The organism is Bradyrhizobium sp. 155 (assembly GCF_023101105.1).
Classification (GTDB): Bacteria; Pseudomonadota; Alphaproteobacteria; order Rhizobiales; family Xanthobacteraceae; genus Bradyrhizobium; species Bradyrhizobium canariense_D.
The window spans coordinates 394,898-450,033 of the sequence record NZ_CP064704.1; the positions used below are offsets into that span (position 1 = coordinate 394,898).

Here is a 55,136-nt window from a genome sequence, read left to right on the forward strand (position 1 = left end):
CGCGGATGCGGAAACCGTGAATTTGTTGTGTTGGGAGAGATCGCGCCGCAAGTACACTGCGTTCCCTCCCCCTTGTGGGGGAGGGCTAGGGAGAGGGGTAGCCACACGGCGTGCTCTGTCGAATGAAGCGACACTCTGTTGCCATCGCTTCGCACGTAACTAACACCTTTTGCTGGGCCACCCCTCTCCCCAACCCTCCCCCACAAGGGGGGAGGGAGCCGAGCGGAGTGTGGAGCGCGGCCTTGTTCAGCAGCTGGAAGGAGTCAAAACACCACTCCCACCTTCGTGCCGCGCTTCCACGCCACGCGGCAGCGTTTTTTCGTGTTCACATGCAGCAGCTCGAAGCGATCGGGAATCTTCACCTGGCCGCCGAGATCGACGCAGGCACCTCCGGGCGAATAGTCGATCAGCGTGCAGGGGATCACCGGCGCGCGCGGGTCGGTGATGATCTTGGCCTGGCGGGACACCAGGCCCGCGGGTTTGACGCGGGCATGTCGTCGCGGATGCATTGGCACTCTCCTCCAATTTCCGCGGATGGCGCGGGTGGTCAGGAGATGATGCCCAGGAGTTGATTCGATCCGGCTAAGGCGGGGCGGAGAATTTTAATGAAAAGTATCGGCGAATGGAGAAAGCGGCGGTAGCGGGGTGGGAAGGCTTCCCCCTCTCCCCTTGTGGGAGAGGGTGGATCGCCACGAAGTGGCGAGACGGGTGAGGGGTCTCGCACGGCATACGAAGCTTTCGCGTTCGCGGCGACAACCCCTCATCCGGCGCCATAGCCGATGCGAAGCGTCGGCGTTTTCAAGAACGGCGGCCGAAGACCGCCTATGCCACCTTCTCCCACAGGGGGAGAAGGGAAGGCCCTCACCCCACCACGATCTCCCCCGACTCCGCCACCATGCCCACACCCGGCGGCAGCGGCATCGGCACCGTCACATACTCCTTCGGCAAATTCACCGGCCGATAGTCCGGCTCCACCGCCATCCGCTTCAACACGCTCTCATGCACATGCGCGCCTTCGGGGATCAGGCGCGGTTCGCAATCGGGGATGTAGAACCCGAGAAACACCTTCCGCGCCGGCCATTCCCGGTACTTGGCGCTCTTCGGCAGATATTCCAGCACGCGCCAGGGCGCCGTCATCGAATCATGCAGCTCGCCGGTCTTGCCGGTGTAAGCCGGCGGCACGTATTGGAACGGCGAGTTCTTGCGCTGGATGCCCCAGGCGAGCTGGTTCACCGTGCGCGGGTTGAAGTTCAGCCCCGCCTTGGTCGCCTCCTCGATCATCCAGAGCAGCGGATATTTGGACTCGCCGCTCTCGACTTCCGGATAGCCGCCACCGACGTCGCAATGCACGCCGGCGAACCACACCTGCAAAATGTCCTGCGGCTCCTTCTTGTCGTCGGGCACGAAGCGGTTGCGCCAGTACTCCTGCGGCTCCTCATACTGCTTGAGGCGGAACATGCAGCGCCGCTCGTCGATGGCGATCGCCTGGCGGAAGATGTTGACGCTGGGATTGCGCAGCGTGAAGGCGAGCTCCTCGAAGCTCGGCAAATAGCCCCGGTCGGCGCGCGGCACGATCACGCTCGCCACCGTGTCCCAGACGCCGATGAAGTGGATGGTCGGCCAGCGCGACGAGGTGATGCGTGCGAACTGCGCGGCGAGATCGAACTTGTTTTTCGGCAGCGGCCCGCTGTCGTCAAAACCCTCATCGATGAGGTCGCTGACATCGTTGCCGCGCCCGGTGCCGGAATATTGCTTGTAGGCGACGAGGCCACTGCCTGCGAGGTTGGCCTGCTCCGGCGAGATCAGGCCGATCTTGTGGATCAGCCCCGCCAGCACGCGAACCGTGTAGGCACCGCGCGAAAAACCGAACAGGTAGATCCTGTCGCCCGGCGCGTAATGCTCGACCAGGAAGCAATAGGCCGACAGCGTGTTGTCATCGAGCCCGTAGCCAGTGGCGAGCCCCAGCACCAGATTGACGTTGGCTTTCCAGCGGTGCCACGTCGACGGCTCCGTCACCGTGCCGACCCCGGGATCGTAGAACACCATCTGCCGCGGCCGCGTCTTGTCGGTCTTGCGCAGGCAGCGATAGAGCTTCAGGACGTTGGAGATGTTTTCGGAAATCTCGTTGCCGGTGCCGTCACAGCAGATGACAAGGTTCTTCGGCTCGGATGTGTGCTCGGCGTTGCGCTCGTGATCCACAGGATGCCCCTCCCGCTGATGCTACCCGGGCGAGTATAGCGGAAAAGGGCGGGGAGAGGGAGATGACGCTTCTTCTCCTCTCCCCTTGCGGGAGAGGGTGGATCGCCGCGAAGCGGCGAGACGGGTGAGGGGTCTCTCTCCGCGTGCGAATCTCTCGCGTCAGAACTCCCGGAGACAGACCCCTCATCCGGCGCCATAGCCGATGCGAAGCATCGGCGTTTTCAAGAACGGCGGCCGAAGGCCGCCTATGCCACCTTCTCCCGCAAGGGGAGAAGGGAAGGCGCCCGCCGGCTACTTCTTCTTCTGGCCGATCTCCGGCTGCCAGGCCGCGTCCTTGCGGCTTGGCGCTGCGGCGCTGGTCTTGATCTTGTCCTTTTTCGGCTTCTTGGTCTCGCGGTTGCTGCGTTGCTGTCCCTTGGCCATGACGTCGTCTCCTCCTGGGTTTCGAGTTCGTCCGCGTGCGAGATCGGCGCTGCAATGGTCGCTGGGCGGGGCTGTGAGATGCACCCGCCCGAACCAATGAAGATCGCCGCTGCGCACACGAGGCGCGAAAGATGCAGCGCAACATCGACGCGCGGCAATTGCGTGAGCTGCGCTGACGTGGTCGAGCGTACGCCCGCGTCCTGCCGATTGCGAGGACTAAAACGCCGCGCACGAGCACCGCGCTTGCGCCGTAAGTCCCGGCCCACGCTGACATAATGCTGGCTATTGCCGGGTAACAAGCGCATGGTCGTGACCAGCTGGTGTCGGTTGGGGCCCCTTCTTTGCGAAAGGCAGGCGCGCATGACCATCCGCTCGCGGCGAGAAACCATCACCTTCAAGCATCCATTCCACATCCGCGGCCTCGAGCGCCAGTTGCCGGCCGGCGCCTATGAGGTCGTCACCGACGAGGAGATGATCGAGGGCCTGTCCTTCGCATCCTATCGCCGCGTCGCCACCATGATCACGGTGCCCTCCGAAGGCGTGCGCGGTGCGACGGAGATGCTGTCGATCGGCTCGGTCGACCTGGCGGATGCCCAACGTATCGACGCGAGTGCCTGACATGACTGACATCCCGGTCGATCTCGACAGCCACCGCGGCATGGCCGCCCAGAAGGCAACCGATCTGCGCCGCGCGCTGGCCGATGTCGAGGCCCAGGTCAGGGAGCTGCGCGAGCGCGAGGCCGAGCTTGAAAACCGCATGATGTCGGTGCCTGCCACGTCCTGGCCGGAGGCCGCCGTGAAGGCCCGCCATCTGCTCAACCTCTATGCCGCGAGCCTGCCCACCGAGGACACCCGCCACCGCGCGCTGGTGGCCGCCCTGTTCGACGATTTCGCAAGGCTCAACGGCGACGGCTGAAGGCGAGGCAACGCGCGCAAACACCGGCGTCGTCCTGGCCGAGTGCGCAATTGCGCACGGAGCCGGGACCCATAACCACCGAAGTCAGTTTTTGTGCACCCTCGTGCCACAGCCTGCTTCGATAACGCTGACCGGCGCCGCCCCCAGTGCGCAATTGCGCAAGTCCGGCACGACGCGGACGCAAAAGGAGTACCCCATGACGCTCACCAGCAGCCGCTTCATCGCCCACGACCAGGACCGCGGCATCGTCCAGTTCTCGATGCAGGACGGCGCGAAGGAGATCGCCTGCGCGATCTCGACCTCCGCCATGGACGACCTCGAGCGCGGCCCGCGCGCCCGGCCCAGCGAGCGCGAAGAGCAGTTCACGCGCCTGCGCGAACGCATCGAAGCCTGCACCGGACGCAAATATCAGGCGACGGAGTTCGAAGGCACGCCGCCGGGGATCGTGCTGCGGAGCATTGATTTTCGGGGGTAGGGGAACGGCGTGGGCTAGAAGTATGGCGGAGCCGGGCCGTCGGTTCCGTCGCGTGGCTGTCTGGACGAATATGAAGGAACTTCATTTTGGAGAAATGAGATCGGTGAGTTGGATTGGTCTAAACACAATATAGTTTGTTCGGGCCTACTGCCGCTTAGCGATAGAGCAGTAGAAATGGAAAGCCTTCAAGACTGCAATTGTCGCGCTGAGGTCAGCGTGTGTTCCAAACTGCCGTATCATTTTTCGGAGTAGGGCTTTTCCATCTCGCGTGAGCTCCCAATGAACCTTGTCGGCCACTTTGTCTGCTCGGATCACTGCGCTCGGATGGTCCTGAACTAAGAGATCAAAAAAGTGGTTTGGCAGTAGATCCTCTAGTTCCCAATTCAACCCTTTGTAGGCCAGGTTTTCCCGTTCAAAGGCCTTTTGGAGAGTCTTGGGATCGAGATTGCCGCTCGTTGGCATGTGTGGATGAAGCCGGAAGACGTCACGAAACTCCACAATACTTGTGTCCAAAGCAGTCGCAGCTCTTACTGCCTGTTGGCCTGCCTTGTCATTGTCGAATAGTCGTTGCCTGCAACTACAAGAACTTGGCGAACTCCCGAGCGGCGGAGGTCCTCCACCATCGTCATTCTTCTCAGCCTATTTTCAAATTCCGAGGTGGAGCTTCCCTCACGTCCATTGAGCAAGTAGATGGGCAAACAGCGCTGGGGAAAAGTGATGCGCGACGGATCGCTATCGACGATCTGCACGAAGCCCCTTCGTCTAGCCATATCGTCGCCGGAGCGCGATCCTTGATCGAGCGCTGAGATCAACCGCTTGTCAGAAACCTCGGATAAGACTAGCCGCCAAGGCAAGCCTAGGAATGATATCAAAGTTTCGAGTTGGGGGCATTCCTTCGGCAGGTCGATCAGCCAAAGTGCAATGTCGCGGCTGTCGAGGTTCGACAGGAGATTGTCCGAAGCTCCGTCGACAAGAAAAAGTTTCTTTTGGTTCATTTTCCCGCTCCCATGCCGTCATGGCGTTGCCTCGATGCCTTCCAAACGGGATGCACCGTTTGATTGTAGGAGGAAGCGCGGTGTTATCAACAAAAACGGCCGGATCTTCCGATCCGGCCGTCACGCAAAACTCTTCCAGCTAAGCCTACGCCTCGCGACGCAAGCCCTCGCCCGATTCGAAAATTCTTAGCTCGCCTTCTTCTCCGGCGCCGGGGTCGGGCCGACCTTCTTCTGGATGGCGCGCTTCAGCTCGAGGGCGCGGGGCGACAGCACGGCGGCCTTGGCCTTGAGCAGGAAGGGATCGAGGCCGCCATTGTGGTCGACGCTCTTGATCGCGTTGGTGGAGACGCGCAGGCGCACGTTGCGGCCCAGCGCTTCGCTGATGAAGGTCACGTTGACCAGGTTCGGCAGGAAGCGGCGCTTGGTCTTGATGTTGGAGTGGCTGACCGTGTGGCCGACCTGGGGGCCCTTGGCCGTCAATTCGCAGCGGCGAGACATGGCAAAATCCTCAATCTTTCCCAACGATGTGCGGCCGCCATTCGGGGCGCCACGGGCAAATTCTCTGTCCTTGCAGGGAGCGGGCGGACGTATAGGGGGGAAGCGGCGGGACGTCAAGGTTTTGGGGCGGGTTTCGTGCTCCAAGGTAGCTGTCATCGCCCGGCTCGCCGCCTTCGCTGAAGCTTCGGCGGGCCGAGCACCCGTGTGGGCCTCGGCGTAGCCTTGGCGGAGCCGGGACCGGGCGATCCAGTACTCCGCGCCGGTGCGGCTGACCAGAGGGGCCGCGGCGTACTGGATGCCCCGGTCAAGCCGGGGCATGACGGCGGTGGAGGTGGCGGGGTGAGGTGCGCTTTCAGTCCCACCCCCGATCACCAAAACGGCAATGATTATCGCGCCTTACCATCACATAAAGGGCGTATTCGCGCCCGAAAAGTCCGGTGGAGTTCCGGACGCCGACAGGCCCGGACGCATTGCTTGGCGCGGTATTTGGCTTAAGTAACAACCGTTCGCGCCCCGATTGGATTGTTTCGTGCTCACAACGCCTCATCTTGCGCCGAGCCTGCGCCCAAAAGAGCTGCGCTCAGCGGAGCGGCGCGCGAGGAATCCGCGCGTAAGCCATCCTCGCTCTGCCGGCCGCTGGGTCATGGCGGCCCTTGGCGGGCTGGTGTTGGCGTGGGCGGCGGAGCCCGCGGCGGCGCAGGGCAAGCTCGAGGCGCAATATGAGGCGACGCTGGCGGGCATTCCCGTCGGCAAGGGCGCCTGGAACATCGACATCCAGGACGATGTGTTCGCGGCCGCGGCCTCCGGCGGCACCTCGGGGCTGCTGAAATCCTTCGCGGGCGGGTCCGGCACCGGCGCCTCGCAGGGCCGCGTGGTCAACGGCGCGCTGGTCGCGACCGGCTATCAGGCCTCCACCACCACCTCGAAGAAGACCGAAGAGATCCGCATCACGCTCGACAAGGGCAATGTGAAGGATTTTGCCATCCTGCCGGAGCCGCCGGTCGATCCCGACCGCATCGTCGTCACCGACGCGCATCGCCGCGGCGTCTGGGACCCGATGACGGCCTCGCTGGTGCGCGTATCCGGCACCGGCGACGTGCTGTCGGCGGACGCCTGCCACGGCAGCGCCGCCGTGTTCGACGGCCGCATGCGCTACGAGCTCAAGCTCGATTTCAAGCGCATGGAGAACGTGAAGGCGGAGAAGGGCTATCACGGCCAGGTCGTGGTCTGCTCGCTCTATTTCGTGCCCATCGCCGGCTACATCCCCGACCGTCCGGTGATCAAATATCTCGCCGCCCAGCGCAACATCGAGGTCGCGTTCGCACCGATCGCCGGCACGCGCATCCTGGTCCCGTTCTGGCTGAAAGTGCCGACCCCGCTCGGGCCGGCCATGCTGGAAGCAACCAGCTTCATCACCAGCGCCCAGCCGCCCAAGGTCGCGAAGACGCAGTAGGGCTGGGTGCCGTAGCCCCGCTGCCGTAGCCCGGATGGAGCGCAGCGTAATCCGGGGTTCTTTGCTTCGGCCCCCGCATTGCGCTCCGCTCCATGCGGGCTACGGACCTCCCTTTTGGTGAAAATAAACATCAATGATTTCAAGAACATGCCTACTGTGCATGGGGTTGTTTTCGCGCATTTTGTTTGGAGGGGGTCGAGAACCGGGAATCCATTTGACTCCTCCCCGATTCTGATTCGACTCCGCGCCGTCCCCAGCTTTAACGAATCCGCCATCGAAACGTCGCTTGTGCGGCGGAGCAAAACTCCATCTAGTGCGAACCCACAAGCCTCCCGCGACATCTTGCGTGAACGGAACAGGACTCAAGGGGGAGTCAGCGATTCGGCCGCGATTCGTTCTCAACTCGTTCCGAAGCTTAAAGCCAACGGGAAAAGCGTCGCAAAGTGAGACAGTTGCGCTGGGTTCAGGGAGAGGCGCCGCATTCTCCGCCGTCATGCCCCGGCTTGACCGGGGCATCCAGTACGCCGCGCCCTCTCGGTTTGATCTGCGCCGCCTCTGGAATACTGGATCGCCCGGTCGAGCCGGGCGAGGACAGCAGTGTGTGAGGCGAGCCCTTCGCGCCACCGCCCCAAAACAGCACTGACATTCGCCCCAATCGCCATTACCTAATCCCCCAGATGCCTTTTTCCTCCTCCCCCTTCGCTTCCGAGCGGCTTCCCGGCGCCGGCGTCACTGCGGTGCTTGGTCCCACCAACACCGGCAAGACCCATCTCGCCATCGAGCGGATGCTCGCGCATCCCTCCGGCATGATCGGGCTGCCGCTGCGCCTGCTCGCGCGCGAGGTCTACAACAAGATCGCAGCAAGGGTCGGCCCCGACGCCGTCGCGCTCGTGACCGGCGAGGAGAAGATCAAGCCGAAAGCGCCGCGCTATTGGGTCTCGACCGTCGAGGCGATGCCGCGGGATCTCGACGTCTCGTTCCTTGCCGTCGACGAGGTGCAGATCGCATCCGATCTGGAACGCGGCCACGTCTTCACCGATCGCATCCTCAATCGCCGCGGCCGCGACGAGACGCTGCTGCTCGGCGCTGCGACCATGCGCCCGATCATCGAGCGGCTGCTGCCGGGCGTCTCCATGATCACGCGGCCGCGCCTGTCGCAGCTGGAATTCGCGGGTGATCGCAAGATCACGCGGCAGCCGCGCCGCACCGCCATCGTCGCCTTCTCGGCCGACGAGGTCTACGCCATCGCCGAGCTGATCCGCCGCCAGCATGGCGGCGCCGCCGTGGTGCTGGGTTCGCTGTCGCCGCGCACCCGCAACGCGCAGGTCGCGATGTTCCAGAACGGCGAGGTCGATTACCTCGTCGCCACCGACGCCGTCGGCATGGGCCTCAATCTCGACGTCGACCACGTCGCCTTTGCCTCCGACCGCAAGTACGACGGCTACCAGTTCCGCCGCCTGACGCCGTCCGAATTCGCTCAGATCGCCGGCCGCGCCGGCCGCGCCACCCGCAACGGCACCTTCGGCACCACCGGCCGCTGCGGCCCGTTCGAGCCCGAGCTCGTCAATGCGCTGCAGAACCACACCTTCGATCCCGTGAAGGTTTTGCAATGGCGCAATTCGAAGCTGGATTTTGCTTCCCTCGGCGCGCTCCAGGTCTCGCTGAACCTGGCCCCCGGCCACGAGGCGCTGACGCGCGCGCCGATTGCCGAGGACATGCGCGTGCTCGACCACGCCGCCCGCGACGCCGAGGTGCGCGATGTCGCGCATGGCAAGGACGCCGTGGAACGGCTGTGGGAGGCCTGCCAGGTCCCGGATTATCGAAAGCTGTCGCCGGCCGCCCATGCCGAGCTGGTGACGACGCTGTACGGCTTCCTGATGCGGAAGGGATGCATCCCCGACGCCTGGTTCAGGACCCAGATCGACCAGGCCGACCGCGTTGACGGCGATATCGACACGCTGTCGGCCCGGATCGCGCAGATTCGCACCTGGACCTTCGTCGCCAATCGCCCCGACTGGCTGAAAGACCCCGAACGCTGGCAGGGGATCGCCCGCGAGGTCGAAAATAAATTATCGGATGCGCTCCATGAACGCTTGACTGAGCGTTTCGTTGATCGCCGGACCAGTGTATTGATGCGCCGCCTGCGGGAGAACACGAGCTTGAATACGGAAATCGGCAAGACCGGCGAAGTCATCGTCGAAGGCCATGTCATCGGCCGCCTCGATGGCTTCACCTTTGCACCGGATGCGGCGGAAGCCGGCTCCGATGCGAAAGCGTTGCAGGCTGCAGCGCAGGCCGTGCTCGCCGGCGAGATCAACGCGCGCGCCGAAAAACTGGGCAACGCACCGGACGAGCAGTTCGTGCTGACCTCGGAAGGCATCATCCGCTGGACCGGCGACGCCGTGGCGCGGCTGTCTGCCGCAGAGGAAGCGCTGCATCCGCGCATCCGCATCATCTCCGACGAACGCCTCACGGGCGCCCCCCGCGACAAGGTGCAGGCGCGGCTTGAGCTCTGGCTCAAGACGCATATCGAAAAGCTGCTCGGGCCGCTGTTCGAGCTCAGCAAGGCCGAGGACGTCACCGGCATCGCCCGCGGCATCGCCTATCAGCTCGTCGAGGCGCTCGGCGTGCTGGAGCGCCCGAAGATCGCCAACGAGCTGAAGGATCTCGACCAGCCCTCGCGCGCGACCTTGCGCAAATACGGCGTCCGCTTCGGCGCCTATCACCTCTATTTCCCCGGCCTGCTCAAGCCGGCCGGGCGTGCGCTGGCCGCGCTGCTCTGGGCGCTGAAGCAGGACAATGTCGATCCCTCCGCGCTGTCGGGCGCGCAGCATCTGGCGAGCTCGGGCCGCACCTCGTTCCCGGTCGACAAGCAGCTGCCGCGCGATGCCTATCGCGTGCTCGGCTACAAGCAGGCCGGCGAGCGCGCCGTGCGCGTCGATATCCTCGAGCGCCTGGCCGATCTGATCCGTCCGGCGCTGGCCTGGCGCGAGAACGCGTCTGGCGAAAAGCCCGCCGGGGCATTCGACGGCCGCAGCTTTGTGGTGACGCAGGCGATGACCTCGCTCACCGGCTCCGCCGGCGAAGACTTTGCCTCCGTGCTGCGTGCGCTCGGCTATCGCATGGACAAGCGCCCGCCGCTGCCGGCGAAGCCCGCCGCGGCTGTTGTCGAGACGCCTATTGCTGAGGCGCCTGTTGCTGAAGCCTCCAGCGAAGAGACGCCCGCAACCGAAACGCCGGTCGAGGACGCCGCAACCCCTGCGGATGCCGCGATCGAAGCCGCTGCCGAGCCTGTGACCGTCGAAGACGCGCCCGGGATGGAGCAGCACGACGAGCCCGCGCATGACGAGCCGGCGCTCGAAGCTTCCGTCACGCCGGAAGACGCTCCCGGCATCGCGCCACCTGCGGAAGAGCCTGTTGCCCCCGCTGAAGCTGTCGAAACCGCACCTGCCGAAACCGCGCCTGCAGAGACCGCTGCAACTGAAGCCGCTGCGTCGGCCGATGCGGCAGCGCCGGTGGAAGCCGCGGCCGCGCCCGCCGAGCCCGAGCTCATCGAGGTCTGGCGTCCCGCGGGCCGTCACGATGATCGCAAGCCGCGCCACGAGCGCCATCGCAACCAGCGTCATCACCAGCCGCGTCCACAGGCGGGCGCTGAAGCCGGCGCTGCGCCTGCCGAAGGCGAAGCCCAGCCTGCCGCCGACGGCGAGAAGCGCGGTGAGCGCCATCGCCATGGCGGCGGTCATCGTCGAGATGGTGGCAGGGACTTCCGCAAGCCGCGAGAAGGTAGCGCCGAAGCTGCGCCGCGTCCCGAGGGCCGCGACGACAAGAACCGCCGCTTCGAGGGCAAAAATGGCGGCAACAAGGACCGCGACAACAAGGACCGCAACAAGGGCAAGTTCGGCGGCGATCGCGACAAGGGCCGCGATAACCGTGGCCGCGACCGCGACAAGGGCCGCGACCGCCAGGGCGGACCGTCGCTGCGTCCCTACGCATCGAGCGCCACCCCGCGCGAGCGCGATCGTCCGGTCGATCCGAACTCGCCGTTCGCGAAGCTCGCTGCGCTGAAGGAGCAGCTGTCCGGGCGTAAGGAGTGAGCCCACGACCGAGCGGCAGCGCATCGACAAATGGCTGTGGCACGCGCGGGTGGTGAAGGCGCGCACCTCCGCGGCCGCGCTTGTCGAGTCCGGCCATGTTCGCGTCAACGGTGCACGCGAGAAATCGCCGGGGCATGCGATCAAGATCGGCGACGTGCTCACCATCGCGCTCGATCGCACCGTGCGCGTCTTGAAAGTCATCGCCTTCAACGAGCGCCGCGGCGACGCCGCCTCGGCCCGTGTGCTCTACGAAGAGCTCGGTGAAGGCCCGCCAAGTTCTCAGCGCAATTAATTGCGCTTTGAATTCATTTCTTGGTCGATCAAGCGCATAAAGCCGTCATGATCGGCCGTTCCTGAGCTTGCGGCGCCGGGCCATCCGCGCTACGCAAGCCGCGACTTTTAAAAGAGCTTTTCGGAGCGTTGGATGACTTACGTCGTCACTGAAGCGTGCATCAAGTGCAAGTACACCGACTGCGTCGAGGTCTGCCCGGTCGACTGTTTCTATGAGGGCGAGAACATGCTCGTCATCCATCCTGACGAGTGCATCGACTGCGGCGTGTGCGAGCCGGAATGCCCCGCCGATGCCATCAAGCCGGACACGGAACCGGGCCTGGAAAAGTGGCTCACGGTCAACGCCGACTACGCCAAGAGCTGGCCGAACATCACCCAGAAGAAAGAATCACCCGACGACGCCAAGGATTTCGACGGCATGGAGGGCAAGTTCGACAAGTATTTCTCGCCGAACCCCGGCTCCGGCGACTAATTCGGGTCAAACTTAACCCTATTAGCGGCCTTACCGCCGAAAACTAGGCCTTAACACCCCTAAATCATTGATTTTTGCGGGAAATGTGCTATATTGGGCACATTGAGCCGAACCCTGGTTAGCCCCGTCGGCCCCGTTGGGTTCCCGTGAAACCAAATGTCGAACAGGGGCGTGGCAGTTTCCGCGCGCAGGCTGTGTCACAGAAAACGCGTAAAAAGAGTACTTCAGCGAAGGCTTCCCATAAGGACGCCAAGAAAGTCGCCGCGGCCAGCCGTAGCGCATCCAAGGGTCGGACCGCGACGAAGGCGCCGGCTGCAAAGTCCTCGAAGAACAAAAGAAGCGCAATGCCTAACAAGACTGCCAAGCCGGCCGCGAAAGCGACCGTTGCCAAGCCTGTTGCCGCCAAGCCCGCCGCCAAGCCCGCTGTTGCCAAGGCTCCCGCTGCCAAGCCCGCCGCAAAGGCTCCTGTTGCTGCTGCTCCTGCCAAGGCCCCTGTTGCTGCCGCCAAGCCGGCCGTGAAGCCCGCGGCTGTTGCGCCGAAGGTCGAGGAAAAGAAGGTTGTGACCCAGCGTCAGGGCTTCAAGGCCAACGAATTCGTCGTCTATCCCGCTCACGGCGTCGGCCAGATTCTGGCCATCGAGGAGCAGGAGATCGCCGGCGCGAAGCTCGAGCTGTTCGTCATCAACTTCATCAAGGACAAGATGACGCTGCGCGTGCCGACCGCCAAGGTCGCCAATGTCGGCATGCGCAAGCTCTCCGACCCCGCGCTGGTGAAGCGTGCGCTCGAGACCCTCAAGGGCCGTGCCCGCGTCAAGCGCACCATGTGGTCGCGCCGCGCCCAGGAATACGAAGCGAAGATCAATTCGGGCGACATCGTCGCTATCGCGGAAGTCGTGCGCGACCTCTATCGCTCCGAGTCGCAGCCCGAGCAGTCCTACAGCGAACGCCAGCTCTATGAAGCAGCGCTCGACCGTCTCTCCCGCGAGATCGCGGTGGTGCAGCACTCGACCGAGACCGAAGCGGTCAAGGAGATCGAGGCCCAGCTCGCCAAGAGCCCGCGCCGCACTGGCGCCAAGTCCGAAGCCGCCGAAGGCGAGGCCGATGCGGACGCCGAGGGCGATAGCGACGAGACCGAGGGCGGCGCCACGGTCGCCGACGAGGCCGCGTAAGCGTCTCGCGCGTCGAACGCAACAGATCAAAGCCCGGTCTTACGGCCGGGCTTTTTGTTTTGGAGACGCTGACCGCCCCGGTTCGGGGACGTCAGCGGGCGGAATTGCTTTGAGCCTATGCGGTCCTGAGCAGGATCAAACCCGCGATGCGCTTCCCGAAGCGCCGCGCCCGGTCTCGCGGTCGTCTCCGCGCGCGTCAGTCGCAACCGTCGACCACCAGGCGCCCAACGCATCGATCAACGGCACCAAGGTGTGGCCGGCGGCGGTCAGATCGTACTCGACCCTCAACGGGTATCCGTCGAATTCCGTGCGAGTCACGATACCGGCGTCCTCCAGCTTGCGAAGCTCGAGGGCGAGCATCCTGTGCGAGATGGTCGGATTGTCCCGACGCAAGTCGCTGAACCGTTTGGTGCCCTGTTTCAAATAGTAGATCAGAAGCGTAGGCCACCGGCCGCTCAGGATCTGCATCACTTCCTCGATGGGACATCTCGAAACGAGATCTTTCATCGGCGGGCTCCAGGTTACAAAAATGTTCGCAATTTACTTGATGGAGCGAGCGACTAGGGTTCGGGACCGCTGCGCAGCGTGATCATCAGAAATCACGGAGAATAGATCGATGGATCCAATCCTACTTTACGGCTTCCCGATGGGAAGCTCCATGGGACTCGTTGCAGCTCTTGAATGGTTTGGCAGGCCATATCGCCTGTGTCGCGTCGACATGCTGGGCGAGATGCTGAGCCCGTCATACGCCAGGATCAATCCGCGACACGAGACGCCTGCACTTATAACGGACCAGGGCGATGTGCTGACGGAAACCATGGCGATCGCGGCTTGGCTCGAAGCCAGGGATACCGAACGGCGCATCAGCTTTGATCCGTTGTCGCCGCAAGCCGATCGCATGCACCAGCTGATGGCGTTCGTGAATACCGGCTTTACCGGCGCCTTCGCGCCGCTTTGGGTCGCAATGGAAGGCGTGGCGATGGACGACGCCATGCGTTCGGCCTTGCGGGAGTTCGGAAGGAGAAAGGTGATCGAACGTCACGACAAGCTCGAAGGCATGATCGAGCCGGCAAGGTTCCTGCTCGCCGACCGGCCGACCCTCGCGGACGCCTTGCTGGCAGGTGTGGCGCGCTGGCTCGACTTCCACGCTGTCGCGGACAGGAGCCGCTGGCCAAAGCTGGCCGCGCTGCGCCAACAACTCGAGGCCGATCCCGGGGTCATCTACGCCACCGCCGTGGAGAGCGGCAGCAATGATCCGGGAACAGGATCCTGCGCAGGCCACACCGCCCTGGCCGACGTCATCGCGCGATATGGCAAGCAAGCCTAACCAGTGGAGAGGAGGAGCGGCTTCGATCCGCTCCTCCTCACTTCACCGGCCGCTTCTCGAGCTTCCGCGCCAGCGTCCGCCGATGCATCCCGAGCCGCCTTGCGGCTTCCGAGATGTTGAAATCGGTTTCGATCAGGGTCTGGTGGATGCGTTCCCACTCCAGCGTCTTAATCGATGTCGGCCGGGCGTCGAGCGCGACCTCGGCATTGCCTGCGGCCTTGTTGAAGGCGGCCTCGATGTCGTCGGTGTTCGACGGCTTTGCCAGATAGTGGCATGCGCCGAGCTTGATGGCCTCGACGGCGGTGGAGATGCTGGCAAAGCCCGTCAGCACCACGATCAGCATCTCCGGATCGTGCGTGTGCAAGAGCTCCACGCAGGCCAGTCCCGAGGCGCCGCCGAGCTTGAGGTCGACGACGGCATAGCCAAACGATCGCTCCTCCAGGACTTTCCGCACATCCTCGATCGAGGCGGCGAGCACGACCTCGTAGTCGCGGCGCTCGAACGAACGCTTCAGGGTGCGGGCGAAGCCGGCATCGTCCTCGACGACGACGAGCGAACGATCAGGCGTCAAAGCTGCCTCCGATCGCGAGCGTTGCGAGCGGCAGCGTGAGGCGGACCGTAGCGCCGCGCTTCCTGTGGTTCTCGGCGGTCACGCTGCCCCCTAACTTGCGCACCACGTTCACCACCAGGAACAGGCCGAGCCCGCCGCCGGCGCGGCCCTTGCTCGATTGATAGGGCTTTCCGAGCTGTGCCAGCATCTCCGGCGCAAAGCCGGGGCCGCGATCGCTGATCGACAGCACGAGATGATCGCCCTCGCGCCCGGCAACGAGCTCGACCCAGTCGCGCGAGACCTCGTAGGCGTTGTCGAGCACGTTGAAGATCACCTGCTTCAGCGCGACGTCCGAGACGATTGCGACGTCTTCGCCGAAAGTGTTGACGAAATACAACGTGCGCGCCGAGCGCGCGTCGCGCCACTCTTCCACGAGCGCGGTGACGAAAGCCGCCACCGTCGTCGGCGACGATCCCTCGCCGCGGGCTTCGCCCGCCGACACCAGAATGCCTGTCACGATCGACTTGCAGCGTTGCAGCGAGGTCTCCATCTCCTCGAGGTCCTCGGCCAGCTCCTGATCGGCGGCGAGGTCGGGCATGCGGCGCCAGTCGCCGAGGATGACCGAGAGCGAGGCGAGCGGCGTGCCGAGCTCGTGAGCCGCGCCGGAGGCGAGCAGGCCCATGCGCACGATATGATCCTGCTCGGCGGCATGCTGGCGCAGCGCCGCCAGATGCGCGTCGCGCTCGCGCAAATTCCTGTTGATGCGGGTGACGAACACCACCAGCAGCACGGCGTTGAGCACGAAGCCCAGCAGCATGCCGGCAACCGTGAGGGTGTAGGTCTCGCTCAGCGGGTTCGGCGGCAGATCGAGCGGTCGGTAGGCGACGGTCAGCCAGACGAAGCTCGCGCAGGTCAAGGCGACCAGCGACCAGGTCGAGCGGCCATCGAGCAGCACCGCGCCCAGCGTCACCTGGAGCAGGAACAGCGAGGTGAAGGGATTGGTGGCGCCGCCGCTGAGGTAAAGCTGCGCGGTCAGCGCGGCGACGTCCAGCATCAGGGCGACCAGCAACTCATTGTTGGTGATCGCGGCGCGATGGCGCACCCAGACCAGGCTGGAGATGTTGAGAAATATCAGGGCGCCGATTACCGCGCCCATGCGGGTGAGGGGCAGGGGAATGCCGAGCCACACATGCACGCCGCCGATGGTCACGATCTGGCCGACCACTGCGGTCCAGCGCAGCTGGATCAGCAGCGCCATGTTCTTGCGGTTGGTCTCGTCGTCGGTTGGCGCTGTGCCGATCAGCTCGCTGCGCGCGTCCGCCTGCGATTGCAGCGTGACGGCGCTGTGCGTTCTTCCGTTGTCAGGTGGGCTCGCCGATCGTTCCAGCATCTGATCCCGTCCTGCGGGCGACAGCATCGAGGCCGCCGGCCGCTTCGTGGGCGAAGCCGCTCCAGGGCTCCTTGCGGCGGAACAGCCCGCCGCCGAATGTGACGAAAAGTCTGCCGGCCAGCATGAACGCCAGAGCAAACCACGTCAGCGCGTAGATCAGGTGGTTATTGGGAAAGCTGATCACGGTCAATCCGCCGATTGGGCCGCTGCCGGATTGTGATCGAGCGTCGGCATCGATGAAAAAGGGCGCGACGTGGTCGAGGCCGCGTGCCGTCGCAATCGCTGCGACATCCCGCGAGTACCAGCGATTGTGCTCCGGCACGTTGTTTCTGAGGAATCCGCCTTTTGGCTCCGTCACGCGCAACAGGCCGGTGATCTCGACCTGGCCTTGCGGGTTGCCGTCCCAGCGCGTCGACGCATCGCGCCGGTCGGACGGCACGAAGCCGCGGTTGACCAGGACCAGCGTGCCGTCGTCGCGCCTGAGCGGTGTCAGCACCCAATAGCCCGGGCCTTCTTCGGTGACGGCCTGAGCCAGGGTCTCGCGGTCATGCAGGAACCGGCCGGAGACGCTGACGTGTCTGTATTCGTCGTTTGCGGCGGAGACGGTCGGCCATGCCGCCGGGGAGGGGATCGGCTGGGCCGGGGCATGAACGCGCTGCTCGACGCGATCGATCAGCGCCAGCTTCCAGGCGCGGCGCTCGATCTGCCAGACGCCGAGCGCGATCAGAAGTGCAATGGCCGTGAGCGAGAGGATCGTGAGCCACAAGGGCGGGCGCGCTGCGTTGCTGCGCGTCCCGTTTGCCTCGCTCGTCACGGTCCGGGTCTCGTTCATTTCATCCCGGTCATCTGGTGGATCGGCATCATGTTGCTGTTGAGGTGGTTCATCACCCACAGCGAACCCGACAGGGCGATCACCACCATGACGATGGTGAAGATCAGCGCCATCATGCTCCAGCCGTTCTCTGACGTCGTGTTCATGTGCAGGAAGTAGATCATGTGCACGACGATCTGCACGACCGCGAAGGCCATGATCACCAGCGCGGTGATCTGCTTGCTCGGAAGCGCGCCGCTCATCACCAGCCAGAACGGGATCGCGGTGAGCACGACCGAGAGCACGAAGCCGAGCATATAGGTCGAGAACGAGCCGTGGGCATTGGCGTGGCTGTCGCCGTGATGATGATCGTCCGCGTGGGCGGCGTGAGTATCGGTGTTCATCGCAGAACTCCCAGGAGATAGACGAAGGTGAAGACGCCGATCCAGACCACGTCCAGGAAGTGCCAGAACATCGACAGGCACATCAGGCGGCGGCGATTGGCGTCGATCAGGCCGAACTTCCAGACCTGCACCATCAGGGTCACCAGCCAGATCAGGCCACAGCTGACGTGCAGGCCATGGGTGCCGACCAGGGTGAAGAAGGCGGACAGGAAAGCACTACGCTGCGGCGTCGCGCCCTCATGGATCATGTGGGCGAACTCGGACAGCTCGATGCCGATGAATGCGGCTCCGAACAGGCCGGTGATCGCCAGCCAGATCTGGGTCTGCGCGATCTTGTTCTGCTGCATCGTCAGCATGGCAAAACCATACGTGATCGACGACAGCAGTAGCATCGAGGTGTTGACCGCGACCAGCGGCAGCTCGAACAGATCCTTCGGCGCCGGGCCGGCGGCGTATTTGCCGCCGAGCACGCCGAAAGTGGCGAACAGGATCGCGAAGATGAGACAGTCGCTCATCAGATAGATCCAGAAGCCGAGCGAGGTGCTGTAGCCTTCCGGATGCGGGTGTTCGTCGGCGAGGTAGAAGACCGGCTCGCCGGTTTGCGTGGGATTGACAGCGACAGTCATTTACTTGGCTCCGGCGAGCAGCTTGGTGCGCGCGTCTTCGGCCCGGATGACGTCCTCGGCCGGAATATCGAAATCGCGGTGATAGTTGAAGGTGTGACCGATGCCGACGGCGAGCATCGCGATGAAGCTCGCGGCCGCCAGCCACCAGATGTACCAGATCAGGCCGAATCCCATCGCGGTGGCGAAGCCGGCGAGGATGATGCCGGTGCCGGTGCTGCTCGGCATGTGGATCGGCTTGAACCCGGTGAGCGGGCGCTGATAACCGCGCTTCTTCATGTCCCACCACGCGTCGTTGTCGTGAGCGACGGGGGTGAAGGCGAAGTTGTAGGCCGGCGGCGGCGAGGAGGTCGCCCATTCCAGCGTGCGCGCGTCCCAGGGATCGCCGGTGACGTCCTTGAGCTGCTCGCGCCTGAGGAAGCTGACGGCGAACTGCATCAGCATCGAGAGGATGCCAAGGAAGACCAGGAAGGCGCCAATGCCGGCGACGATGAACCAGATCTGCAGGCTCGGGTCGTCGAACACACGGAGCCGGCGGGTCACGCCCATCAGTCCGAGCACATAGAGCGGCATGAAAGCGAGGTAGAAGCCCGTGACCCAGAACCAGAACGACAGCTTGCCCCAGAACGGGTCGAGCTTGAAGCCGAACGCCTTCGGGAACCAGTAGCCGATACCGGCGAACGCGCCGAACACGACGCCGCCGATGATTACGTTGTGGAAGTGCGCGATCAGGAACAGGCTGTTGTGCAGGACGAAGTCGGCCGGCGGCACCGCGAGCAGCACGCCGGTCATGCCGCCGAGCACGAAGGTCAGCATGAACGCGATCGTCCACATCATCGGCAGCTCGAAGCGGATGCGGCCGCGATACATCGTGAATAGCCAGTTGAACATCTTCGCGCCCGTCGGGATCGAGATGATCATCGTGGTGATGCCGAAGAAGGAGTTGACGCTGGCGCCCGACCCCATCGTGAAGAAGTGGTGCAGCCAGACCAGGTACGACAGGATGGTGATGACCACCGTGGCGTAGACCATCGAGGTGTAGCCGAACAGCCGCTTGCCCGAGAAGGTCGAGGTCACTTCCGAGAAGATGCCGAAGGCGGGGAGAACCAGGATGTAGACCTCGGGATGACCCCAGATCCAGATCAGGTTCACGTACATCATCGGGCTGCCGCCGAAATCGTTCGTGAAGAAGTTGGTGCCGACGTAGCGATCGAGCGAGAGCAGCGCGAGCACGACGGTCAGAACCGGGAAGGAAGCGACGATCAGCACGTTGGTGCAGAGCGCGGTCCAGGTGAACACCGGCATCCGCATCATGGTCATGCCGGGGCACCGCAGCTTGACGATGGTGCAGATCAGGTTGATGCCGGACAGTGTCGTTCCGACGCCCGCGACCTGTAGCCCCCATATGTAATAGTCGACGCCGACATCCGGACTGTAGCCGATGTTCGACAGCGGCGGATAAGCGAGCCAGCCGGTGCGGGCGAATTCGCCGATGAACAGCGAGGCCATCACCAGCACCGCGCCGCCGACCGTCATCCAGAAGCTGAAATTGTTCAGGAACGGGAACGACACGTCGCGCGCGCCGATCTGGAGCGGCACGACGAAGTTCATCAGGCCGGTGACCAGCGGCATCGCCACGAAGAAGATCATGATCACGCCGTGGGCGGTGAAGACCTGGTCGTAGTGATGGGCGTTGAGATAGCCCTCCGAGCCGCCGAAGGCGAGCGCCTGCTGCAACCGCATCATCAGCGCGTCGGCGAAGCCGCGCAGCAGCATCACGATGCCGAGGATCATGTACATGATGCCGATGCGCTTGTGGTCGACGCTGGTGAACCACTCGCTCCAGAGATAACCCCAGACGCGGAAATAGGTCAGGCCGGCGAGCATGATGAGGCCGCCGGTCGCCACCACGGCAAACGTGCCGACGACGATCGGCTCGTGCAGCGGCAGCGATTCGAAGGTGAGCCGGCCGAAGATGAGCTTGAGAAGATCAGGAGACATGCGGGATCTCTTTACGAATCTGACTTCGGACGTTGTCCGAGGAAGAAGGACGAGGACTTCAGCGGCGTGAAACTCGGCCGCTTCAGGCCGGCGCCGAGCAGCGGCGCGGTGTCGACAGGTGCCGTGATGGAAGCGGTGGTCCTGCCCTGCGGCGCATCGGGCGTGCAGGTGCCGGCGACGAAAGTCGGCTCCGGCCCAAGCGCGGTGCCGCGGCGGGCGTACTTGTCGTAGGCCAGCGGCAGGGTGTTGTTCAGGCCCTCATGGCCGAGGCCGCCCTTGGCGTCGATCGCCATCATCTCGCTCTGGCACATCTTGCCGGTCTCGACGCACATGTTGAGGATCAGGCGGTAGAGATCGGAATCCACGGTACCGTAGCGCCGCACCGGCTCGTTCTGGCTGGGCTTTTCGAGCTGGAGATATTCGGCGCGGCCGAGCGAGCCGCCGCCGGACTTGGCGCTGGCGATCCAGGCGTCAAAGCCCTTGTCGTCGAGACCCTGGAAGTTGAAGTGCATGCCGGAGAAGCCGGCCCCGCTGTAGTTCGCCGAAAAGCCCCGATAGCTGCCGGCGTGGTTCACGACGGCGTGGAGCTTGGTCTCCATGCCCGGCATTGCGTAGATCTGGCCGGCCAGCGCGGGGATGTAGAACGAGTTCATCACCGAGGACGCGGTGATGCGGAAGTTGATCGGACGATCGACGGGAGCTGCCAGATCGTTGACGGTGGCGATGCCGTAATCCGGATAGATAAAGAGCCACTTCCAGTCGAGCGCGACGACGTCGACCTCGAGCGGGGCCTTGGACTGGTCGACTGCGCGGTCGGCATGGATGCGGCCGAGCGTGCGATAGGGGTCGAGCAGGTGCGTGCCCATCCAGGTCAGCGCGCCAAGGCAAACAATGATCAGAAGCGGCGCCGACCAGATCACCAGCTCGAGGCTGGTCGAGTGGTCCCATTCCGGCTCGTAGCGGGCGTCGGTGTTGGACTGCCGGTAGCGCCAGGCGAACAGCACCGTCAGGGCCATCACGGGGACGACAATCAGGAGCATCAGGACGGTGGAGATGATGACAAGGTCGCGCTGCTGCGCCGCGATATCGCCGGCCGGCGCCAGCACGACGTAGTTGCAGCCACTTAGCATAACCGCCAAGGGTAGCATCGCCAGGATCTTGAAACGGGACACGGGCCGAGCCTTATGAGAATGAGTTTCTTTTGCGGGGCCAAGGGGTAGCTGCGGCGCAGCAATCCCAACATTGGACAATTTGTCCAATGTTGCAGTGCGGGATGTTGCGCCAGACAGGATTCGATTGCCTGGCGCCTCGCCGGGCAGTCGGCTTTGGTTTCAGAACGTTAAGGGCGCGCGAATGGCGATGGCACAGACCCCCGCAATGGCAGACCACTCGGGCGAGCACGGCCACGACCAGGCCAGTCCCGGCGAGATCGCCATCGGCGTCATCATCGGCCGCACCTCGGAATTCTTCGACTTCTTCGTTTTCGCGATCGCCTCGGTGATCGTGTTCCCGCGCCTGGTCTTCCCGTTCACGAGCGAACTGACCGGCACCCTCTATTCCTTCATGATCTTCGCGCTGGCCTTCATGGCGCGGCCGATCGGCACCGTCATTTTCATGACGGTCGACCGCGAGTACGGCAAGACGGCCAAGCTGATCTCGGCGCTGTTCCTGCTCGGCACCGCCACCGTCGCGATCGCGTTCCTGCCCGGCTATCACGAGATCGGCGCTGCCGCGATCTGGCTGCTGGCGCTGGCGCGCATCGCACAGGGTCTGGCCTGGGGCGGCGCCTGGGACGGCATGGCCTCGCTGCTGGCGCTGAACGCGCCGCCTTCAAAGCGCGGCTGGTACGCGATGGTGCCGCAGCTTGGTGCGCCGCTTGGTCTGATCGTGGCGAGCGGGCTGTTCGCCTATTTCGCCGGGAATCTGTCGGCCGACGATTTCTTCGATTGGGGCTGGCGCTATCCGTTCTTCGTCGCCTTCGCCATCAACGTCGTGGCGCTGTTCGCGCGCCTGCGCATGGTGACGACGGAAGAATATGCCTCGCTGTTCGAGACCCGCGAATTGCAACCCTCGCGCATCTCCGAGACCGTGGCGCGCGAAGGCCAGAACATCATGCTCGGTGCGTTTGCGCCGCTGGCGAGCTTCGCGCTGTTCCACATGGTCACGGTGTTTCCGCTGTCCTGGGTGTTCCTGTTCACCCGCGAAAGCCCGGTGCGCTTCCTGATCATCGAGATCGTCGCCGCCGTGTTCGGCGTCGGCGCGATCGTGCTCTCCGGCGTCATCGCCGATCGCGTCGGCCGCAAGTCGCTGCTGATGGGATCGGCGATCGCGATCGCGATCTACAGCGGCTTTGCCCCGCAGCTGCTCGATGCCGGCGCGTTCGGCGAGACCATCTACATGGTGATCGGCTTCATCCTGCTCGGCCTCTCGTTCGGCCAGTCCTCGGGTGCGATCGCCTCGAACTTCAAGCAGGCGTATCGCTACACGGCCTCGGCGCTGACCTCCGACATGGCCTGGCTGTTCGGCGCAGGCTTTGCACCGCTGGTCGCTCTGTTGCTGGCGACCAATCTCGGCGTCATCGCCTCGGGTGCGTACCTGCTGTCAGGCGCGTTCTGGACCTTGCTCGCGCTCTGGCTCAGCGGCCAGCGCGAGGCCGGCGATATGGACGCGGGCGGTTAGGGCGTGAGCTGCAGCTACAAGCGAATGTCGTCCCGGCCTAGTGCGCAATTGCGCACGGGGGCCGGGACCCATACCGCGTGATCTATCGAACGCGGGTGTTCTTAATCCCGAACGACCAGCGCCCGCCAAATTGCTCCCTGGGGTTATGGGTCCCGGCCGACGCCGGGACGACAGCGGAGTTTGCGGAACCACCGCGCGTCAATCCGCCACGACCTTCACACGATCGCGCACCTTCACCTGCGCGTTGCGATCGAGCCCGTTGAGCACGCGAAAACGCTCGGCCGGGTGGTCGACGCCGGCCATGCGGTGGGAGAGCGATTCCACGGTGTCGCCAGGCTGTACGGTGATGACCTTGATGCGCAGCGGGCGCGCGGCCTGGATCTCGTCGAGCGTCAGGCGGCGGAATGAACCGACGGTCTCGCGCGCATTGCGCTCGCTCTCGGTCGACTTCTGCCGTGCCGCGAAGATGAAGCGGTAGACGTCGCTGCCGAAGCGCAGCGCATAGACCTTGAACTGCCACTGGTCGCCCTTGGCGGTGGCGGACGCAGCCGGAAAACCGTTGATGGTGATGTCCTCGGTGGAGGCCTTCTCGACGCCCTCCATCCAGCCGGAATTCAGGTAATCGCCCAGCGACTGTTCGGCCGGCACCCGCACGACGTCGAAGCGCATCGCCTGCGAGCCGCCGTCGCGCACGCCGATCACGGCCTGCGCGGTGTTGTCGAGCGTAAAATTGTCCGGCGCCTGGAAGGTGAAACCGAGCTTCGGATGCAGGAAGCGCCGGCCACGGACAAAACCTTCGCTGGGGTCTTCGCCGTAGACGAGATTGTCGATCGCGGCGAGATAGGTCTCGCGGTCGCGTTCGCCGCCCTCTGGCGCTGCGTATTGCCGCGCGATGGTCTGCGCGTTCTGCACGCGCTCGGGCGTTGCCGGATGCGACGAGGTGAAATCCTGCGCCCGCGGATCGAGCGAGGTCTTGCCGACCTTCAGCTCGGCATTGCGCTCCATCGCCGAGAGAAAGCGTGCAGCACCATAAGGATCGAAATGGGCCTTGGCGGAGATGCCGACGCCGACGCCGTCGGCCTCGAACTCCTGATTGCGCGAAAAGCTCGCCATGGTCAGCTTGGTCTTGGCGAGCGCCAGCGCGGTGAGATCGGGATCGTTGCTCATGTCGGTGACGACGCGGGTGACGATCGCGGCCTGGCGGGCCTGGTCCTCGCGCATCGCGGCGTGCTTGGACAGCACATGCGCCATCTCGTGGCTGAGCACGGAGGACAATTCCGACGTATCGCTCGCCAGCGCAAGAAGACCGCGCGTGACATAGAGCTGGCCGTTCGGCAGCGCGAAGGCGTTCACCGCGCCGGAATTGAGGATCGTGACCCTGTAACCCTGATCGGGGCGGTCGGACGCTGCGACCAGGCGGTCGACGGTCTTGGTGACGAGCGATTCGAGCCTGGGGTCGTCATATGTGCCGCCGTAGCTCGCCAGGATGCGCTCGTGCTCCTTTTCGGTGGCGGGGGTCTGCGCGACGGCCGGCTTCGGCTTGGGCATTGCGACGGTCGGGGGCGCCGCCGCGGTCTGGAACCGGCCCATATCGCCGCAACCGGCGAGGGCTGAACCCAGCACGAGGCATAGCGCAGCCGGCGCTGCCCGCAGGCGGCGGCGTTCACCTCGTCCGTGCCGTCCTAGCACCCCATTCACGTCGCTTAACCCGTGCCTGGCCCTTTTTAGGGCCTTACCCCTGTCGGCTCGTTTGCGCCCAGCAACTCGATTTGTCCCACGAGGCGTACATCGATACGCGGCCCCGTATTCCCCTCAGCCCAGCGCCTGACACGAATACGCTTATTTTCCAGAGACTTAAGGGCGATCCCGGCGCTTTCGAACGCGGGTATCATGCGCTTTGAAATAGTCACGGCGAAGCCGCGTGTCCAGTTTCGTCCGAAGTTGAGGTAGGTCATTGCCCCAGCTTGCCGGACCGACAGGACTTTGCCCTCGACCACCACAAAACGCCCGATCCCCGCCAAAATATCGTCCGGACTTTCCGCGTTTTTTATGGCCGACAGGTCAGCCCAGCTGCCCTTTTTTTGGCGCCTTGCCTCGGCCTCCGCCGCCATCAGGGCGGCCGCGCAGTCCTTATCGGCGATCTCGGCGGAGACGATGGCGTCGCCCTCGGCGAGGAGCGTCGCCTGCACGGAGATGTCGCTCTCGCCGACAAAGACCAGCGCGCCCTGGCGGCCATAGCGGTCGGGCGTGTCGTCGGCGCTGCGCAAAATAACGTCGCGACCGACGAGCAGCGTCGTCAGCGCCTGCTTCGTGGTTGCGGTCGGCTCGATGCCGGTCAAGCGGATTTCCCGGCCGTCATCGAGACGCAGACTGCGCGCATCGATCGCGGTGACGCGGCCTTCGCCCTGGGACTCGAACTGGCACGGCGTGGCGGACGCACCGCGAGCCGCGACCAGAAGACATGCGACGATGAGATGAAGCAGTCGCGTCACGTTGCCCGGAAAGGTTGCGTTGCGCTCCAACCATAACTCAAGCGCGGTGGGGCGCGAAGACTGTTTGTTCATACTCCGTCATTGCGAGCGCAGGGAAGCAATCCAGAGTCCCTCCGAGGAAAGATCCTGGATTGCTTCGCTGCGCTCGCAATGACGGCGGAGGCACTCTTCCGCATCTCGTCATTCCGCTTTGCGGAAAGCGCGTGTTGATCGTTCATCTGCATCGTCCCGTGCGCTTGCTGCGCTGTCGCGCATGCGGCATGATTGCGGTAACAGCAATAACCAAGCCGCCATCAGAGTACGGCGCGATAAGGGAGGTCTTTTCGATGAAGCATGTTTTGTCGGGCATTTTTGCCGCTGCGTTGGCGCTGAGCGCGAGCGCCGTGCAGGCCCAGGACAAGCCGCCACTGAAGATCGGCGGCATCCTCGACATGTCGAGCCTTTATGCCGACATCACCGGCCCCGGCAGCGAGACCGCGGCCAAGATGGCCGTGGAGGACTTTGGCGGTGAGGTGCTCGGCCGCAAGATCCAGGTGCTGGCTGCCGACCATCAGAACAAGGCCGATCTCTCCGCCAATATCGCCCGCGACATGCTCGACAATCAGGGCGTCGAAATGATCTATGACGTCGCGGCCTCCGCGACCGCGCTCGCCGCCGGCGAGATCGCGAAAGCGCGCAACAAGATCATCATGTTCAACGGCCCGGGCTCGATCCGCCTCACCAACGAGGCCTGCGGTCCCTATACCATTCACTACGTGTTCGACACCTACGGTCAGGCCAATGTGACCGGCCTTGCGGCCGTGAAGTCGGGCCTCGACACTTGGTACTTCCTCACCGCCGACTACGCCTTCGGCCAGGATCTGGAAAAGGACACCAGCGCCGTCGTGACCAAGACCGGCGGCAAGGTGCTCGGCAGCGTGCGCCATCCGCTCAACACGTCGGATTTCTCGTCGTTCCTGCTCCAGGCCCAAGCCTCGAAAGCCAAGGTGATCGGGCTTGCGAATGCCGGCGGCGACACCGTCAACGCCATCAAGCAGGCGGCCGAGTTCGGCATCACCAAGGGCGGCCAGAAGGTCTCGCCGCTGCTCGCCTTCGTGACCGATATCGACTCCATCGGACTCGAGACCGCGCAGGGCCTGTTGCTGGCGGAAGCCTTCTACTGGGATCTCAACGATGACACCCGCGCGTTCTCGAAGCGCTTCCAGGAGCGTATGAAGCGGCCGCCGACCTCGGCGCAAGCTGGTGTCTATTCGTCCGTGACTCACTATCTGAAAGCGGTGAAGGCAGCCGGCACGACCGACGCTGCGACGGTGATGAAAGTGATGAAGGAGACGCCGATCAACGACTTCTTCGCCAAGAACGGCAAGATCCGCGAGGACGGCCGCATGCTGCACGACATGTACCTGTTCGAGGTCAAGAAGCCGTCGGAATCCAAGGGCCGCTGGGACGACTACAAGCTGCTCGCCACCGTGCCCGGCAGCGAGGCGTTCCAGTCGCTGGAGCAGTCGCGCTGCCCGTTGGTGAAGAAATAAACACCGTCATTGCGAGGAACGAAGCGACGAAGCAATCCAGACTGTCTCCGCGGAAACATCTCTGGATTGCTTCGCTTCGCTCGCAATGACGAGCGTCGATAGACCGAAGCAAACAACAACAAGGGAGACGTCCCATGAGCAACGACATGGTCCTCCAGAAGCTCGAAGGCGGGCTGCTCACCATCACCATGAACCGGCCCGAGCGCAAGAACGCGCTCAACCCGGACATGGTGGCCGGGCTGGTCGTGGCGGCACGGCGCGCGGCGGATGATCCGGAGGTGCGCGCGGTCTTGTTCAAGGGCGCGGGCGGCTCCTTCTGCGTCGGCGGCGACGTCAAGTCGATGGCGGAGGGCCGGGCGCCGCTGCCGTTCGAAGTGAAAATGGCGAACCTGCGCCGCGGCATGGAAGTGTCGCGTATCCTGCACCAGATGCCAAAGCCCGTGGTGGCACAGCTCGATGGAGCTGCCGCCGGCGCGGGTCTGTCGATGGCGCTGTCGTGTGACCTCCGCGTCGCTTCCGAATCCTGCAAGATCACCACCGCCTTCGCAAAAGTCGGCTTCTCCGGCGATTACGGCGGCACCTATTTCCTCACCCAGCTGCTCGGCAGTGCGCGGGCGCGCGAGCTCTATCTGACCTCGCCGGTGCTGACCGCGAAGGAAGCACATGCGATCGGCATGGTGACCAAGGTTGTTCCCGACGCCGAGATCGATACGGCCGCGCACGAGCTCGCACTGTCGCTGGCGCAGGGCCCGTCGATCGCGCTTGGCTTCATCAAGCGCAACATCAACAATGCCGAGCATCTCGCGCTGGAGGATTGCTTCGACGGCGAGGCGATCCATCACACCCGCTGCAGCGATACCGAGGATCACAAGGAGGCCGCAAAGGCGTTCGTCGAGAAGCGCAAGCCGACCTTCAAGGGCGCATGACGATGGCGCCCTATATGCGGTTGCGGCAGATCTGCCTGGTCGCGCCGCAGCTCGCGCCCGTGATCGCGGATATCGCTGACATCATGGGCCTCGCTGTCTGCTACCGCGACGGCAACGTCGCGAAATACGGCCTGGAGAACGCGCTGCTGCCGGTCGACACGATCCTGCTGGAGGTGGTCGCGCCGTTCAAGGAGGGCACCACGGCCGGCCGCTTCATCGAGAAGAGCGGCGGCCGCGGCGGCTACATGGCGATCTTCTGCTGCAACGATCCCGACGAGCGCGGCCGTAACGCCAACGCTCTGGGCGTGCGCACCGCCAACGTGATCGACCACGCGCCCTATCACGGCGTGCAGCTCCATCCCCGCGACTGTCGCGCCGCCTTCATCGAGTTCAACCACACCGAAGGCAGCGACGACATTTTGGGGCCTTATCCGCCAGCGGGGCCAGACTGGCATAAATTCATCCGCAAGGACGTGACGCAGGCGTTGACGAGCGTGGAAATACAGAGCCCGGACCCGCAAGGGCTGGCCGAGCATTGGGGCAAGCTCATCGGCGTGGCGCCGAGTGGCGATGTCGAACTGAAGCTGACCAACGCGACCTTCCGGTTCGTGAAGGGCGCCAGCGAAATCATGAGCGCGCTGGAGTTTCAGGTGACAGATGTGGCCCAGGTGCTGCATGCCGCCAAGGCCAAGGGGCTCGCGGTGGCGGGCAATGAGTTTCTGCTGAGCGGCGTGACATTTCGGCTCGCTGCTTGACCACTTGCGCTAGTTCTCGTTGTGTCGTCATGGCCAGGCCTGTCCCGCCTGCGCGGCCGAAGCGGCTTCGGCCGCGCAGGCGAGACAGGCCCGGCCATGACGGGGGTAGCGCCAGACCGACAATTGGAATCTGCACATGCCGCATCCGCTCGACAGCTTCTTTGCACCCGCCAGCATCGCGCTGATCGGTGCTTCGCGCGATCACGAGAAGATTCCGGGGCGCCTGCTGTCGATGTTGCGCAAGAACGAGTATCCCGGAAAAATCTATCCGGTGAACCCGAACTACGCCGAGATCGACGGCCTCATTTGCTACAAATCGATCACCGACATCGGCGCGCCGGTCGATCTCGCAATCATCCTCATCCCCGCCCGCGCGGTGCTCGCCGCGCTCGAACAATGCGCCGCCGCCGGCGTGAAGAACGCTGTTATCATCTCCTCCGGCTTCGCCGAGGAGGGCGGGGAGAGCGCGGCGATGCAGGACGCGATCGCGGGGCTGGCGAGGCGCACCGGCATGCGGATTTCCGGTCCGAATGCCGAAGGCTTTTTCAGCCAGAAGCAGCGCGTGGCGGCGACGTTCAGTCCCGCCGTGGACGTCAAGCCGAGCGTGGTGCCGCTGGTCGCCACGACGAAGCGGATCGGCATCGTGGCGCAGAGCGGCGGCATCGGCTTTGCGTATTATCACCGCGCCAGTGCGCTCGGCATTGCCGTGAGCTATGTCGTCAGTGCCGGCAACGAATCCGATCTCGGGGCCGGCGAGTTTCTGGATTACATGGTGCAGGACGCTTCAACGGACGTGATCCTGCTGTTCATCGAAGGCATTCGCGACGTCGACAAGTTTCTCGCGGCAGCGCGGCGCGCCGCCGAACTGAAAAAGCCTGTCATCGTCACGAAGGTCGGCCGCTCCGGCGCCGGGATGCGCGCGGCCGCCTCGCACACCGCGAGCATGGCCGGATGGTCGGCGGCCTACGACGCGGTGTTCGCCAAATATGGCTTCATCGTCTCCAACGATCTCGACGAGGCGCTGACGATCGCAGCTGTGCTTGCGAGCAATCCGTTGCCGAAAGGCGATCGCGTCGCCGTGGTCACCGTCTCCGGCGGCGCCGGCATCTGGGGCGCCGATGCCGTGGCGCTGCAAGGCTTGCAGGTGCCGGAGCTCTCCGAAAAAGTCCAGGCGGAGATCAGCGCGCTGATGCCGTCCTACGGCACCGCGCGCAACCCGATCGACGTCACGGCGCAGGGCGTGACCTCGGGCGGCTTGCAAAAGAGCGTCGATGTGCTCACCGCGTCGGACGAGATCGACGCAATCCTGATCGTGCTGTCGCTGTCGAGCGACGTCCGGAAGCCCTTCAAGGAAGCCGAGCTGACGCCGGTGCTGGCCGCGCAGCACAAGCCGGTGGTGTTCTATTCCTACACGGTACCGTCCGATTTCGCGCGGCGCGAGCTTGCCAAATCCGGCGTCGTGGTGCTCTCCGGCCTCACTTATGTCGGCGTCGCGATGCGGCAGCTCGTCGATTATGCCACCTTCGAGCTGCAGAGGCCCGCGGACGGGGCGCAAGTCCCCGCGCGGGACATCTCAGCACAGCTGAAATCGCCTGCGCTCTCGGAAGCCGACAGCAAGACATTGCTCCGCGCCGCCGGCATCGCGCTGCCGGATGAAGTGCTGGTGAAGGACAAGGGCGAGCTCGATGATGCCGTCGCCCGCGTCGGCTTTCCGGTGGTGCTGAAGATCCAGTCGCCGGACATCGCGCACAAGAGCGAGGTCGGCGGCGTGCGCGTCAATATCACCACAAAGGGCGAAGCGTTTCTGGCGTTCGAGGCGCTGCTCAACAATGTGCGCCAGCACAGGCCTGAGGCGGCCATTCAGGGCGTGCTGGTCTGCCCGATGGCGAAGCAGGGTGTCGAGATCATCGTCGGCACCATGACAGACGCGACGTTCGGGCCGATGGTGATGGTGGGCCTTGGCGGCATCACGACCGAATTGTTCCGCGACGTCGTCTACCGCCCGGCGCCGGTCAGCGCAGAAGAAGCCGGCACGATGCTGGCGCGCTTGAAAGCCGCGCCGCTGCTGACGGGATTTCGCGGGGCGGCGATGGCGGATGTTGCGGCGGTGTCGCAGTTGATCGCGGACATTTCCGTGCTTGCCGCGCAACATGCAGAGGAGATCGCGGAGATCGAGCTCAACCCGGTGCTGGTGCACGCGGAAGGGCAGGGCGTGACGATCGTGGACGCGCTGGTGGTGGGGCGGAGATCATCCCTCTCCCCTTGTGGGAGAGGGTGGCTCGCCGCGAAGCGGCGAGACGGGTGAGGGGTCTCTCTCCACAAGCGCAAGAGAATGGCTTGCGGAGACAACCCCTCATCCGGCGCTTCGCGCCACCTTCTCCCATAAGGGGAGAAGGAAGAAAGGACCTACCGCCCCCTGAAATTCGCGACCCGCCGCTCTTCCGTGGCCTTCACGCCTTCCTTGAAGTCTTCCGTGGCGCGCAGTCGGGTCTGCTCCTCGAGCTCGTGATTGGTCGCGGCCATCACGCGATCGGCGAGGCCAGCGCGCATCGTGGCGCGGGTGGAGACGAGGCCGAGCGGGGAGCATTCGGCGATTTCACCGGCGAGCTTCAGTGCGGCCGCCTTGACCTGGTCCTGCGGCACCAGCTCGTTGGCGAGGCCCCATTTGAAGGCCTCCTCACCGGTGACGCGGCGGCTGGTGTAGAACATCAGCTCGGCGTTGTTCTTTCCGATCAGCTCGGGCAGCGTCACAGTCAGGCCGAAGCCGGGATGAAAGCCGAGCTTTGTAAAGTTCGCGGAGAAGCGCGCTTCGGGGCAGGTGACCCGGAAGTCCGCCGAGACCGCGAGGCCCAGTCCGCCGCCGATGGCGGCGCCCTGCACGGCCGCGACGATCGGCTTCTTGGCGCGGAAGATGCGCACGGCCTGGATGTAGAGATGATTGATCGCCCCGAGGCTATCGGCCGGATCGCCCTTGGCCGTCTTATCGACTTCGCGCGCCTCTTGCGCCTGTCGTGCCGGGTCCTGGAAATTGGCGCCGGCGCAAAACGCCTTGCCCTGGGCCGATAGCACCGAGGCGCGAATCTCGATGTCGCGATCGAACTCGTCGAGTGCGTCCGCGATCTGGTTGATCAGCGAAATGTCGAAGAAGTTGAGCGGCGGGCGGCGGATCTCGATGGTGCCGACGTGACCAACTTTTTCGACGCCGATATCTTTATAGGTGCTCATGATGTCCTCGAATGATTAGCGCAAACCAAGCCCGCGGGCGATGATGCCGCGCAGCACCTCGGTGGTGCCGCCCTGGATGGTGAGTTTCGGCGCGGTTTTGATGGCGAAGTCGAGCTGCCGCTCCAGCGTCTCGCGGTTGGTCGCGGTCTCCTCGACGAAGGCGGCGAGATCGCGCACGCGGTGCGGCAGCTGCTGTTCCCACACCGTGCCGATGTCCTTGACGATGGAGGCTTCGACGACCGGCTCCTTGCCGGCTTGCAGCATGCCCGCGACCGAGACCGACATGCGCCGCATGGTGTGGAGCTGCGCCACCAGCCGGCCGATGCCTTCGGCGCTGCGGGTATCCGGATTGGGACCAACGGCGCGAACCAGCTCGGTCAGCACGTAATAGGTCTCCAGGAAGCGCTCGGGGCCCGAACGCTCATAAGCGAGCTCGCTGGTCGCCTGCTTCCAGGCGCCGTCCACTTCGCCGAGCACATGATCGTCAGGCACGAAGAAATCGGTGAACACGACCTCGTTGAACTCGTACTGGCCGGTGATCTGGCCGATCGGGTTCACCTGGATGCCCGGCTGCTTCATCTTGACCAGGAACTGGGTCAGGCCGTGACGTCGGTTTTCCTTGGTCGGCTGCGACGTCCGGAAGATCGCGATCATGTAGTCGGCGATATGCGCCGACGAGGTCCAGATCTTGGTGCCATTGATGAGATAGCCGCCGTCGGTCTTGGTCGCGCGGGTCTTCGCGGCAAACAGGTCCGAGCCGGAGTTCGGTTCGCTCATGCCGATCGCGAAGCAGATCTCGCCGCGGCAGATGCGCGGCAGGATGTCCATTTTGATGTGCTCAGGCGCGTATTTGATCAGCACCGGTCCGCTCTGGCGGTCGGCGACGAAGAAGCGCCGCGTCGGCGCGTTGGCGACGCGCATCTCCTCCGTCACCACGTAACGTTCGAGGAACGAGCGCTCCTGGCCGCCATATTTTTTCGGCCATGTCATGCCGAGCCAACCCTTGGCGCCGACCCGGCGGGAGAATTCCGGCGCGTCGGTGTCTTCGCGGTTGGGCTTGTGCGGATCGAAGGTACCGGCGGCGATTTCCTCCGCGAGGAAGGCGCGTACTTCCTTGCGCAATTGCTCGCATTTCTCGGGCAGGCGGATCGGATCGAAACGGAGGGCAGCGGTCATTGTTGTCTCGTCCCTGATCAGCGCGAAGCCACGAGCGGCCACAATTCGTCGGCGCCGCGGTTGGCAATGAGCTTGCCGAGCTCGACGGCCCAGTGGCTTTCCGAACCGAAATCGTCGCGCCAGGCAAGCGCCCGCAGCGAATAGCGGTGCAGGATGTGCTCCAGGGTGAAGCCGATCGCGCCATGGACCTGGTGCGCAATGGCGCCGCCCTTTTCCGCAGCTTCCGCGCAGCGGATCTTTGCGGAGGCGGCTTCGAGATAGACCGCGTCATCGAACGACTTTGCGTTGGCGATGGCGTCGGCCGCGGAAGTCGCAGCCGCAAGCGCAGCAGCCGACTCGCCGGCGAGGCGGGCGAGATTGTGCTGCACCGCCTGGAATTTGGAGATCTTCTTCTCGAAGGCGACGCGCTCGTTGGAATAGCGCACGGAGATGTCGAGCATCGATTCCAGCGCGCCCGCGATCTGAAGGCTGCGCGCGACGCCGCCCATCAGCATCATTGTGGTCTGGTCAAAGCCGCTCGGCGCGGGCTTGATGGTGAGGGGCTGGACCTTGTCGAGCGTGACGGTGTCGCTGTGGTCATAGCCGACATTGAGTCCGGTCTCGATCCGGCCCTTGCTCGCATCCACCAGCGCGACCGCGACTCCGTCCTTGCCGTGGGCCAGCACCGCGAAGTGCTTTGCCGCCTTTGCGAAGGGCACGCCGCGGGCGCGGCCGGAGAGCGCACCATCGGCATCGCGGGTGATGCGATCCTTGGGCGACGCCGGCAGCACCGTCATCTCCCCCTCCGGGGAAGCGATCTTCGCCTGCGCCAGCAGCCAGCCGGCCAGCATGGTCTCGGCCAGGGGAACCGCGACTGCGAAACGGCCGGCCGCGTTCAGCAGCGCAAAGCCGTCGGCCAGACTCGCGCCGGAGCCGCCGAGATCGTCGGGCACCCAGGCCAGCGGCAGGCCGGCCTCGCTCAGCGCCTGCCACAGCGGCGCCTGCCACGAATCCTTCTTGTCGTTGTTGACGGTCTGCGGATCGGCGAGATCGGCGAAGATTTTCTCCGCGGTCTCGACGACGATATTGTCACTCTCCGCCACAGCGTTCCCCGTGTTTTGCCATTGGCGCATCCGGCCCCAGTGGGGCGGGCGCGCAGGTTCTTCTTGCGCCCGATGATCCAAAAAAGCCATGGCCCTGACAAGCGCTGATCGCAGGTCAACCTGCGGCGCGGGCATGGGCGATGAGCTAATTCCGCTTAGCGGAGTTTGCTCGATTTGCAGGGCGCGGCAAACTCGCTAAACAGAACGTCGATACTCAATCAAGGGGAAGGAAATCCGGATGGCAAAGGACAGTTTGTGCGCAATCGTGACGGGGTCCGCCTCCGGCCTGGGCGCTGCGACCGCGGAAATTCTCGCACGGAGCGGGGCGCGGCTCGTCATCAACTATTCCTCGAGCCAGAAGGAAGCGGAGGCGACCGCGGAGCATTGCCGCAAGGCGGGCTCACCGGAAGTTCTGGTCGCGCAGGGCGACGTCTCGAAGGATGACGATTGCCGCAAGATCGTCGCGGCAGCTGGCGGCTGGGGCCGGCTCGACGTGCTCGTCAACAATGCCGGCACCACCAAGCATGTCGTCCATGCCGATCTCGACGGATTGTCGGCGGAAGATTTCCAGCGCCTGTACGGCGTCAACACCATCGGCCCGTTCCAGATGGTGCGCGCGGCGCGCAGCCTGCTCGAGGCCGGCGCCAAAGCTTCTGGGCGGCCGTCCGCCGTGGTCAACATCTCCTCGGTCGCCGGCATCAGCGGCGTCGGATCGTCGATCGCATACGCCGCGAGCAAGGGCGCGCTCAACACCATGACGCTGTCGCTGTCGCGCGCGCTGGCGCCGCTGATCCGCGTCAACACGGTATGCCCGGGCTATATCGATACACCCTGGTTCACCAAGGGCCGCGGCGAGGCGGGCGCCAAGCAGGTGCGCGACAGCGTCGCGGCGAAGGTGCCGCTGAAGGTCGCGTCATCGGCGGAAGACATCGCGCAGCTCGTCTGTTTCCTGGCGATGCCGGCCTCCAGCAACATGACCGGCGAAGTCGTGCGCATGGATGCGGGGATGCATTTGGTGACGTGATCGCGCGGCACATTCTCTCCACGTCGTCGCCGGGCTTGACCCGGCCTCCGCTCTCTCCACGTCGTCGCCGGGCTTGACCCGGCCTCCGCTCTCTCCACGTCATGGCCGGGCTTGACCCGGCCATCCACGTGTCGCCGCGCGGATCAAAAGACGTGGATGCCCGGGTCAAGCCCGGGCATGACGATGAGGTGGCGGTGTGCCGCTTTCGGCGTTTTGAAGCGTCACCCCTTGATCACGCCGCTCGCCACCAGCCGGTGCCAGATGAACAGCACCACCACGGCGCCGATGGTGGCCATGATGAATCCTGCACCCTGGTCGGGACCGTAATGACCGATGGCCTGACCGATGAAGGTCGCGAGAAACGCGCCGGCGATGCCGAGGATGGTGGTGAGGATGAAGCCGCTCGGATTGTTCGGTCCCGGCGCCAGCCAACGCGCGATGAGGCCGGCGATGAAGCCGACGACGATGATCCACAACAAGCCACCCATGCTCATGTCCGTGCTCCCCTCGTTTGACTAAACCAATCAGACTCTGCCCGCGATCTCTTGCTCGGTCGGCAGCCGTCCGTCCGGCGTCAGATGGTCGACCACCTGCGGCAGATACTGGCTGAGGCCCGAGAGCAGCTCGTCACGCGACAGGCCGCTTTGGGCGGACAGGCTCTCGATCTGGTCGGCGCCGAGCGCATTGGCGAGATCGCCTGGAGCGATCGCCTTGTTCTCGCCCTTGCCGACCCAGGTATTGGCAGTATCGCCATGACCGCTGTGCTGAAGCTGGTTGAGGAGATCGCCGAGCCCGCCGCTGAGCACGCTGCCGGCCGCGCCGCCCGCGAGCAGGCCGCCAAGGCCGCCCTTCAACAGGTCGCCGAGGCCACCACCAGCGCCTGCATTCACCGGCGGGGGGAGATGCGTCGGCGTCGGTGCCGGGGACGGCTGCGGCGCGCTGCCGCTCTGGTTGCCGCTCATATGCTTGAATGCCTTCCAGGCGAGCAGGCCAAGCAGCGCCATGGTCATGGGCGACATGCCGCCACTGGATGAGGATTGTGAACTCGGCGTGCTTGGCCCGCGCGGGCCGTTCTGCATGCCGTTGAGGACGTCGAGCAAACCCATGGCGTTCTCCCTTGGCGCTTTGTTGCCGGTAACAAGCCCCGTTCGAAAACATATGAGGCCGTCATGACGGTTACAAGGCGATTGCGCCGCAACTCCGGGAATGGGCAGCAGACACAGCCTCTGCTATCGAGGGCGGATCGTTGAGGGGGCAAGCCAAGATGATGACGGATCGACCGATCGTGGTGGCCGGCGCGGGCGCCATCGGATGTTTTGTCGGCGGCACCCTGGCGGCTGCCGGTCGCCGCGTCGCGTTCCTGGTGCGACCGCGGGTGAAGGCCGAGATCGAGCGGTTCGGTCTGCTTCTGACCGATTTCGACGGCTCCGAGAAGAAGCTCGATCCGGGCCAACTCGCGCTATCGGAAGATCCCGCGATCTTGCACAGCGCCGGCATCGTGCTGGTCACGGTGAAGAGCGCCGACACGGCAGCTGTCGCCAAGCAGATCGCGCAGCATGCGCCGCAGGACGCTGTCATCGTCTCGCTGCAAAACGGCGTCGGCAACGTCGCGGTGCTGCGCGATCGCCTCGGCGATCGCCGCGTGCTCGCCGGCATGGTGCCTTTCAACGTGGTCGGGATGGGCGAGGGCCGCTTCCACCGCTCGACCTCTGGCGACATTCATGTTGGCCAAGATGACACGAACGCGGCCGCAGCTCTGTCGGTGCCGGGGCTCACGATGCGCGCGAGCCGCGACATCACCGGCGTGCAATGGGGCAAGCTGATCATCAATTTGAACAACGCGCTCAGCGCCTTGTCCGACATGCCCCTCGCTGCGCAATTGGGGAACCGCGAATGGCGAAGGTTGTTCGCCGATCAGATGGCGGAGGGGCTGGCTGCAATGAGGGCCGCCGGCATCACACCGGTCTCGGCGACGCCGATCCCGTCGTCCTGGACGCCCGCCTTGCTGAGACTGCCTGATCCGATTTTCGACCTGATCCTGGGAAGGACCATGAAGATCGATCCCGAGGCGCGTTCCTCGATGTGGCAGGATTTGAAGCAGGGCCGCAAGACCGAGATCGACTATCTCCAGGGCGCGATCATCGCCCTCGCCGAACAGAACAGTGTCGACGTGCCGCTGTCGCGCCGCATTGTTGCGCTGATCAACGAGGCTGAGGCCGCGGGCAAGGGTCCGCCGCGGCTGACGCCGCAGCAGGTTCGCGGCGCTGCATGAGTTCACGCCGGCTGACGGGAGACGTGCGATGAAACGTTGTTTGACGATCGGGGTCGTGCTCGCCGCCTTATGTGCAGCTTCCACGTTTGCTCAGGCAAGGCCGCCGACCGTCACGAATTCGCCCGGCTATGACGCGCGCCTGAAGGAGAGTCGTTCGCAGTTGGGTAGTTCACCGACAACAACGGCGCCGGTGAATGCGCCGGTTGCTCAACCGAAGCGCAGCAAGAAGAAGCACACGAACTGAGGCTAGGAGACGGATCCCCGCCCAGTTCGTCATTGCGAGCGTAGCGAAGCAATCCAGACTGCCTCCGCGGAGAGATGCTGGATTGCTTCGCTGCGCTCGCAATGACGGCGACGCAGCTCAGCCCTTCTTCGCGGGCTTGCTCGGCGTCGGGCTGAACAGCTTCTTGATGTCGTTCAATCCATCCGACAGCCGCGGCCATTCGCAGGAGAACGAGCCCTTGGTGCAGGGTGTGCCCTTCGGCCGCGGCCGCGCGTCGCCGATGGCGGCCTGCTGGACTTTCGGCCGCTCGACCGGCACGGGCACGCGCTCGACCTCGGTTCGCAACGCGACCCGCTGGAGCTGCTGCACCTGTTGTTCCTGCTGCTCGCGCTGCTGGCGCGCGGTGGCCTGCGCGGCTTCATTGCTGCGGCGCTGATTGGCGAGATAGGCGGTGTAGGATTCGTCGATCTTCTTCTGCTCCTCCGGCGTCGGATTGGGCCCGGCGATGTCGAAGCTGCGGTCCTGGAGGAAATCGTAATAGGAATAGCCGCCGCCCGCCTTGCGCCGGCCGGCGAATTTGGCGTTGCAGTCGGCAAGCGCAGCCGTCTTCTCGGATTTGGTCGTAGCTTTCTCGGCGGCGTCGGCGCAGGCCTCGAAGTCAACAGGCGCGCGCTTCCACCATTGTGCCTGGGCATGCGACGGCGCCAGCAGGAAAAATCCTGCTGCAGCAACGACAAGCGCCGCACGACGCGATGCAACTACGTCCGACATTCTACGAGAGCATTCCTTGCAAAACTCAACCCGAACTGAGTCGGGCTGATTTTTGCCCTTTATGGCCTGCTTGTCACCCATGGAACCCGGGAATTTCATGGCTGTGATGCTGACATTTTTTGCTTGACGTGGCGCAGGAGTCACAGCGTCACTTCATCCTGCGCTCGCCTCATCGGCGACGCCAAGAATACGAAGTGGAAACGCCTCATGCTGCTGCCCCTGTCCGATGTGCCGCGCTGGTACGCCGAACGCAAACCGCAAGGCACGATCGCCGTCCGTCACGGGCAGGATACGCTGACATGGGACGCGCTCGAACGCGGCGCCAACCGGCGCGCGCGGGCGTTCATGGCCAAGGGTGTCAAGCCCGGCGACTTTGTCGCGATCGGTTTGCCCAACTGCAATGCGTTTTTCGAGACCTCGTTTGCAGTGTGGAAATGCGGAGCGACGCCGACCTCGTTGTCATGGCGGCTGCCGCGCGGCGAAGCCGCCGCGGTGCTCGACATCCTGAAGCCGGCGCTGGTGGTCGGCGGCGAAGCCGACTGGAACGCGCCGAACCGTCTGCCCGCGGATTTCGTGCCGGAAGGGTTTTCGGACGAGCCGCTCACCGCACCGGTGGCGCGCTATTGGAAAGCCATGACCAGCGGCGGATCGACCGGCCGCCCGAAGGTGATCCTCGATCACCAGCCGGCGGTGATCGACACGGTCGCCGCGCCGCCGCTCAACATCCCCTTCGGGGTCTCGTTGCTCAATCCCGGTCCGCTCTATCACAATGCGCCGTTCATCGTGTCGCACTACGCGCTGTTCACCGGCGGCCAGCTCACCGGCCTCGTCAAGTTCGACGCCGAGGAGGCGCTGCGGCAAATTGCGCGCGAGCGCGTGCAATGGGTCAATTTCGTGCCGACCATGATGCACCGGATCTGGGCGCTCCCGGAGCACGTGCGCAACGCCTACGATGTGTCGAGCCTGCAAACCGTCTTCCACATGGCCGCTCCGATGCCACCCTGGCTGAAGGAGAACTGGATCGCCTGGCTCGGGCCTGAGCGGATCTGGGAGCTCTATGGCGGCACCGAGCGACAGGGCTCCTGCATCATCTCCGGCAAGGAATGGCTGACGCACCAGGGCTCGGTCGGCAAGATCGGCGAGACGGCGCGCTTGCGCATCATCGGCGAGGACGGCAACGACGTTGCGCCGGGTGAGACCGGCGAGATTTACTTCCTCAACAATGACGGCAATGACGCCACCTATCACTATCTCGGCGCCGAGCCGAAGCGCCGCGCCGACGGCTGGGAATCGCTGGGCGATATCGGCAGGCTGGATGCGGAAGGCTACCTTTATCTCGGTGACCGCCTCGCCGACATGGTGCTGCGCGGCGGCGCCAACATCTATCCCGCCGAGGTCGAAGCTGCCGTCTCCGCCTGTCCGGGCGTGCGCTCCTGCGTGGTGGTGGGATTGCCCGATCCGGAATTGGGCCAGCGCGTGCACGCCATCATCGAGCCGGAGAGCGATGCGGACGGCCAAGCCATCGCCGACGGAATGGCGGATTTCCTCAAAGACAGGCTCAGCCGCTACAAGCACCCGGAGAGCTTCGAGATCGTCACCGTCCCACCACGCGACGATTCCGGTAAAGTTCGCCGCACGCTGTTGCGCGACGAGCGCGCGGCGTGGATGAAGGAGGGGCGCGCGTTCCGGATTTGGCCGGCGAAGGCGCGGGCGGACGCCGATTAAGAGAATTCATGGGAAGGACCGAGATTATGACCATCACCATCGCCGCGAACGCTGTGCCGAAGCCGCCGGCCGCGATCATCGAGGGCTTTCGCGGTGCGCCGACCCCGGTCATTTCGGACAATCTCGGCCGGCTGCCGGGCGCCGTGGGGCTCAAACCCTATCATCGCGGTGCCAAGCTGGTGGGCACGGCCTTCACGGTCCGCACCCGTCCCGGTGACAATCTCGCCATCCACCGCGCGCTCGAGCTGGTGGGCCCCGGCGACGTCATCGTGGTCGATGGCGGCGGCGACGAGACCCGCGCGCTGGTCGGTGAGATCATGAAGAACATCGCGCAATGGCGCAAAGCCGAAGGCTACGTCATCGACGGCGCGATCCGCGACGTCGCGGCGTTCGCTGCCGATGACTTTCCCTGCTATGCCCGCGCGGTGATCCACCGCGGCCCTTACAAGAACGGCCCCGGCGAGATCAACGTGCCTGTTTCGATCGGCGGCAGCGTGATCTCGCCCGGCGACATCGTCGTCGGAGACGAGGACGGCGTGGTGTCGTTTGCCGCCGCCGGTGCCGCGGCGCTGCTCGACGCCGTGCGAGCCCAGGTCGCGCGCGAGGAGGAGACGCTGAAGGCGATCCGCGAGGGCCGTTATCAAGGCTCGTATGGCAAATCCTGATCAGCGAGAATGAAGAGGAGGGCGGCGTGAGCCAGCAGGACGAATTCCACAATCTCGACGATAACGGCGACGGGTTGTTTCGCGAGCTCGCGGCAGGGGTGACCACGCGCATCTTCTCCGGCGAGCAGGCGATGCTGTCGGTGGTGACGCTGGCGCCGCATGCGCAAGGCACGCTGCACCATCATCCCGAGGAGCAGTGGGGCGTGCTGCTCGACGGCTCCGCCATCCGCGTCCAGGGTGATGAGGAGATTGCCGTGAAGAAAGGCGACTTCTGGCGCACGCCGGGTAATGTGCCGCACACCATGCGCGCCGGCCCCGACGGCGCCCGCGTGCTGGACATCTTCAGTCCGCCGCGGCCAGAATACAGAAAAGCGGGATCCGGTTTCGGGACCACTTAAAGCGCCAAAGAGCAAAAGCCGGGCGCGAGAAAACAGGGGAGGGATACCATGACGATCACACGACGGACGCTGCTGGCAGCGCCGGCTATTCTCGCGATGACGCCGGCGTTGGCGCAGGCTTCAAAAATCACACTGGTGGTGCCGTTTCCGCCGGGCGGATCCACCGATGCGATGGCGCGGCTGCTCCAGAGCCATCTGCAAACCAAGCTCAACCGCATCGTCATTGTCGAGAACAAGTCGGGCGCGGCAGGCGCGCTCGGCGCGGCGCAGGTCGCCAAGAGCCCGCCTGACGGCTCGACGTTCCTGGTCACCTTCGATTCCCATGCGGTGATCCCCTCCATCCTCGACAAGCCGCCCGTCGATGTCGAGCGCGAGCTAATGCCGGTGTTGCTGGTCGGCACCGCGCCTTACGTGATCGCTGCCGGTGCAGGCCGCCCCTACAAGAGCTTTGCCGACGTGGTGGCGGCCTGCAAGGCGACGCCCGGCGCGGTGAAATATGCCTCCGTCGGCATCGGCACGCTCGGCCATCTCGCCATGACCGTGCTCGGCAACAAGGCCGGCGTCGAGATCATGCACGTGCCCTATCGCGGCGGAGGCCCCGCAATGAACGACGTGCTCGGCGGCCATGTCGACCTGATCGCGGGATCTGCGGCGCTGGTCGCAGCCCAGCTCGGCACCAACATGCTGCGTCCGATCCTGCAGCTCGGCCGCGAGCGGCTGCCGGGCCTGCCGGATACGCCGACCGCGATCGAGGCGGGCTTTCCGGATTTCGAGACGCTGGCCTGGTGGGGCATCTTCGCGCCCACCGGCACGCCGCCGGACATCGTCGCAGGCCTCGCGACGGCGTCCAAGGAGATCCTGAGCGAGCCCGCGACCGCCGCCCAGCTCAAGGAAACGCAGCAGATGACGCTGCTGCTCGAGGACGCTCCCGCCTTCAAGACCTTCTTCGACAAGCAGGTCGCCATTTGGGGCAAGGTGGTCAAGGACAACAATATCCGGGCATGAGATGACCGGCAGCCCTCCGCATTGAGCAACGCGGAGGGCTTCCGATCCCCCTTCCGCTTTGATATGAAGCCCCGGTAACCCGCTCTGCGGGTTCCGCGGTCCCGTAGCTCAGCCGGATAGAGCGACGGTTTCCTAAACCGTAGGTCGGAAGTTCGAGTCTTCCCGGGATCGCCAGTTTTTCAGTGAGCAATCGTCGCGTTTGATACGCTCGTCGGCGCAAAAATTGCTAGAAGCGCGAAGCTTCCTCCTGGCCCGGGCTGACTGCCGCCCCGCCTCGCTGCCATATCCGGAGACGACAATGCCTTTCGATTTGATCCTGCGCGGCGGCCGTGTGGTCGACCCGTCCCAGAAGCTCGACGCCGTGACCGATGTCGCCTTTTCCGGCGGCAAGGTCGCGGCGATCGGCAGTGGGCTCAAGGCGGATCCGGGCACCGAGGTGCGCGACGTCTCTCGCTACATCGTGACGCCGGGACTGATCGATCTCCACACCCATGTCTATTGGGGCGGCACGTCGCTCGGCATCGACGCCGAGGAGTTCTGCCGTCTTTCCGGCGTCACCACCGCGGTCGATACCGGCAGTGCGGGGCCGGGCAATTTCGCGGGCTTCCGCAAGCATGTGATCGAGCCGAGCCAGGTTCGTATCCTCGCTTATCTGCATGTCTCGCATGCCGGCATTTTCGGCTTCTCGCACCGGATCATGGTCGGCGAGAGCGAGGAGCTGCGGCTGATGAATCCGATCGAGGCGGCCAAGGTGGCCGACGCCAACCGCGATCTCATCGTCGGCATCAAGGTGCGCGTGGGGCTGCATTCCTCGGGCACGTCGGGCGTCGTGCCGCTCGACATCGCGCTCGAGGTCGCGAACGAGGTCGGCATGCCCCTGATGGCGCATATCGATCATCCGCCGCCGAGCTACGAGGAGGTGCTGGCGCGCCTGCGCCCCGGCGACGTGCTCACCCATGCGTTCCGTCCCTTCCCCAACACGCCTGCGACCGCGCAGGGCACGGTGAAGCGGGCGGTGCTCGACGCCCGCGAGCGCGGCGTGCTGTTCGACATCGGCCACGGCAAGGGCTCGTTCGCATTCAAGACCGCGCGTGCGATGCTCGCCAACGGCTTCTATCCCGACACCATCTCGTCCGACATTCATCAGCTCTGCATCGACGGCCCGGCCTTCGATCAGGTGACGACCCTGTCGAAATTCCTGTGCATGGGCATGCCGCTGTCCGACGTCATCGCAACCTCGACCGTCAACGCCGCGATGGCGCTGCGGCGCCCCGAGCTCGGCAGCCTCAAGCCGGGCAGCGTCGGCGACGCCACGCTGATCTCGGTGAGGGAAGGCCAGTTCGACTATGAGGACGTCGTCGGCGAGCACCTGATCGGCGACCGCAAGATCGTCTCCGAAGGCGTCGTGATCGGCGGCCGGTGGTGGCATCCGAATTGAGCGGCAGGCCGTTCACGCCGGCTTGATTACAACGACCTCGCGATCAACAGCTTCATGATCTCGTTCGTCCCGCCATAGATCTTCTGGATGCGGGAATCGATGAAGATGCGCGAGATCGGATATTCCTGCATATAGCCGTAGCCGCCGAACAGCTGCAGGCATTCGTCGGCGGTCTCGACCTGCTTCTCCGAGCACCAATATTTCGCCATCGACGCCGTGACGGTGTCGAGGTCCTTTGCGACCAGCCGCTCGATGCACCAGTCGACGAAGACGCGCGCGATCATCGCTTCGGTCTTGCGCTCGGCGAGCTTGAAGGCGGTGTTCTGGAAATCCATCAGCGGCTTGCCGAAGGCCTTGCGCTCCTTGGTGTAGTCGACGGTGAGTTTTATCGCGCGCTCCATAGCCGCGACCGCGCCGACCGCGAGCGCGAGGCGCTCCTGCGGCAATTGCTGCATCAGCTGCACGAAGCCCTGGCCTTCCTCGCCGCCGAGCAAATTGTCCGGCGGCACCGCGACGTTGTCGAAGAACAGCTCAGACGTGTCGGAGGCATGCAGGCCGATCTTGTCGAGGTTGCGCCCGCGCTTGTATCCATCCGCGCCTGAGGTTTCGACCACGATCAGCGAAATGCCCTTGGCGCCGACATCGCCGGTGCGCGCAACCACGATGACGAGGTCGGCAGCCTGGCCGTTGGTGATGAAGGTCTTCTGTCCGTTGATGACGTAGGAATTGCCCTGCTTCCTGGCGGTGGTCTTGACGGCCTGCAAATCCGAGCCGGTGCCGGGCTCGGTCATGGCGATGGCGCCGACCATCTCGCCTGAAGCCATCTTCGGCAGCCAGCGCTTCTTCTGCTCCTCCGAGCCGTAATTGAGGATGTAGTGCGCGACGATGGCGCTGTGCACGGAGACGCCGGTCGTCAGCTCCGGCACCGTGCTTTCGAGGTCGTCGAGCACGGCGGCATCATAGGCGAAGGTGGCGCCCAGGCCGCCATATTCCTCCGGCACGCTTGCCAGCAGCGCGCCCATCTCGCCGAGCCCGCGCCAGGCAAAGCGGTCGACCATCTTCTGCTCGCGCCATTTTTCGGCATGCGGGGCCAGATCCTTGGCAAGATACTTCCGGAACTGGTCGCGGAAGATTTCGAGCTCTTCGGTCATCCAGGAGGAGCGGTAGGACATGGTCACCTCGGTCAATGCGGCTTGCCGGCCTGGTTAGGCCAGCCTTTGGCGGCAATTATTGTGTTTTCAGGCTGTGCCGGTGACGCTACCAAGGCGGCCGGAGCAGCGTCTATCGGGATGGTTGATTGTGGCTGTCAAAATCCAAACCGTCAAAACCAAAGAGCTCAAGCTCGACATCGCGCGCATCGGCACGGTCTCCGCGATCCTGACGCAGCCGGACAAGGCGCGCGCCTGCTACGTCCTGGCGCATGGTGCCGGTGCAGGGATGCGGCATGCATCGATGGACAAGATTGCGGAGGGGCTCGCTGCTCGCGACATCGCGACCTTCCGCTTCAATTTTCCTTACATGGAAAACAAGCAGGGCCGTCCCGACCAGCCTGCGGTCGCCCACGCCACGATCCGCGTGGCAGTCGAGGAAGCCGCGCGGCTCTGCCCGGGTGTGATGCTCGTTGCGGGTGGAAAATCCTTCGGCGGGCGCATGACCTCGCAGGCGCAGTCCAAGGCTCCGCTGCCTGATGTCAAAGGGCTCGCCTTCCTCGGTTTTCCCCTGCACGCCGACAAGAAGCCGTCGACGGAGCGCGCCGAGCATCTCGCCCATGTCGAGATCCCGATGCTGTTCCTGCAAGGCACCCGCGACGGGCTCGCCGATCTCGGCCTCCTCAAGCCGGTCATCGCCGCTCTTGCCCCGAAGGCGACGCTGCATGAGATCGAAGGCGGCGATCACTCCTTCGCGGTGCTGAAAAAGTCCGGCCGCACCAATGAAGAGGCGCTGACAGAGGTGCTTGATACGCTCGCGGCCTGGATCGACAGCCTCGCCTGAAATCTCACGCCGAATATAGCCCCTTGTCGCGCGCCTTCTGGATCGCGAGCGCGGCGATCAAGTCGAGCGTCGGCGTCGACAGGCCGGCGGTGCGCGCGAAGGCTTGGGGCGCCTTTACCAGGACGTCGATCTCCATGGCGCGGCCGAGCTCGTAATCCTGCAGCAGCGACGGCTTGTGGTTGGGGGCGGGGCCGCTGCGTGATACGCGCTTGACCTCGGGGATAAAATGCTGAGCGATCTCGTTGGCCTCGTTCAGCATCCGCGGAATGACATCCGCAAAGGCGGGGTCATCGCGCACGCCGCGCGCGGTCTGGCCGGTGAGCAGGCACAGCACCGACAGTGACATGTTGGTCAGCAGCTTTGACCAGATCGCCTCGCGGATCTCGGCGACCGGCGGCGATTCCAGCCGTGCGTCGCTGAAGACACCGCGGAGCGTCGTGATGCGCTCGCAATTGCGGTCGTCACATTCGCCGATCAGCAGGCGGTTGCGGTCCGGCGTCAGGTTCTGCACCACGCCGGGCGCGATCACCTCGTTGGAGGAGAAGACTACGCCGCCGACGATCCGCTCTTTCGGAATGCAGGCGCGCAGGCGTCCGCCCGGGTCGAGGAAGGAAATGTCCGGCGGGGTCGGGTGCCGCGGCGGCAGGCCGATCCGGTACCACCAGGGAATGCCGTTCTGCGCGAACACGATCGCGGTGTTGTCCTGCAGCAGCGGCTTGAGACTGGAGACCAGCCCGGTCAACGCGGTCGCCTTCAAGGTGCTGATCACGACGTCCTGCGGGCCGAGCTGGGCCGGATCGCCGGAGGCGTTCACCTTGGCGGAGACCTCGGAATCGCCGACGCGCAGCTTGAGGCCGTTGGCCCGGACCGCCTCCAGGTGCGCGCCCCGCATCACGCACGAGACCTCGTGGCCGGCGCGGGCCAACCGAACTGCAAGATGGCTGCCGACGGCGCCCGCGCCGAAAATGCAGATGCGCATGTGATGTCCGTCCCTGATCCCTTGATGCCGCCCCGCGGCAGCATGACACAAGCCGCCATGCGATGGACGCGGCTGCCCTACGCTCGAAAGATATGGATCAGGGCGCGGAGCCTCGGTCATAGTGCGCGCCAAACAAACGAGCGGAGGAACACCGATGACCGATAGCCCCGTCCTGTGGACCCTGGATGCGCGTGGGGTTGCGACCGTCACGTTGAACCGGCCGGAGGTTAACAATGCCTATGACGGCGCGTTGATCGCAGGCGTGCTCGCGGCCATGGACGATCTCGGCAGCAAGCCCAACCTTCGCGTCGTCGTGCTCAAGGGCAATGGCAAGCATTTCCAGGCTGGCGCCGACCTCAAATGGATCAACGGCGTGCGGCCGCAATCGAGCGAGGCGAACGAGGCCGCGTCGCGGGCGACGTTCGAGGCCGTGCAGCGGCTCAATACGCTGGCTATCCCGACGGTCGCGCTGGTGCAGGGCGGCTGCTTTGGCGGCGGCACCGGCGTGATCGCGGCCTGCGACGTCGTGATCGCGGCCGACAACGCGCTGTTCTCGATCACCGAAGTGCGCTGGGGCCTGACCGCGGCCATCATCATCCCGCAGCTCTGCGAAGCCATTGGTGTACGGCAAGTCCGCCGCTACGCGCTGACAGGTGAACGTTTCGGCGCCGAGGACGCCCGTCGTATCGGCCTCGTCCACGAGGTGGTGCCGCTCGCCGATCTCGACGCCGCCGGCGCCAAGGTGGTCGAGCAGTTGCTTGCCAACGGATCGGAGGCGATGGCCGAGACCAAGCGGCTCGCGCTGGAAAGTTCGTTCGGCGGCATGGCGGTGGACGATGCGGCTTACAAGCGGCTCGTGCATCTGCATTCGCTGAAGCGACAGAGCGCGGAAGCCGCCGAGGGGCTGGCGTCGTTCGCGGAAAAGCGCGCCGCGAATTGGGCAGGTGCTAAAAGCTGAACGCGAGTAGCCCGGATTACGCTTCGCTCCATCCGGGCTACGGGCTTTTACAGCGACGTCGCGAGTGACCTTTTCAGCAAAGTGAGCAGCGCCTGTACCGCGGCGGCATTGCGCCGCCGTTCAGGGATCGCAGCCTTCACCCACAATTCCGGAATCGGAAACTCGCGCAGCACCGGCTTGAGCGCGCCGTCGCGCAAGGCGCCCGCGACGAGATAGTCCGATATCAACACAATGCCGTTGCCGGCGATGGCGCTGCGCGCCAGCACTTGGCCCTCGTTGCAGGACAGCAGCGGACTGACCTGGACGCTGATGCGGCCGCGCGGCCCGTCAAAGATCCATTCGGGGCCGGTCGGTAGAAAGCTGAGGCAGCGATGATCGACCAGATCACGCGGATGTTTTGGCGTGCCGTGTTTCTTCAAATAGGCAGGCGAGGCGCAGAGCAGCCGCTTCAGCGGGCACAAGGGTTCGTCGACGACACCGCCAAAGGAATGCGGGAAGGCGCCGATGGCGATGTCAAAGCCTTCGGTGACGGGATCGACCGGACGGTCGAACAGCACGATCTCGAGCTTGAGCCGCGGGTTCTGGGTCTGGAAGGCGGTGAAGACGTCCGCAAGCCGCGCGACCGTCAGCGAGGTCGGGGCCTTGATGCGCAGATGATCGACGAGATCGTGGCCCTTCTCGCCCATGCGCGACAGCAGATCGGCGGCGTCGGTGACGACGCCGCGGGCGCGATGCACGTAGCGCTGGCCGGCCTCGGTCAGCCGCAATTGCCGGGTCGAGCGATGAAACAGTGGCGTGCCGATCCGCGCCTCCAGCTGCGTGACGCGCTTGGCGACCACCGACGTCGAGACGCCGAGTTTTCGCGCGGCCGCGGAGAAGCCGGTGGCGTCGGCGGTCGCGAGGAACGCCTGAAGGTTTACCAGGATGTCCATCTTCGGCCTTTCGCGATTCGAGAAAGGTGATCGCCTATTTTGGCGGATTGTAGCTCGATCCGGGTTAATTCATAGTCCGGCCCAAGCAAAGGATTTCAGGGACAGGACGCGCCATGCAGGCCATGACGATCGAAGAACCGGCGCGCCAGGTGCCGCTTTACGGCGAATATGAAGTCGTCGTCCTCGGCGGCGGTCCGGCCGGCATCGTGGCGGCGGCCTCAAGCGCACGCGCGGGACGGAAGACGCTGCTGATCGAGCGGTACGGCTTCCTTGGCGGCATGGGCACCGCCGCAGGCGTCACCAATTTCTGCGGCCTGCACGGCAATGTCCACGGCGAGGCCCACCGGCTGGTGCAGGGCATGGCGTCGGAGTTGCTGGCGCGGATCGATCGCTTGAACGGCCTCAACGCGCCGCATCTGATTCTCGGCAAGGTCTTCGCCCAGGCCTACGACACCGCCGCCTACAAGATCGCGGCCGACCAACTGCTCGCCAGTCACAAGGTGCACATCCTTTTCCACGCGCTTGGTGCCGGTGTGGTGATGGGCGCTAACAGCCGCATCGATGCGCTGATGGTCGAGACCAAGGCCGGCCGGCAGGCGGTGCGATCGGAGATCTTCATCGATTGCTCCGGCGACGGCGATCTCGCGGTTTGGGCCGGCGCGCCGTTCGAATTCGGCGACGAGCACGGTCATCCGATGTATCCCTCGATGATGCTCCGTCTCAACAACATCGACCCGGAGAGGGCAGGCGAAGCCTGGCGGACCATTCCGCAATTGATGGAGCAGGCCACCGCCGCCGGCACCCACACATTCCCGCGCAAGAGCGCGATCGTGCGGCCGCAGAAGTCCGGCATCGAATGGCGGGTGAATTTTACGCAAGTGGCGCGCGAGGACGGCCATGCCATCAACGGCATCGAGCCTGATGATCTCACCCGCGGCGAGATCGAGGGCCGCAAGCAGGCGCTGGCTGCGTTCGAATTCCTGCGCACCGTGCCGGGCTTTGAAAAATCCTACATCGTCGACCTGCCGCCGCAGCTCGGCATCCGCGAAACCCGCCGCATCACGGGCGGCTATCAGCTCAGCGGCGAGGACGTGCTCGGCTGCGCTTCGTTCGAGGATTCCATCGGGGTCAATGGCTGGCCGATCGAGGCCCATGTCCCCGGCGACGTCGTCTTCACCTTCCCGCCGATCCCGGAATCGCGCGGCTATAACGAGCTGCCTTACCGCATGCTGGTGCCCGAAGGCGTCGATAATCTGCTGGTCGCCGGCCGCTGCGCCTCGATGACCCATGAGGGCCAATCGGCGGCCCGGGTCTCCGGTGCCTGTTTCGTGATGGGGGAGGCGGCCGGTTCCGCGGCAGCGCTGGCGCTCTCCGGAAACCGGATCCCGCGTGACATCCCCGTTGAAAAGCTGCAGGAAACGTTGAAACAACAGGGCGCCTTTATCGGACGGGACCAGCCCGTGCCTGAAGGCCTGTAACCGACTGCAAGATATCGACGGCGGAGGAAACGAAATGATCGGGATTGTGCGGCTCGCGCTAGCTGGCCTGATGGCGATCACAGCAATGGGCACGGCCCGAGCCGAGGACGCGCTGAAGGCCAGGATCGGCGTGCTCAGGCTATCCTCCTCCGCGCCGGTGTTCATCGCGCAGGACAAGGGCTATTTCCGCGAGGCCGGCCTCGAGGTCGAGCTGAAATTCTTCGACGCGGCGCAGCCGATCGCGGTGGCGACGACCTCGGGCGACATCGATTTCGGCGTCACCGCCTTCACCGCAGGTCTTTACAATCTCGCCGGCAAGGGCGTGCTCAAGGTGATCGGCGGCATGAGCCGCGAGAAGGCTGGTTATCCCCTGATCGGCTATTTCGCCAGCAACAACGCCTATGCGAGCGGTCTGAAGACGCCGAAGGACCTCGCGGGCAAGCGCGTGGCGATGACGCAGGTTGGCTCCTCCTTTCACTATTCGCTCGGCCTGCTTGCCGACAAATACGGTTTCAAGCTCGCCGACGTGAAGATTGTGCCGCTGCAATCGCTGTCGAATGCGGCGGCCGCGCTGAAGGGCGAGACCGTGGATGCAGCGCTGCTGCCGATCTCCACCGCGCGAAAGCTGATGGACGACGGTGGTGCGAAGTTTCTCGGCTGGGTCGGCGACGAGACACCCTGGCAATTGGGCGCGGTGTTCGCCTCGCCGAAGACGCTGACCAACAAGGTGCTGGTGACGAAGCTGCTCGGCGCCTTGGCAAAGGCCGACCGCGAATATCACGACGTCATCCTCGCCGCGATGAAGGACGGTGTCGCGCCGATCAATGACAAGACAAAGCCGCTGCTGGAGATCATCGCCAAATATACGAACCTCCCGGTCGAGCAGGTGGTCGGCAACTGCGCCTACATCGATCCCGACGGCAAGCTGGATGTGAAGAACGTCGACAACCAGATCAAATGGCTCCAGGAGCAGGGTTTTGCCGACAAGGGCTTCGACGCGAATGCGATCATCGCCAAGGAATTCGTGAAGGCGGATTGAGAGTAGAACGCAGTCCATGGACCTGATCGCCAACCACATCACCCATCGCTTCGGCGATCTCGCCGTGCTCGACAACGTCTCGTTCACCGTCAGCGCGGGCGAGGTGGTGGCGATCGTGGGGCCGTCGGGCTGCGGCAAGAGCACGTTGCTGTCGATCCTCGGCGGGCTGTTGCTGCCGACCTCCGGCGCGCCCGAGCTGCGTGGATCGCCGCCGGCGGACAGCCTCAATCCGCTCACCTTCGTGTTCCAGGACTTTGCGCTGCTGCCCTGGGCGAATGTGGAGGAGAACGTCGAATTCCCGCTGCTGCACACCCAGCTCTCGGCCGTGCAGCGCCGCGCGCTGGTCGAGGACGCCTTGCGCCGCACCGGCCTGACCGATTTTCGCAAAACCTATCCAAAGCAGCTTTCCGGCGGCATGCGCCAGCGCGTCGGCATTTCGCGCGCGCTCGCGGTCAGGCCGGCCATTCTCCTGATGGACGAGCCATTGTCGGCGTTGGATTCGCAGACCCGCGAACTGCTGATGGAGGATTTCGTCCGGCTGCTCGCCGATGGCGGCATGGGCGCCGTGTATGTCACGCATAATCTCGAAGAGGCGGCGAGGCTTGCCGACCGCATCGTGGTGCTGTCGCGGCGCCCTGGCCGTATTCGCGAGGTCGTGAGCGTGCCGATGACGCGCACTGAGCGCGGTGACATTGCAGCCCGTGAAAAGCTGCTCGCGCTTCAGAACCAGATCTGGTCGCTGATCCGCAACGAGGCGATCGATGCCGAGCGCGAGGTCCAGCATGCTTGATCGCGCTCCGGCGGGAACATCGACGAAGGATGAAGCGGTCCGGCGCGTCCGCTTTCGCGGCGCCGGCTTCGTGCCGGCGAGCAGCCGTTTCGGCGGCTGGATCGCGCTCGCGCTGGTCATTGCGATCTGGCAGGCCGCCGGCAGCACCGGCCTGGTCAATCCGCTATTCCTGCCACCGCCATCGGCGATCGCGCGGGCGATCTACCAGCTCGCGATCTCGGGTGCGCTGTGGCAGCACCTTTCCGCGTCGCTCCTGCGCATCGGTGTCGGCTGGCTGCTCGGCACGGCAGCCGGTGTCGCCGTTGGCTTTGCCATCGGCCTGTCGCGTCTGGCGCGCAGCGTCGGCATCACCTTCATCTCGGCGCTGTTCCCGATCCCGAAGATCGCGCTGCTGCCGCTGTTGATCCTCTGGCTCGGCATCGGTGAAGAGCCGAAGATCGCGACCATTGCGCTCGGGGTGTTCTTCTCGACCGCGATCTCGGTCTATAGCGGCGTCGACGCGGTGCCGCGCAACCTCATCCGCATGGCGCAGAGCTTCAACGTGCCGTTCGCCACCATCGTGCGCAAGGTGGTCTGGCCGGGCGCGCTGCCCGCGATCCTCGCCGGCTTCCGTATCACCTCGTCGGTGGCGCTGCTGCTCGTCGTCAGCGCCGAGATGATCGGCGCGCAGTACGGCATCGGCGCGTTCGTGCTGCAGGCTGGCAATTTGATGCAGACGGATCAGCTGCTCGCGGGCGTGGTGATTTTGTCGGTGTTTGGGTTGATGGTGGGGAGGGTGATCAACTGGCTGGAGACGCGGCTGTTGCACTGGCGGTGAGGTTTACTCCGTCATTGCGAGCGCAGCGAAGCAATCCAGACTGTCGCCGCGGAAAGATTCTGGATTGCTTCGCTGCGCTCGCAATGACGATGCTACCAGCAGCGTACCTCACGCATTCCCGCGATCCTCCCGGAACAAATCCAGCTTCTGCTGCACGGGGCGATCCGAGAAGCTGAACAGCACCGCATCCATATCAGCCTCGTGCGTGACCCATTGCCAGCTCGGCACCACGAACAAATCGCGCGGGCCCCATTCGAACGTCGCATCCCCGATGCGGGTACGGCCGTGGCCCTCGATCGGACAGAACACCGTCGCGTCCGTCGCGCGATAGCGCGCGGTCTTGAAGCCCTTCGGCAGCAGCTGGATGAACGTGCCGATGGTCGGCATCGCGAAGTCGCCGGTCTCGGGGTTGCTGAATTTCAGCTTCAGCCCGTGACAGGCATCCCACTCCTGGCTCGCGCGAGCCTTCTCCAGTGCCTCGCGCGTGTAGGCATAGGGATAGCTGAAGATCGGGGAAGTCTTCGAGCTCCGCTTCACGTCGACCGGCAGCAGATTGTGGCCGTAGCGTGCAAAGCTGTCGCCGGCCGGCGTTGTAATCTTCTGCTGATCCTCGTTGGAGCCTTCCGCGAAAGAGCAGTCGAAGAACTGCACCAGCGGAATGTCGAGACCGTCGAGCCAGAACATCGGCTGGTCGGTCTCGTTGGAATGATCGTGCCAGGTCATCGACGGCGTGATGATGAAGTCGCCGGGCTCCATCGCGGTGCGCTCGCCGTCCACGGCGGTGTGGGCGCCCTTGCCTTCGAGCACGAAGCGCAGTGCCGATTGGCTGTGCCGGTGCGCGGGCGCGACGTCGCCGGGCACCACCATCTGCACGCCGGCATAGAGCGACGTGGTGATTTTCGACTGTCCGCGCAGGCCGGGGTTTTCCAGAACCAGCACGCGCCGCTCGGCCTCTTTCGCCGTGATCAGCTTGCCGGCTTCGGTCATGTAGTCGCGGATGATGTCGAACTTCCACAGATGCGGCCGGCAGGCGCTCTTCGGCTCCGGCGTGATCAAATCGCTCATGACCGTCCAGAGCGCGGTGAGATTCTCGCCGTCGATCTTCTTGTAGAACGCCTCGCGTTCCGGCGTCTTGGTCACGGCTTCCATGGTGCGGCTCCCGTCGCTTTGTTGATTGACAGTATACTTACGATCTGGGTAGCGTCAACGTGCGAACAAGAACGAAACGGGAGGGTTCCGATGAAGCTGCACGGCTATTTCCGCTCCAGCGCCGCCTACCGGGTACGCATCGCGCTGAACCTCAAAGGCCGCGGTGCCGAGCACCTGCCGCATCATCTTCGCAAGGGCGAGCAATGTGCGCCAGCCTATCTCGCCATCAATCCGCAAGGCCTGGTGCCGGCGCTGGAGAACGATGCGGGCGCAGTGCTGACCCAATCGGTCGCCATCATCGAATGGCTCGACGAGACCCATCCCAACCCGCCCCTGTTGCCGAGGGATGCGTTGCAGCGCGCCAAGGTGAGGGCGTTCGCGCTGGCGATCGCCTGCGACACTCACCCCGTGCAGAACTTGAAGGTGCTGGCGCGGCTGCGCGAGCTCGGCCTTGCCGAGGAGAAGGTTCAGGACTGGGCGGCCTGGGTCAACCGCGAGGGGCTCGCGGCGTGCGAGACGCTGATCAGAAACGAGCCGGGCCCGTTCTGCTTCGGGGATGTGCCGACGCTCGCCGATCTCTGTCTTGTGCCGCAGCTCGCCAATGCGCGCCGCTTCGGCGTCGACGTCTCCGCCTATCCGCGCCTGCTTGAAGCGGAAGCTGCGGCCAAGGCCCTGCCGGCGTTCGTCAACGCCGCGCCGGAGAAGCAGCCCGATGCCGAGTAAGCCTGCCCCTCCAATCACGATAGACGCGGTCTATGCGGCGCCGGGCTATCTGTTCCGGCGCATGCAGCAGATCGCGGTCTCGATCTTCATGGAGGAGTGCAAGGCGTTCGACCTCACGCCGGTGCAATACGCGGCGCTGATCGCGATCCACACCCACCCCGGCATCGACGCGACGCGGCTGTCCGCGGTGATCGCCTTCGATCGCTCCACGCTCGGCAGCGTGATCGAGCGGCTTCAGGCCAAGGATTTCGTCGAGCGCAGGCCGGCGCCGGAAGACAAGCGGATCAAGCTGCTCTATTTGACCAAATCAGGCGCGGCGATCCTGCGCGACATCATTCCCGCCGTCGAACGCGCCCAGGCGCGGATGCTCGAGCCGCTCAAGCCAGCGGACCGCAAGGCGCTTATGGGGCTCCTGGCGCAGCTCGTCGATCTCAACAACGAGGCGTCGCGGGTGCCGCTCCGGGCGGAGGACGCGATGGAGCATCTGGGGAAGGCACCTTAATCCTGGTTGTCATCGCCCGCCTTCGCGGGCGATGGCAGCGGTGGCTCACATCCTCAGCAACGCCTGCCGGTCGATCTTCCCCGTGCCGGTCTTCGGCAGCTCGTCGATGAAGATCACCTCGCGCGGATATTTGTAAGGAAGCAGTTTGCCCTTCACGTAATCCTGCAGCCGCCGGGTCGTTTCGCTTTGATCCGCCGCGCGGGTGTTCATCACCACCACTGCCTTAAGCGTCATGCGCCGGTCCGGCAGCTCGGCGGCGAACACCGCGCATTCGCGGATGTCCGGGTGGTCGGCGAGG

At 64.6% G+C, this 55,136-nt stretch carries 57 protein-coding genes and 1 tRNA gene (2 of these 58 running past the window's edge); 32 read left to right on the top strand and 26 right to left on the bottom strand.

Translation table 11 applies throughout. From position 1 onward, the window contains the following. On the top strand, window positions 1–20 hold the final stretch of the coding sequence (locus IVA93_RS01860; protein WP_026232425.1) for a hypothetical protein. It extends 391 nt beyond the left edge of the window; the window shows 20 of its 411 coding nt (coding positions 392–411); its start codon lies off the left edge, out of view; the stop codon is at window positions 18–20. A 243-nt stretch (window positions 21–263) separates the two neighbouring features. Here IVA93_RS01860 and IVA93_RS01865 read toward each other — a convergent pair whose 3' ends face one another. The 3 genes from IVA93_RS01865 to IVA93_RS40730 form a co-directional block, all read right to left on the bottom strand. After that, window positions 264–509 carry a PilZ domain-containing protein gene (locus tag IVA93_RS01865; protein WP_007599245.1) on the bottom strand — a complete coding sequence of 82 codons (246 nt, stop codon included), beginning with the start codon at window positions 507–509 and terminating at the stop codon, window positions 264–266. Window positions 510–861: 352 nt separating this feature from the next. Continuing rightward, a complete protein-coding gene (locus tag IVA93_RS01870; RefSeq protein ID WP_018452938.1) occupies window positions 862–2,199 on the bottom strand; it encodes a T6SS phospholipase effector Tle1-like catalytic domain-containing protein in 1,338 nt (445 codons plus the stop codon). Between the two features lie 291 nt (window positions 2,200–2,490). Then, the gene (locus IVA93_RS40730) at window positions 2,491–2,622 is read right to left on the bottom strand and encodes a hypothetical protein (RefSeq protein WP_007599247.1); all 132 of its coding nucleotides are present in this window, start codon (window positions 2,620–2,622) and stop codon (window positions 2,491–2,493) included. A 360-nt stretch (window positions 2,623–2,982) separates the two neighbouring features. Between IVA93_RS40730 and IVA93_RS01875 the strand changes: the two genes are divergently transcribed. The 3 genes from IVA93_RS01875 (at window position 2,983) to IVA93_RS01885 (ending at window position 4,013) form a co-directional block, all read left to right on the top strand. Further along, window positions 2,983–3,240 (top strand): hypothetical protein, encoded by a 258-nt coding sequence (locus tag IVA93_RS01875; RefSeq protein ID WP_018452939.1) that lies wholly within the window; start codon window positions 2,983–2,985, stop codon window positions 3,238–3,240. 1 nt (window position 3,241) lies between these two features. Beyond that, window positions 3,242–3,538, top strand: coding sequence for a hypothetical protein (locus IVA93_RS01880; protein ID WP_018452940.1), 297 nt, complete (start codon window positions 3,242–3,244; stop codon window positions 3,536–3,538). A 196-nt stretch (window positions 3,539–3,734) separates the two neighbouring features. After that, window positions 3,735–4,013, top strand: a complete 279-nt coding sequence (locus IVA93_RS01885; protein ID WP_018452941.1) for a DUF1488 family protein — start codon at window positions 3,735–3,737, stop codon at window positions 4,011–4,013. Between the two features lie 527 nt (window positions 4,014–4,540). Here IVA93_RS01885 and IVA93_RS01890 read toward each other — a convergent pair. Both IVA93_RS01890 and rpmB read right to left on the bottom strand, forming a co-directional pair. Then, window positions 4,541–5,008 carry a hypothetical protein gene (locus IVA93_RS01890; RefSeq protein ID WP_018452943.1) on the bottom strand — a complete coding sequence of 156 codons (468 nt, stop codon included), beginning with the start codon at window positions 5,006–5,008 and terminating at the stop codon, window positions 4,541–4,543. A 186-nt stretch (window positions 5,009–5,194) separates the two neighbouring features. Next, entirely contained in the window at window positions 5,195–5,506 is a 312-nt protein-coding gene (gene rpmB, locus IVA93_RS01895; protein ID WP_026232426.1) for a 50S ribosomal protein L28, read from the bottom strand. Window positions 5,507–6,149: 643 nt separating this feature from the next. On the opposite strand from rpmB, the gene IVA93_RS01900 reads away from it, so the two are divergent. The 5 genes from IVA93_RS01900 (at window position 6,150) to IVA93_RS01920 (ending at window position 12,985) form a co-directional block, all read left to right on the top strand. Continuing rightward, window positions 6,150–6,959 (top strand): DUF3108 domain-containing protein, encoded by an 810-nt coding sequence (locus tag IVA93_RS01900; RefSeq protein WP_085384094.1) that lies wholly within the window; start codon window positions 6,150–6,152, stop codon window positions 6,957–6,959. 677 nt (window positions 6,960–7,636) lie between these two features. Then, complete coding sequence (locus IVA93_RS01905) at window positions 7,637–11,053, top strand: helicase-related protein (protein ID WP_018452946.1); 3,417 nt, start codon at window positions 7,637–7,639, stop codon at window positions 11,051–11,053. A gap of 22 nt (window positions 11,054–11,075) precedes the next feature. Then, a complete protein-coding gene (locus IVA93_RS01910) occupies window positions 11,076–11,345 on the top strand; it encodes an RNA-binding S4 domain-containing protein (protein ID WP_083926310.1) in 270 nt (89 codons plus the stop codon). A 132-nt stretch (window positions 11,346–11,477) separates the two neighbouring features. Then, entirely contained in the window at window positions 11,478–11,816 is a 339-nt protein-coding gene (gene fdxA, locus IVA93_RS01915) for a ferredoxin FdxA (RefSeq protein ID WP_018452948.1), read from the top strand. A gap of 344 nt (window positions 11,817–12,160) precedes the next feature. Then, window positions 12,161–12,985 carry a CarD family transcriptional regulator gene (locus IVA93_RS01920; RefSeq protein ID WP_018452949.1) on the top strand — a complete coding sequence of 275 codons (825 nt, stop codon included), beginning with the start codon at window positions 12,161–12,163 and terminating at the stop codon, window positions 12,983–12,985. Between the two features lie 135 nt (window positions 12,986–13,120). Here the strand turns inward: IVA93_RS01920 and IVA93_RS01925 are convergent, their stop codons facing one another. Continuing rightward, window positions 13,121–13,492: a winged helix-turn-helix transcriptional regulator gene (locus IVA93_RS01925; protein WP_018452950.1), complete on the bottom strand. Its 372-nt coding sequence runs from the start codon at window positions 13,490–13,492 to the stop codon at window positions 13,121–13,123. A 109-nt stretch (window positions 13,493–13,601) separates the two neighbouring features. Here IVA93_RS01925 and IVA93_RS01930 point away from each other — a divergent pair, with 109 nt between their 5' ends. Further along, the gene (locus tag IVA93_RS01930) at window positions 13,602–14,312 is read left to right on the top strand and encodes a glutathione S-transferase family protein (RefSeq protein WP_026232428.1); all 711 of its coding nucleotides are present in this window, start codon (window positions 13,602–13,604) and stop codon (window positions 14,310–14,312) included. Window positions 14,313–14,349: 37 nt separating this feature from the next. Here IVA93_RS01930 and IVA93_RS01935 read toward each other — a convergent pair whose 3' ends face one another. The 7 genes from IVA93_RS01935 to cyoA are packed head-to-tail and all read right to left on the bottom strand — an operon-like array spanning window position 14,350 to window position 21,263. Beyond that, entirely contained in the window at window positions 14,350–14,883 is a 534-nt protein-coding gene (locus IVA93_RS01935; protein ID WP_018452952.1) for a response regulator transcription factor, read from the bottom strand. Next, window positions 14,873–16,252 (bottom strand): ATP-binding protein, encoded by a 1,380-nt coding sequence (locus tag IVA93_RS01940; protein ID WP_018452953.1) that lies wholly within the window; start codon window positions 16,250–16,252, stop codon window positions 14,873–14,875. The genes IVA93_RS01935 and IVA93_RS01940 overlap by 11 nt, the downstream gene beginning before the upstream one ends. Further along, the gene (locus IVA93_RS01945) at window positions 16,224–17,084 is read right to left on the bottom strand and encodes an SURF1 family protein (protein WP_018452954.1); all 861 of its coding nucleotides are present in this window, start codon (window positions 17,082–17,084) and stop codon (window positions 16,224–16,226) included. Before IVA93_RS01945 ends, IVA93_RS01940 begins: the two co-directional genes overlap by 29 nt. Next, on the bottom strand, window positions 17,081–17,467 hold the full coding sequence (cyoD, locus tag IVA93_RS01950) for a cytochrome o ubiquinol oxidase subunit IV (RefSeq protein ID WP_018452955.1): 387 nt from the start codon (window positions 17,465–17,467) through the stop codon (window positions 17,081–17,083). The genes IVA93_RS01945 and cyoD overlap by 4 nt, the downstream gene beginning before the upstream one ends. Beyond that, window positions 17,464–18,093, bottom strand: a complete 630-nt coding sequence (gene cyoC / locus IVA93_RS01955; RefSeq protein WP_018452956.1) for a cytochrome o ubiquinol oxidase subunit III — start codon at window positions 18,091–18,093, stop codon at window positions 17,464–17,466. The genes cyoD and cyoC overlap by 4 nt, the downstream gene beginning before the upstream one ends. Next, window positions 18,094–20,091, bottom strand: a complete 1,998-nt coding sequence (gene cyoB, locus IVA93_RS01960; RefSeq protein ID WP_018452957.1) for a cytochrome o ubiquinol oxidase subunit I — start codon at window positions 20,089–20,091, stop codon at window positions 18,094–18,096. Between the two features lie 11 nt (window positions 20,092–20,102). After that, a complete protein-coding gene (gene cyoA, locus IVA93_RS01965; RefSeq protein ID WP_026232429.1) occupies window positions 20,103–21,263 on the bottom strand; it encodes a ubiquinol oxidase subunit II in 1,161 nt (386 codons plus the stop codon). A 181-nt stretch (window positions 21,264–21,444) separates the two neighbouring features. Between cyoA and IVA93_RS01970 the strand changes: the two genes are divergently transcribed. After that, window positions 21,445–22,770 (top strand): MFS transporter, encoded by a 1,326-nt coding sequence (locus tag IVA93_RS01970; protein ID WP_007604615.1) that lies wholly within the window; start codon window positions 21,445–21,447, stop codon window positions 22,768–22,770. Window positions 22,771–22,968: 198 nt separating this feature from the next. Here IVA93_RS01970 and IVA93_RS01975 read toward each other — a convergent pair whose 3' ends face one another. Further along, entirely contained in the window at window positions 22,969–24,360 is a 1,392-nt protein-coding gene (locus tag IVA93_RS01975; protein ID WP_018452960.1) for a M48 family metalloprotease, read from the bottom strand. A 134-nt stretch (window positions 24,361–24,494) separates the two neighbouring features. Then, window positions 24,495–25,334: a thermonuclease family protein gene (locus tag IVA93_RS01980; protein ID WP_247789643.1), complete on the bottom strand. Its 840-nt coding sequence runs from the start codon at window positions 25,332–25,334 to the stop codon at window positions 24,495–24,497. 254 nt (window positions 25,335–25,588) lie between these two features. Here IVA93_RS01980 and IVA93_RS01985 point away from each other — a divergent pair, with 254 nt between their 5' ends. The 4 genes from IVA93_RS01985 to IVA93_RS02000 all read left to right on the top strand — a co-directional run bounded on the left by IVA93_RS01985 (window position 25,589) and on the right by IVA93_RS02000 (window position 30,780). Further along, window positions 25,589–26,794: an ABC transporter substrate-binding protein gene (locus tag IVA93_RS01985; RefSeq protein ID WP_018452962.1), complete on the top strand. Its 1,206-nt coding sequence runs from the start codon at window positions 25,589–25,591 to the stop codon at window positions 26,792–26,794. Window positions 26,795–26,928: 134 nt separating this feature from the next. Further along, window positions 26,929–27,720, top strand: coding sequence for an enoyl-CoA hydratase (locus tag IVA93_RS01990; RefSeq protein ID WP_085351625.1), 792 nt, complete (start codon window positions 26,929–26,931; stop codon window positions 27,718–27,720). A 2-nt stretch (window positions 27,721–27,722) separates the two neighbouring features. Next, window positions 27,723–28,475, top strand: coding sequence for a VOC family protein (locus IVA93_RS01995; protein WP_026232430.1), 753 nt, complete (start codon window positions 27,723–27,725; stop codon window positions 28,473–28,475). 136 nt (window positions 28,476–28,611) lie between these two features. Further along, on the top strand, window positions 28,612–30,780 hold the full coding sequence (locus IVA93_RS02000) for an acetate--CoA ligase family protein (RefSeq protein WP_204512778.1): 2,169 nt from the start codon (window positions 28,612–28,614) through the stop codon (window positions 30,778–30,780). 101 nt (window positions 30,781–30,881) lie between these two features. On the opposite strand, the gene IVA93_RS02005 is transcribed toward IVA93_RS02000, so the two are convergent. From IVA93_RS02005 to IVA93_RS02015, 3 genes are read right to left on the bottom strand one after another with little or no spacing between them, the layout of a single operon-like run. Then, window positions 30,882–31,700: an enoyl-CoA hydratase/isomerase family protein gene (locus IVA93_RS02005; protein WP_247453424.1), complete on the bottom strand. Its 819-nt coding sequence runs from the start codon at window positions 31,698–31,700 to the stop codon at window positions 30,882–30,884. Window positions 31,701–31,715: 15 nt separating this feature from the next. Continuing rightward, window positions 31,716–32,876, bottom strand: coding sequence for an acyl-CoA dehydrogenase family protein (locus IVA93_RS02010; protein WP_008133127.1), 1,161 nt, complete (start codon window positions 32,874–32,876; stop codon window positions 31,716–31,718). A gap of 17 nt (window positions 32,877–32,893) precedes the next feature. Then, window positions 32,894–33,958, bottom strand: coding sequence for an acyl-CoA dehydrogenase family protein (locus IVA93_RS02015; protein WP_026232431.1), 1,065 nt, complete (start codon window positions 33,956–33,958; stop codon window positions 32,894–32,896). Between the two features lie 238 nt (window positions 33,959–34,196). Between IVA93_RS02015 and IVA93_RS02020 the strand changes: the two genes are divergently transcribed. Further along, window positions 34,197–34,982 carry an SDR family NAD(P)-dependent oxidoreductase gene (locus IVA93_RS02020; RefSeq protein ID WP_018452969.1) on the top strand — a complete coding sequence of 262 codons (786 nt, stop codon included), beginning with the start codon at window positions 34,197–34,199 and terminating at the stop codon, window positions 34,980–34,982. Window positions 34,983–35,203: 221 nt separating this feature from the next. Here IVA93_RS02020 and IVA93_RS02025 read toward each other — a convergent pair whose 3' ends face one another. Both IVA93_RS02025 and IVA93_RS02030 read right to left on the bottom strand, forming a co-directional pair. Next, a complete protein-coding gene (locus tag IVA93_RS02025) occupies window positions 35,204–35,476 on the bottom strand; it encodes a GlsB/YeaQ/YmgE family stress response membrane protein (RefSeq protein ID WP_083926312.1) in 273 nt (90 codons plus the stop codon). Window positions 35,477–35,506: 30 nt separating this feature from the next. Next, on the bottom strand, window positions 35,507–36,088 hold the full coding sequence (locus IVA93_RS02030) for a YidB family protein (protein WP_026232432.1): 582 nt from the start codon (window positions 36,086–36,088) through the stop codon (window positions 35,507–35,509). 158 nt (window positions 36,089–36,246) lie between these two features. Between IVA93_RS02030 and IVA93_RS02035 the strand changes: the two genes are divergently transcribed. Both IVA93_RS02035 and IVA93_RS02040 read left to right on the top strand, forming a co-directional pair. After that, window positions 36,247–37,254, top strand: a complete 1,008-nt coding sequence (locus tag IVA93_RS02035; protein ID WP_247299203.1) for a 2-dehydropantoate 2-reductase — start codon at window positions 36,247–36,249, stop codon at window positions 37,252–37,254. A gap of 28 nt (window positions 37,255–37,282) precedes the next feature. Further along, window positions 37,283–37,498 carry a hypothetical protein gene (locus IVA93_RS02040; protein ID WP_083926313.1) on the top strand — a complete coding sequence of 72 codons (216 nt, stop codon included), beginning with the start codon at window positions 37,283–37,285 and terminating at the stop codon, window positions 37,496–37,498. 117 nt (window positions 37,499–37,615) lie between these two features. Here the strand turns inward: IVA93_RS02040 and IVA93_RS02045 are convergent, their stop codons facing one another. After that, on the bottom strand, window positions 37,616–38,248 hold the full coding sequence (locus tag IVA93_RS02045) for a hypothetical protein (protein ID WP_018452973.1): 633 nt from the start codon (window positions 38,246–38,248) through the stop codon (window positions 37,616–37,618). A 207-nt stretch (window positions 38,249–38,455) separates the two neighbouring features. Between IVA93_RS02045 and IVA93_RS02050 the strand changes: the two genes are divergently transcribed. The 6 genes from IVA93_RS02050 to IVA93_RS02075 all read left to right on the top strand — a co-directional run bounded on the left by IVA93_RS02050 (window position 38,456) and on the right by IVA93_RS02075 (window position 43,479). Then, entirely contained in the window at window positions 38,456–39,973 is a 1,518-nt protein-coding gene (locus IVA93_RS02050; protein WP_247299205.1) for an AMP-binding protein, read from the top strand. A 26-nt stretch (window positions 39,974–39,999) separates the two neighbouring features. Beyond that, window positions 40,000–40,638 (top strand): RraA family protein, encoded by a 639-nt coding sequence (locus IVA93_RS02055; protein WP_204514026.1) that lies wholly within the window; start codon window positions 40,000–40,002, stop codon window positions 40,636–40,638. 26 nt (window positions 40,639–40,664) lie between these two features. Beyond that, a complete protein-coding gene (locus tag IVA93_RS02060) occupies window positions 40,665–41,036 on the top strand; it encodes a cupin domain-containing protein (RefSeq protein ID WP_018452976.1) in 372 nt (123 codons plus the stop codon). Between the two features lie 48 nt (window positions 41,037–41,084). Next, window positions 41,085–42,041, top strand: coding sequence for a tripartite tricarboxylate transporter substrate-binding protein (locus IVA93_RS02065; RefSeq protein WP_018452977.1), 957 nt, complete (start codon window positions 41,085–41,087; stop codon window positions 42,039–42,041). A 97-nt stretch (window positions 42,042–42,138) separates the two neighbouring features. Next, window positions 42,139–42,215, top strand: a tRNA-Arg gene (locus IVA93_RS02070). A 124-nt stretch (window positions 42,216–42,339) separates the two neighbouring features. Continuing rightward, window positions 42,340–43,479, top strand: a complete 1,140-nt coding sequence (locus IVA93_RS02075) for an amidohydrolase/deacetylase family metallohydrolase (RefSeq protein ID WP_018452978.1) — start codon at window positions 42,340–42,342, stop codon at window positions 43,477–43,479. A gap of 26 nt (window positions 43,480–43,505) precedes the next feature. On the opposite strand, the gene IVA93_RS02080 is transcribed toward IVA93_RS02075, so the two are convergent. After that, complete coding sequence (locus IVA93_RS02080; RefSeq protein ID WP_018452979.1) at window positions 43,506–44,651, bottom strand: acyl-CoA dehydrogenase family protein; 1,146 nt, start codon at window positions 44,649–44,651, stop codon at window positions 43,506–43,508. 121 nt (window positions 44,652–44,772) lie between these two features. Between IVA93_RS02080 and IVA93_RS02085 the strand changes: the two genes are divergently transcribed. Beyond that, window positions 44,773–45,471 carry an alpha/beta hydrolase family protein gene (locus tag IVA93_RS02085; protein WP_018452980.1) on the top strand — a complete coding sequence of 233 codons (699 nt, stop codon included), beginning with the start codon at window positions 44,773–44,775 and terminating at the stop codon, window positions 45,469–45,471. 4 nt (window positions 45,472–45,475) lie between these two features. Here IVA93_RS02085 and IVA93_RS02090 read toward each other — a convergent pair whose 3' ends face one another. Continuing rightward, entirely contained in the window at window positions 45,476–46,450 is a 975-nt protein-coding gene (locus IVA93_RS02090; protein WP_018452981.1) for a ketopantoate reductase family protein, read from the bottom strand. A 154-nt stretch (window positions 46,451–46,604) separates the two neighbouring features. On the opposite strand from IVA93_RS02090, the gene IVA93_RS02095 reads away from it, so the two are divergent. Beyond that, complete coding sequence (locus IVA93_RS02095) at window positions 46,605–47,408, top strand: enoyl-CoA hydratase-related protein (protein ID WP_018452982.1); 804 nt, start codon at window positions 46,605–46,607, stop codon at window positions 47,406–47,408. Window positions 47,409–47,455: 47 nt separating this feature from the next. Here the strand turns inward: IVA93_RS02095 and IVA93_RS02100 are convergent, their stop codons facing one another. Next, entirely contained in the window at window positions 47,456–48,340 is an 885-nt protein-coding gene (locus tag IVA93_RS02100; RefSeq protein WP_018452983.1) for a LysR family transcriptional regulator, read from the bottom strand. A 113-nt stretch (window positions 48,341–48,453) separates the two neighbouring features. Here IVA93_RS02100 and IVA93_RS02105 point away from each other — a divergent pair, with 113 nt between their 5' ends. From IVA93_RS02105 to IVA93_RS02120, 4 genes are read left to right on the top strand one after another with little or no spacing between them, the layout of a single operon-like run. After that, window positions 48,454–49,818, top strand: a complete 1,365-nt coding sequence (locus IVA93_RS02105) for an FAD-dependent oxidoreductase (RefSeq protein ID WP_018452984.1) — start codon at window positions 48,454–48,456, stop codon at window positions 49,816–49,818. 34 nt (window positions 49,819–49,852) lie between these two features. Further along, a complete protein-coding gene (locus IVA93_RS02110; RefSeq protein ID WP_018452985.1) occupies window positions 49,853–50,857 on the top strand; it encodes an ABC transporter substrate-binding protein in 1,005 nt (334 codons plus the stop codon). A 16-nt stretch (window positions 50,858–50,873) separates the two neighbouring features. After that, a complete protein-coding gene (locus tag IVA93_RS02115) occupies window positions 50,874–51,647 on the top strand; it encodes an ABC transporter ATP-binding protein (protein ID WP_247299209.1) in 774 nt (257 codons plus the stop codon). Beyond that, on the top strand, window positions 51,640–52,464 hold the full coding sequence (locus IVA93_RS02120; RefSeq protein WP_018452987.1) for an ABC transporter permease: 825 nt from the start codon (window positions 51,640–51,642) through the stop codon (window positions 52,462–52,464). Before IVA93_RS02115 ends, IVA93_RS02120 begins: the two co-directional genes overlap by 8 nt. Window positions 52,465–52,572: 108 nt before the next feature. Here IVA93_RS02120 and gtdA read toward each other — a convergent pair whose 3' ends face one another. Then, the gene (gtdA, locus tag IVA93_RS02125) at window positions 52,573–53,613 is read right to left on the bottom strand and encodes a gentisate 1,2-dioxygenase (RefSeq protein ID WP_247789645.1); all 1,041 of its coding nucleotides are present in this window, start codon (window positions 53,611–53,613) and stop codon (window positions 52,573–52,575) included. Between the two features lie 90 nt (window positions 53,614–53,703). On the opposite strand from gtdA, the gene maiA reads away from it, so the two are divergent. Both maiA and IVA93_RS02135 read left to right on the top strand, forming a co-directional pair. After that, complete coding sequence (maiA, locus tag IVA93_RS02130; RefSeq protein ID WP_018452989.1) at window positions 53,704–54,336, top strand: maleylacetoacetate isomerase; 633 nt, start codon at window positions 53,704–53,706, stop codon at window positions 54,334–54,336. Further along, entirely contained in the window at window positions 54,326–54,838 is a 513-nt protein-coding gene (locus IVA93_RS02135; RefSeq protein ID WP_018452990.1) for a MarR family winged helix-turn-helix transcriptional regulator, read from the top strand. The genes maiA and IVA93_RS02135 overlap by 11 nt, the downstream gene beginning before the upstream one ends. 45 nt (window positions 54,839–54,883) lie before the next feature. On the opposite strand, the gene IVA93_RS02140 is transcribed toward IVA93_RS02135, so the two are convergent. Beyond that, on the bottom strand, window positions 54,884–55,136 hold the 3' end of the coding sequence (locus IVA93_RS02140; protein WP_018452991.1) for a benzoate-CoA ligase family protein. 1,361 nt of this gene lie beyond the right edge of the window; 253 of the gene's 1,614 nt are visible here — the last part of the coding sequence; its start codon lies off the right edge, out of view; the stop codon is at window positions 54,884–54,886.

Bases quoted from the DNA above. Each gene is read 5' to 3' on its own strand.
- IVA93_RS01865 (WP_007599245.1), bottom strand. From the start codon at position 509: ATGCATCCGCGACGACATGCCCGCGTCAAACCCGCGGGCCTGGTGTCC.
- IVA93_RS40730 (WP_007599247.1), bottom strand. From the start codon at position 2,622: ATGGCCAAGGGACAGCAACGCAGCAACCGCGAGACCAAGAAGCCGAAA.
- IVA93_RS01875 (WP_018452939.1), top strand. From the start codon at position 2,983: ATGACCATCCGCTCGCGGCGAGAAACCATCACCTTCAAGCATCCATTC.
- IVA93_RS01880 (WP_018452940.1), top strand. From the start codon at position 3,242: ATGACTGACATCCCGGTCGATCTCGACAGCCACCGCGGCATGGCCGCC.
- IVA93_RS01885 (WP_018452941.1), top strand. From the start codon at position 3,735: ATGACGCTCACCAGCAGCCGCTTCATCGCCCACGACCAGGACCGCGGC.
- IVA93_RS01890 (WP_018452943.1), bottom strand. From the start codon at position 5,008: ATGAACCAAAAGAAACTTTTTCTTGTCGACGGAGCTTCGGACAATCTC.
- rpmB (WP_026232426.1), bottom strand. From the start codon at position 5,506: ATGTCTCGCCGCTGCGAATTGACGGCCAAGGGCCCCCAGGTCGGCCAC.
- IVA93_RS01900 (WP_085384094.1), top strand. From the start codon at position 6,150: ATGGCGGCCCTTGGCGGGCTGGTGTTGGCGTGGGCGGCGGAGCCCGCG.
- IVA93_RS01905 (WP_018452946.1), top strand. From the start codon at position 7,637: ATGCCTTTTTCCTCCTCCCCCTTCGCTTCCGAGCGGCTTCCCGGCGCC.
- fdxA (WP_018452948.1), top strand. From the start codon at position 11,478: ATGACTTACGTCGTCACTGAAGCGTGCATCAAGTGCAAGTACACCGAC.
- IVA93_RS01920 (WP_018452949.1), top strand. From the start codon at position 12,161: ATGCCTAACAAGACTGCCAAGCCGGCCGCGAAAGCGACCGTTGCCAAG.
- IVA93_RS01925 (WP_018452950.1), bottom strand. From the start codon at position 13,492: ATGAAAGATCTCGTTTCGAGATGTCCCATCGAGGAAGTGATGCAGATC.
- IVA93_RS01930 (WP_026232428.1), top strand. From the start codon at position 13,602: ATGGATCCAATCCTACTTTACGGCTTCCCGATGGGAAGCTCCATGGGA.
- IVA93_RS01940 (WP_018452953.1), bottom strand. From the start codon at position 16,252: ATGCTGGAACGATCGGCGAGCCCACCTGACAACGGAAGAACGCACAGC.
- IVA93_RS01945 (WP_018452954.1), bottom strand. From the start codon at position 17,084: ATGAACGAGACCCGGACCGTGACGAGCGAGGCAAACGGGACGCGCAGC.
- cyoD (WP_018452955.1), bottom strand. From the start codon at position 17,467: ATGAACACCGATACTCACGCCGCCCACGCGGACGATCATCATCACGGC.
- cyoC (WP_018452956.1), bottom strand. From the start codon at position 18,093: ATGACTGTCGCTGTCAATCCCACGCAAACCGGCGAGCCGGTCTTCTAC.
- cyoB (WP_018452957.1), bottom strand. From the start codon at position 20,091: ATGTCTCCTGATCTTCTCAAGCTCATCTTCGGCCGGCTCACCTTCGAA.
- IVA93_RS01970 (WP_007604615.1), top strand. From the start codon at position 21,445: ATGGCGATGGCACAGACCCCCGCAATGGCAGACCACTCGGGCGAGCAC.
- IVA93_RS01975 (WP_018452960.1), bottom strand. From the start codon at position 24,360: ATGGGCCGGTTCCAGACCGCGGCGGCGCCCCCGACCGTCGCAATGCCC.
- IVA93_RS01980 (WP_247789643.1), bottom strand. From the start codon at position 25,334: ATGAACAAACAGTCTTCGCGCCCCACCGCGCTTGAGTTATGGTTGGAG.
- IVA93_RS01985 (WP_018452962.1), top strand. From the start codon at position 25,589: ATGAAGCATGTTTTGTCGGGCATTTTTGCCGCTGCGTTGGCGCTGAGC.
- IVA93_RS01990 (WP_085351625.1), top strand. From the start codon at position 26,929: ATGAGCAACGACATGGTCCTCCAGAAGCTCGAAGGCGGGCTGCTCACC.
- IVA93_RS01995 (WP_026232430.1), top strand. From the start codon at position 27,723: ATGGCGCCCTATATGCGGTTGCGGCAGATCTGCCTGGTCGCGCCGCAG.
- IVA93_RS02000 (WP_204512778.1), top strand. From the start codon at position 28,612: ATGCCGCATCCGCTCGACAGCTTCTTTGCACCCGCCAGCATCGCGCTG.
- IVA93_RS02005 (WP_247453424.1), bottom strand. From the start codon at position 31,700: ATGAGCACCTATAAAGATATCGGCGTCGAAAAAGTTGGTCACGTCGGC.
- IVA93_RS02010 (WP_008133127.1), bottom strand. From the start codon at position 32,876: ATGACCGCTGCCCTCCGTTTCGATCCGATCCGCCTGCCCGAGAAATGC.
- IVA93_RS02020 (WP_018452969.1), top strand. From the start codon at position 34,197: ATGGCAAAGGACAGTTTGTGCGCAATCGTGACGGGGTCCGCCTCCGGC.
- IVA93_RS02025 (WP_083926312.1), bottom strand. From the start codon at position 35,476: ATGAGCATGGGTGGCTTGTTGTGGATCATCGTCGTCGGCTTCATCGCC.
- IVA93_RS02030 (WP_026232432.1), bottom strand. From the start codon at position 36,088: ATGGGTTTGCTCGACGTCCTCAACGGCATGCAGAACGGCCCGCGCGGG.
- IVA93_RS02035 (WP_247299203.1), top strand. From the start codon at position 36,247: ATGATGACGGATCGACCGATCGTGGTGGCCGGCGCGGGCGCCATCGGA.
- IVA93_RS02040 (WP_083926313.1), top strand. From the start codon at position 37,283: ATGAAACGTTGTTTGACGATCGGGGTCGTGCTCGCCGCCTTATGTGCA.
- IVA93_RS02045 (WP_018452973.1), bottom strand. From the start codon at position 38,248: ATGTCGGACGTAGTTGCATCGCGTCGTGCGGCGCTTGTCGTTGCTGCA.
- IVA93_RS02050 (WP_247299205.1), top strand. From the start codon at position 38,456: ATGCTGCTGCCCCTGTCCGATGTGCCGCGCTGGTACGCCGAACGCAAA.
- IVA93_RS02055 (WP_204514026.1), top strand. From the start codon at position 40,000: ATGACCATCACCATCGCCGCGAACGCTGTGCCGAAGCCGCCGGCCGCG.
- IVA93_RS02065 (WP_018452977.1), top strand. From the start codon at position 41,085: ATGACGATCACACGACGGACGCTGCTGGCAGCGCCGGCTATTCTCGCG.
- IVA93_RS02075 (WP_018452978.1), top strand. From the start codon at position 42,340: ATGCCTTTCGATTTGATCCTGCGCGGCGGCCGTGTGGTCGACCCGTCC.
- IVA93_RS02080 (WP_018452979.1), bottom strand. From the start codon at position 44,651: ATGTCCTACCGCTCCTCCTGGATGACCGAAGAGCTCGAAATCTTCCGC.
- IVA93_RS02090 (WP_018452981.1), bottom strand. From the start codon at position 46,450: ATGCGCATCTGCATTTTCGGCGCGGGCGCCGTCGGCAGCCATCTTGCA.
- IVA93_RS02095 (WP_018452982.1), top strand. From the start codon at position 46,605: ATGACCGATAGCCCCGTCCTGTGGACCCTGGATGCGCGTGGGGTTGCG.
- IVA93_RS02100 (WP_018452983.1), bottom strand. From the start codon at position 48,340: ATGGACATCCTGGTAAACCTTCAGGCGTTCCTCGCGACCGCCGACGCC.
- IVA93_RS02105 (WP_018452984.1), top strand. From the start codon at position 48,454: ATGCAGGCCATGACGATCGAAGAACCGGCGCGCCAGGTGCCGCTTTAC.
- IVA93_RS02110 (WP_018452985.1), top strand. From the start codon at position 49,853: ATGATCGGGATTGTGCGGCTCGCGCTAGCTGGCCTGATGGCGATCACA.
- IVA93_RS02115 (WP_247299209.1), top strand. From the start codon at position 50,874: ATGGACCTGATCGCCAACCACATCACCCATCGCTTCGGCGATCTCGCC.
- IVA93_RS02120 (WP_018452987.1), top strand. From the start codon at position 51,640: ATGCTTGATCGCGCTCCGGCGGGAACATCGACGAAGGATGAAGCGGTC.
- gtdA (WP_247789645.1), bottom strand. From the start codon at position 53,613: ATGGAAGCCGTGACCAAGACGCCGGAACGCGAGGCGTTCTACAAGAAG.
- maiA (WP_018452989.1), top strand. From the start codon at position 53,704: ATGAAGCTGCACGGCTATTTCCGCTCCAGCGCCGCCTACCGGGTACGC.
- IVA93_RS02135 (WP_018452990.1), top strand. From the start codon at position 54,326: ATGCCGAGTAAGCCTGCCCCTCCAATCACGATAGACGCGGTCTATGCG.